Origin of the sequence: Paenibacillus sp. FSL H3-0333 (assembly GCF_038002805.1) — a bacterium.
Lineage (GTDB): Bacteria > Bacillota > Bacilli > Paenibacillales > Paenibacillaceae > Paenibacillus_AQ > Paenibacillus_AQ silagei.
On the sequence record NZ_JBBODG010000001.1, the window covers coordinates 7,657,378 to 7,702,637 of the forward strand.

A 45,260-nucleotide genomic window follows, 5' to 3' on the forward strand; every position below is an offset into this window, starting at 1 on the left:
TGAATTTCAGAAATTGGATCATGCCTGCGCGCCAAGCCTTATCTTGCATAATCGCTTGCCTTCCGCGTGTCTTCGGCCTCTGCCTCCGGGTAGCCTCGGGTCTCGCGTACGATATAAAGCGGTCTATCCTTAGATTCATCATAGATCCGTCCGATGTATTCCCCGATCACGCCCAGCAGCATCAGCACAATGCCGTTAAACAGCAGGTTCACCCCGACAATGGATGCCCAGCCCGGCACAGTCCAAGAGGTGAAGACTTTCTGGAATAAGACCAGAAACAGGTAGATGAAGCTGGAGAAGGACAGGAAGAAGCCGACATAAGAGGCGATTTTGAGCGGCTTGTGCGAGAAGGAGGTGATTCCGTCGAGCGCAAAGCGGATCATTTTTTTGAGCGGATATTTCGTCTCCCCGGCGAAGCGTTCCTCCCGCACATATTCCACCATGGTCTGCCGGAAGCCGACCCAGCTTACCAGCCCCCGTACATAACGGTTCTTCTCCTTCAGGCCGCGCAGCACATCGCAGACCTTACGGTCGATGAGCCGGAAGTCCCCGGTATCTGTGGGAATCTCCACACTGGTCATGCTGCTGAGCAGACGGTAAAAGATTTTGGCTGTCACCTTCTTAAAGAAGGTCTCTCCGTGGCGCTTCAGCCGCTTGGCATAGACTACCTCATAGCCTTCCTTCCACTTGGCGATCATCTGCAGGATGACCTCCGGCGGGTCCTGGAGATCTGCGTCAATCACCACAACAGCCTGGCCTTCAGCATAATCCATACCCGCCGTAATCGCCACCTGATGGCCGAAGTTACGGGAGAAGTCAATCAGCTTGACATGCTCATCCCTATTACTGATTTCGCGCATAATCTCAGCCGTACGGTCCCGGCTGCCGTCATTGACGAACACGAGCTCATAGGAATCCCCGCACTCATCCATTACTTTTTTGAGCCGTTCGTAGGTTATCTGAATGACTTCCTCCTCATTATACATGGGCACAATTACACTATATCTGGCCTTCACAAGGGTTCCTCCTCAATTTATTGTAAGCCACAGCTTCCTTGATGCGCTTCATCAACATCAGCTTTGAGCAACTATGCGGCTCTTACAGTTCCCCTCCTAGAATACCCAGGAAGGGAACCAGCGAAGTACATGAATGATATAACTGCTGTTCACCTGCATGCCGGACAATACCGGATAGAACATTACAAACAGAATGGCGGCGGCCGCAACATAGGCGTACCGCAGATATTTGGCACCCTGGAACCTGCCGTCAAGCAGCTTCAGGATGTACACAATAGATAGAATCATAAACGGCACCATCGCAAAGTAATGGTACAGGAAGGTCTCACGCGGCACAAGCATCCACGGAACATATTGTGAGAAGAAGCCGATCCAGATCATATACAGGCTCTTGTCCCGGCGCTTCAGGGTGAACCATACAGCCGCCAGCATCGTGAAGATTCCTGTCCACCAGATCAGCGGATTGCCCATCGTTACTATGCTGCTCGCCTTGCCTGCAGGCAAGCCTTCGCCGCCGCTGAAGAACCACACCGGACGCTTCATGAACGGCCACTCCCACCAGGAGGAGGCGAACGGATGTGTAGCTACAAGCTGACTGTGATAGTTGTACATATTCTTCTGGGCATCAATCAGCCCCTTAACGGTGAAGCCCTCTGCCGACGCAGATAGTGAAGGAATGAAGGACAGGCTGTATATGATTCCCGGAATGATGACGAAGAATCCGATGCAGCTAGCCAGCGTGATGATCGTGTTCTTCCAGAAGGACTGATCTGCAGTCCGGCAGGCGGCTTTGAGCTCCTGACCGCTCAGCTTGCCTTCAGCCAGCAGGCGTCCGGCAGCCTTGTATTCTCTGTAGCGTTCAATGAGTACCAGCGCAAGCATAATAGCAAGTCCTGCGCCTCCGTAGATCACGATCCACTTCGAAGCAACCCCGATGCCGAAGAACAGGCCGGACCAGAACAGCGGAGCCAGTGTGGTCCGCAGCGGCACCCGGTAGAAATTCATCGTGAAATACCGCTGCATGAAATAGAACATCAACATAATGAAGAATACACCGTACACATCGATGGTCGATATCCGCGTCTGGGTGAAATGCATGAAGTCCAGAGCGAATAATCCCGCTGCCAGTGCAGCATAGGTGGTCTTACGGAACAACCGAATCGCCATGATATAGATCAGCGGCAGCATCGCAATCCCGAACAAGGTGCCGATGATCCGCCACCCGAACGGATTGACGCCGAACAGCTCCATCCCTACCCCGATCAGCAGCTTGCCAAGCGGCGGATGCGTGTTCTCATAAGGAACAATATTATGATAATGCTCATAAGCCGTACGGGCATGATAGATCTCATCAAAATACGTACTGTTCATGAAATTAGAGTTCTTGGGAATGACGGACTGCTCGTCAAACAGATTGGCCGGCGTTCCTCTTTTAGCTGCTGCTCCCGAATCGGGTGTCACGCTTGCTATCGTCAGAGGAACCTCCGGTGCCCCCTGCTCATAGAAGGCCATCTCATTGAGGGTGAAGCCTGGAGACGTAACCGAGAGCTTGACATATCTTGCAGATACGTTAAGCGGCTGGCTTTTCCAGATGAAGACATTGCCCACATCCTCGCTTACCTCAAGCGGGCTGCTCCAATTATCAGGGGTCTGGCTGAATTCCAGCTGAAACTTCCCTGTTCCGACACCGCCGAACACATTAACCCGCTCCAGTTGATGGGCCTGCCCCAGATCCACATAGAAGCTCTCGCCGCTGGCTGCTGGCTCCCACAGAGTCTCAGGTGCCTTGTTATCTCCCAGATGATAGAGGGCAAGCGCCCCGTATAGCACGGTGATACCGAGCATCCAGATCCAGTCTCTGCGCTTCAGCTTCAGCGGAGAACGGCGCTCAGCAGGGGCAAGCGGCTTGATGCCTTCTGCAAGCAGCAGATCTGCTGCGTACGCCTCCTTGGGGGTAACCGGCTCAGGCAAAAGCTTCGCAGTTCGGCGGATATATACATCGTATCCAATATAGAGCAGATATATCGCAAGAATGATAGTGGTAATAGCTGTAACCAGAACAATGCCGTCAGCCGGCGGATTTCCGCCGGTATTCAGATACGCCAGTGTATAACCAACATTGATGTACTGGGTCAGGGAGAACCCGAGGAACAGGGTCAGGAACCGCCGGTCCCGGCTCTCCATGAAGGCGAATAAGGACAGAATCAGTACCGGATACAAGTAACGCTCATGCATTTTGGTACCGAATACGAAGACAATCGTGATCAGCACCATAGCGATGAAGTAGGACTTGGAGAGATCCTTGCGGTCCTTGGTATTGAAGGAATAATAAGCAGCAAGTGCTACTGCCACCAGGATGAAAATAAAGCCCCATATACGATACGGTATGCCGAGCCAGGTCACATCCAGCGCCGACCACATCGGGTCAGTCAAGGCATACAGATTGAATGCATTCACTGTGGAATACGGATAGGAGGACAGTGTGCTTTTGTAGAGGTTAATGAAGCCTGCAAAACCGCCGTTGTTCCAGAAGAACGGGGCTGCGAGGACAAGGAAAATCCCCAGTCCGTACAGGGCGCCCAGCGCAAGCTGCTTCCAGGCCCGGTGATGGTAGAAGGCAAGCAGCAGCACAGGTGTGAAAATCAGCGCCTGCGGCTTGATTAATGTAGCGACGGCAAAGAAGATCGCTGCACGTACGAAGCGCTTATCGACAACCCCGATCATACTGAGCAGCAGAAAGATGAGGAAAAAGGAATCCGCCTGCCCCCAGGCTGCCGAATCCATCAGCACAGCCGGATTGAACAGGAACAGCATCATCAGCCCCATAGCCAGCCCGGAGCCGAGCCTGGTTCGCGCGCTCTTATAGATAATCCAGCCAAGCACCAGATCCGAGAGCATCGCAGGCAGCTTGAAGAGAACCGTCTCGGCACCTGACCCGCCCGCAAAGTTAAACAATCCGCGCAGCAGGCTAAGCAGGTATAGCACATATAAGTACCCCGGCGGGTAATCGGCGAAATAACCTTCCTCATAGAATTTGCCCGGTCCAAGGTCGGTCAGACGCTGGCCCCAGGCCATGAAGGTGTTCATATCATTCTTATAGCCCTGTGCCGTAAGGCCGATCCAGATCCGCAGGATGAATGCCGCTCCAAACAAAACGTACAGCCAGCGGGTGTAGATTACATCCTCCTGTCTCAGCAGACGCTCACTGCGGAAGGCTCTTGTGTACAGAAAAGCAAAGAACAGGCAGAATACTCCAGAAAGCAGCAGCAGCTTGGCCGGAGACACCTTATGCGGCACTTCCTCCGGCTTGCTTCCGCCGTCCGCATCTGCCGGGGGAGCCTGGGCGCCGCTGTCCAGTGAGATGATATTCGATCCCTCCGGTACTGTATCCAGCTTCTCTACGGACAGATCATCGAAATAGGCCTTACCCTGAATCAGATTGGCATAGCCGCCCAGCGCAGCGCCGATTCCGATCTCGGTCTGCTCCTTGCCGGTCTGGCCGATGAACTCCAGACGCTGCCATTCACCGCCGGTATCGCTGGTAGCGGGATAACCGCCCCCAATGCCTACCGGGAAAATATTGGCTCCGATTCCCCCGCCTGCGGTGCTGGCTATTTTGACGTATCCAGAGATTCTGTAATAGCTATCCGGCAAGACGGTAACGGTCTGCACCCACTTCAGGTGATTGGGCTCCAGATTCTCAATAACCGCCGCTTTGCTGCCGGAATGAACCTCTTCCGACTGAACGGATATGGAGCCCGCCGCATCTCCGGCAATCCACATGTCCTTGGTCCAGCCTGCCGGTGCCCCCTCTTCGCCTTCTTCAAAGCCCGGGTTCTGCAACAAATTCCCTTCGGCATAAATGCTTGTTACAGGAAGAATAAATAATAAGAGCATTAGTATAACGGTTGCCGCTGCACGTACCTTCTTGGTCATCGTTCTACCCTCACCTCGTCAATGTTAATCCAGCCATTACCGCCGGTTATGTATACTTCTGCCTGTATCCCCTGCTCCAGAGTGACCGCAGGAAGTGTGACCTGTTGATAGGCTTCCGCCGCAGGCAGCTCTGTCTCTGCAAGCAGCTTACCGGCTGCCCGGATGCCGATCTTCCCGCCGCTGCCGCCGCTACTGGACATGACGGTCAGTCTGTACTCACCGGCTGATGCAGTGAAAGCCTGCGAAACGATGTTCTCCGTTCCGGGATCAAGATATGCCAGCTTACTCCCGGCGAAGGGGTTGTTGACAGCAACTCCCGTTCCCGCAGAGAAGGACCAGCCCGCCGTCCCTTCTTCAAATCCGCCATTCACAAATTTAAATGCAGCAGTCTTGGGTGTATCTTGAGGCCCGCCATTCTGTTCACTGGTGAGCATTACGCTGTAGTTGGCAAAACGCTTCACTCTGGATCCGGCGCTTGCCGCAGGCGGCGCAGCAGTATTCGCATAGATATATGCGGCATTCGCAGGCACCCTGTTCAGATCATCAAACCTGTATCTTCCAAAGGAAGAGACGCGCTGAAAGGCCTCTCCCGGATTGGCATACTGAACGGACTTCAGGAAATCATGCGGGCTGATCTGTTCATAGAACAGCACATAAATATAAGGCATATTCACCTGGTTCGTAAGATAGACTTCACCGGAGCTGTGTTCCGAAGCATACTGCACAGCCTCCCCTAAGGATTCATAGAAGACTGGACCGATGCGTTCAGGGAACTCGCGGAAATACGTATTGGAGAATAAAATAAACATCATGGCGAACCCGGCCGCGGCCAGGATGGCTATCCCTTTGACTCTGCCTGCCAGCCAGACGAATCCGGTGCTTACCAGCATAATGAACGGATAAAAAATAATATTAATCCGGTTAATATTCACAGTTGTAATCAACGCCATTAGCACCGCCACCAGGAACCATAGCAGCACGGCTCCCCTACCAGCGCTCTCCCTCTCCCGCCGGCTTGCCCACCAGGAATGCAGGAGAACGATCAGGCCGAGCAGTGCAAAAGGCAGCGCCAGCGGGTACGCATACCCGTAAGGAGAGATGGAGTTCCAGGCCAAGCCGTCACTTCCGCTCCACATCAGCTTGCTGAACGCAGTGAGGTTATCCGCAGCCGCCTGCCACAGCCTGCCGCCGAATACGGATGAAATCTCCTCCACGCGCGGGGTCGTGAGCTTCGGAATTGTGAACAGCGGAGTCGCTATATCCTGCATAGCGTAACGGTTAATGATAATAAATAGTAATATAGGCAGCGCCAGTACCGCAAACCATACGAAATTCCAGACCAGGGCACGAGGTCTCAGGACCTTGCTATATAATAGAAGAATTGCCGTACCGAGCGCAAATAGCGGGACGAAGAAGTAGGCTGTTCCATAAGCATACAGCGAGAGGGCCAGCATGCCGGTAAAGGCGTACAGCCACCTTGGATTCGCAAAGGCGCGCAGCAGAAAGTATACGGATATCAAAATCATTGTAGGAAACAGATTCGATTCCAATGCCCACCTGGACATCATAATATGCCACGGGTTAATGGCGATAAAGAACATGGCAGCGGTCCCGGCTCCAGACGAGGCCGACAGTCTTTTCATAATGAGATAGAAAAACAGCATGCCCAGTAGTCCCATGATCAGGCTCAGCGCCCTTACAGACAATGGCGTTAGACCGAACAACAGAATGAACGGCATGGACAAGTAGGCATATAGCGCATTCTGTCCGCTCCCCCAGGCGATCAGGTGAATTGGCAGATGAACACCATTCCGGTCCATCCCGTAGTGCAGAATAGAGTAGGCATCATAGCCGATAGAGGCTTCGTCCTGGTTCAGTCCCGGTGGAATAGAAGTTATGTATAGAATACGGACTATTGCCCCAAGCAGGAACAGCAGCACCGGCCAGGGCTGGCTACGGAAGAACTTGTACACTCGATTGAATACACCGGACACCATTTATCACCTCTTCAACAATATAATCTAAATATTGGTTGATGAAAAGGGTAAAACCCAGCTTGTCCCGCGCGGCTCCCCCCTTAAAAGAATAAAAAGAAAACGGCCCCTTCATATAATGAAGAGACCGCAGAATGTAAGTCAGAATCCGTGGAGCTTATTAGCCTTGGCTGCCGATCAGAACATAACGCAGGATGATCAGAATCGCCAGCACCCACATCATCCAGTGGATATCATATTTCTTCTTGCCGGCGATATTCGCTACACAAGCCAGAATCACGTAAGTAACAATCCCGAACGAGATCCCGTTAGCAATGTTATACGTAAACGGCATGATCACGAAGGTCAGGAAGGCCGGAATCGCCAGCACCATGTCCTGGAAGTCGATCTCACGGATCGATTGAGCCATCAGAACACCGACAATAATCAGCGCTGCCGCTGTGGCCGGACCAGGGATCAGAGCAACTACCGGAGCCAGGAACAAGGCAAGCAGGAAGCATATCCCTGTAGTTACTGCAGTCAGACCCGTACGTCCGCCTTCAGCTACACCGGCAGCACTCTCGACATAAGCGGTAGTAGTGGAAGTCCCCAGCATCGCACCGCCCGCAACAGCTACCGCATCTACGAACATGGCATTGCCGACACGCTTTTTGCCTTCTTCAGGGTTCTTCATAATTCCGGCACGTTCAGCAGTACCTACCAGCGTACCGAAGGTATCGAACAGTTCTACGAAGGTAAAAGTGGCAATCGCCGATACGATACCGGTGTGCATAATGCCTTCCCAGTCGAATTCCCAGAAGTTGAGCTGGGTGAAGTCAGGAATCCATGGTGTCTGCGGATTGCTCAATGAACTGAAATCCACAGCCCCCATTAGGATTGCAGCCACGGTAGTCCCGAGAATTCCGAACAGGATGGCGCCGCGAACGCGCAGTACCATTAAGATGGAGATCAGCAGCAGGCCGATAATCACGAGCTGAACATTGGTGTTCTCCAGGCTGCCCATGTGAATTACAGTTTCAAAAGAAAGAACATCTGTAAATTTGTTAGCGGCGATATCACTTCCGGCTTCAACGCCGATGGTCATCAGTCCGCTGTTCTTCAGGCCGATAATGGTGATGAACATCCCGATCCCGACAGTAATCGCATGCTTCAGGCTATCAGGAATAGCAGTGAGGAGAATCTGCCGGACCCTGGTGATCGTGAGCAGGATAAATACGATCCCGGAGATGAAGACGGCGGTCAGCCCCATCTGCCAGGTGAACTGATGCTCCGTGGTAGCGGAGGATAAGACGACGGAAGCGAAATATGCGTTAAGGCCCATACCAGGTGCCAGAGCGACCGGGAAATTAATGAATACCCCCATGGCAATGGTGAAAATACCGGCTGCCAGCGCCGTCGCAAGGAATACGGAATACCAGCCCATATCAATGCGGCCGAAGGCAGTCAGAGTGCTTGGATTAACCGACAGAATATAAGCCATTGCCATAAACGTGGTTATACCGGCCATGATCTCTGTACGTACTGTGGTGCCGTTCTCTTTCAATTTGAAAAAGCGGTTCAAATCGTTCTCCCCCTAAGGTTGTATGTTGTGCCAATACAGCAACACAAAAGCCGGCATCTGGGAAGACACCGGCCCGAAAAAGAGATGGCTGCCGGGAATTTCGGACAATCGCCGGAATTCCCAGAACAAGTTGCTCTTCTTAATCGTAGCCAGGTCATTACGGTGACCTCGTAGAGACTTCCGGGCCGATCCCCGGAATTATACGAATATATTTGCTGTAGCGCTTTATCATTTTAGGGGGAGATGACAGCTCTTGTCAATGGTAAATACGAACATTGGCCGTCAGGTTTACACAAATGTTCGTAAATTGAACATTTCTATGACAAATACTGCTTGGTTCAGGGAGAATCCGCCAAACATTGCAGCATAAATGCGGATAGTTCCGCACTAAATTAATTATAATCAAACTCTACATGGATTTGCATACAAAATGTATGTTAATCTGAATGAGCTTAGCGATAAGCATTAAATTTCTAATCAAGTTCCTTATCCGAAAGGGGATGTTTCGATTGGCTACTACTTATATGGTGGTTTCCGTTTAAAACTGCATAGCAGGCATACATCTTAAAAATCAGGCGAACGCCTGGATTATTTGGTATGCCATCCCAAGTAACCTTTCGTGAATATTGCTGTTTGCGGGATACGATGAAGGTCGTATCTTCTTTGCATCTTGATGCCGTAGAACAGCAGCTTCTTATTGAGGCTGCTGTTCCGCGGCATTTTTGCGTCCACCAAACAACAGATAAGGAGCTAAACCCAAAAACATGATTAATCTTACAACCTATGGATACACAGAAAAAGAGGAAATCCCATCCGGATTATTGCCTGGCAGAATTACAGAGCTCCGGCGGGAGCGCTTCACGGTAATCACAGAGCGGGGCGAGCTGACCGCTGTACTCAAAGGCGCGTTCTATCACAGTGCGGAATCGCGCGGGGACTTCCCGTGCGTCGGCGACTTCGTCCTGCTGCGTCCGAACGAAAGCGGGGAATCGCTCATTACAGCGCTTCTCCCCCGCCGCTCCAAGTTCTCGCGTGCGAATTATTCCGGCCATGCCGCAGAATATACCAGAACCGTTCTGGAACAGGTCGTAGCCGCCAATTTCGACTATGTATTTATTTTGTCTTCCCTGAACAAGGATTTCAATGTCACGCGCATGATGCGTTATTTGACCCAGGCCAGGCAGAGCGGCGGCCAGCCGGTCATCATTCTGACGAAGGCGGATCTCACCCCTGATTATCATCAGCAGCTTGCAGAGGTCATGCGAAGCATCCCGGATGTTCCGGTACACGCGGTCAGCAGCCATGCCGGGCTGGGATTAGATGAGCTGGCCCCCTATCTGCTGCCGGGCAAGACCGTTGTGTTCCTCGGCATGTCCGGAATCGGCAAATCATCGCTGCTTAACGCCCTGATGGAACGGGATGTTATGAAGGTCAGTGCCATCCGGGAGGAAGACAGTCGGGGACGGCATACCACCACGCACCGCCAGCTGTTCATGCTCCCTTCTGGCGCAATGGTGATTGATACGCCCGGGATGCGTGAACTGGGGCTGTTCGACGCCCAGGAAGGCATCAGGGCAGGCTTCACCGATGTGGAGGACTTATTCGCCGGATGCCGGTTCAACGATTGCCGCCATGAAGCCGAGCCGGGCTGTGCGGTACTCGCCGCCCTGGCGGAGGGCTCTCTGACGCATGAACGCTGGGAGCGTTACAACTCACAGCAGCAGGAGAACCGGTTCGTCCAGGACAGAACACACTATCTCAGGGACAAGGATGCCCGCAATCAGTCAGCTGCAATGCAGCGCAAGCAAATGAAGAAAAACGGAGGACGATACAAATGAAGATAAACCAAGATGCTTTATATATTGCTCTATCTCAACTTTTTAATACAACGATTACATCTGCTGACTACCAGACGTTACAGCTGCATGGCGGAACCTTGGGGGATGTGCAGCTGGTTACCGGAACGGCCGAAACGGCTGATGGAGAGCAACTGCCTTACCGTATTGTGCTGAAAATCCAGAAGAAATGGGAACGTTACGATGATCCGGATTCCTGGCGGCGGGAATATGACCTCTACGCTTCCCCACTGGGGGCAACCTTCACAGAATCCTTCCGCTGGCCGGTGTGTTATCACGCTGAGATGAATGAAGCCGGGGATGAAATGAGATTGTGGCTGGAATATATTGATGGCATCTCCGGCCTGGAGCTCACCGGTGACATGTATGAACAGGCCGCATTGGAGTTGGGACGGTATCAAGGGAAGTTGTACGCGGAGCAGCCTGAGGTGCTGCAAAGTCTGACCAACCTGAGCCATGCAGACCTCATGAAGAATACTTATCTGCACTACCGGTCTTGGCCGGTTGTCTACGACTATATCCGTTCAGAGGAATGCGAATTCCCGCAGCATGTGCGGCAAATGCTCATCGGCATCGATGAGCATTCGGACGATATTTTTGCCCGGATTGAAAGCCTGCCTCTCGTGTTATGCCACCGGGACTTCTGGGTAACCAACATCATCTATACTGGCGGGACCATCGCGCTGATCGACTGGGATACCAGCGGCTGGGGCTACCTCGGCGAGGACATCGCCAGCTTGATTGCAGATGAGGTGGATCTTGATCACATGATTGAATACTATCAGCGGTGTGTCCCTGCTTATTACCGGGGCTTCGCGGAATATGCGGGAGAGATTGCCCCGCTTGCCGGCCACTGCGTCTACGAATTCATCCTGCTCGTATTCGGATACCGGCTGGTGGAGGGATATCTTCATGCGGAGGATGATGATAAGAAGACAGAGTGTCTGGATACGCTGGAGAAGGTGTATGAATTGAAGAGCTTGCAGCTGTCCGTCTAAGCGGAAAGAACTCCAAATCTTAATATAGGGTTTTGGAGTTCTTTTTTGTCATAACCGTTTCAGCGAGAAATAGAAGGATAATTTATCGTGTGCAACATATAATTTCTTATATTTCGAAAAAAAACTCTCTCCCATCAGCAAAAATCGCCGGTAGAAGAGAGTTTTTATTTTATCCTTGATCTATTCCCACTCGATCGTCGCTGGCGGCTTCGAGGTAATGTCGTACACGATACGGTTGACGTTGTCCACTTCGTTGACGATGCGCACGGAGATTTTCTCCAGTACATCCCATGGGATACGCGCCCAGTCGGCAGTCATACCGTCGATGGAGGTTACCGCACGAATGCCTACGGTGTAGGAATAGGTGCGCTCGTCACCCATTACGCCAACACTCTTCATGTTAGGGAGTGCAGTGAAATACTGCCAGATCTCGCGGTCGAGACCCGCCTTGGCAATCTCTTCACGCAGGATATAGTCGGAATCACGGACGATGGTCAGCTTCTCTTCAGTCACTTCACCCAGTACACGAATCGCCAGACCCGGACCCGGGAAAGGCTGACGCCACACGATCGCATGCGGCATGCCCAGCTCTTCGCCCAGCTTACGGACTTCATCCTTGAAGAGGGTGTTCAGCGGCTCAATCAGACTGAATTTCATATCTTCCGGCAGCCCGCCCACATTGTGGTGCGATTTGATCGTCTGCGCCGTTGCTGTTCCGCTCTCTACGATATCGGTATACAGTGTACCTTGAGCCAGGAACGCGAAGTCACCCAGCTTGGCCGATTCTTCGTCGAAGCAATAGATGAACTCGTTGCCGATGATTTTACGTTTCTGTTCGGGATCGGAGACACCGGCCAGCTTGCCGAGGAAGCGGTCACGGGCGTCGATTTTGACAACATGGATATCGAACTTGCCGACAAAAGTCTCCATGACGCTCTCCGCTTCACCTTTGCGCAGAAGGCCGTGGTCAATGAACATACAAGTCAGCTGATCGCCGATCGCACGGTGAATCAGCATCGCCACCACAGAGGAATCCACACCGCCGCTGAGTGCGCAGAGCACTTTCTTGTCGCCGACCTTGTCACGGATATCCTTAACGGCATCCTCGATGAACGACTCCATCGTCCATTTGCCCTCGCAGCCGCAGACCTCGTACAGGAAGTTCGAGATCATCTCATTCCCCTTCACGGAGTGGCGTACCTCAGGATGGAACTGAACGGCGAAGAATTTGCGTTCATCATTACTCATGGCTGCAATCGGCGCGCTCTCTGTACCGGCATCCAGCTTAAAGCCCTCCGGAAGCTCCACTACATGGTCGCCGTGGCTCATCCATACCGTCTGCTTGCTCTCAAGACCTGCTGCAAGCACGGAGCTGGGTGCGAATACTACATCGGCTTTGCCGTACTCGCGCTTGGCGGAGCGCTCCACCTTGCCTCCCTGCTGCTGTGCCATCAATTGCATACCATAGCAGATTCCGAAGATCGGCAGCCCGAGCTCGTAAATCGCCGGGTCGACATGTGGTGCATTCTCCGCATAGACACTGCTTGGCCCGCCTGAGAATACAATCCCTTTGGGTGATAAGGCCTTAATCTTCTCCATCGGTGTATTGTACGGCAGAAGCTCGCTGTATACCCCCAGGTCACGAATTCTGCGCGCGATAAGCTGGTTATACTGTCCCCCGAAATCCAGAACAACGATTATTTCATTTGGCTTGTTCATTACTTGCCTCCCTTGATTATTGGATTCATTATACTCATGGTTAATTCTCAGCGTCAAGGAATTGGAGTCCCTCTGTTTCAAGGTTTTGGGATAGCTGTGGTAGGGCGGAGGTAATACCTGCACGAGGCAAAGGTAGCGGAAACAGGCTCGTGACCATGACAGTACATAATACCTGCTGATGAGCAAGTGTCTGCCGAATTCCCGCTGCCGGGAACCGACACCAAGTTATAGGGATAAAGAGAAGAATTGTAGCCGTGGCTGGCGGTGGATAGTGGCTGGCATGGGGAGCTTGGATTTAAATGTGGTCGGTTTTTCGATTACATTTGCCCCAGGTGCCCACGCAGCGCCGAATGTAGTCGGTTTTTCGATTACATTTGATCCTCGTGCCCATGCAGCGCTAAATGTAGTCGGTTTTTCGATTACATTTGGTCCTCGTGCCCATGCAGCGCCGAATGTAGTCGGTTTTTCGATTACATTTGGCCCTCGTGCCCATGCAGCGCTAAATGTGGTCGGTTTTTCGATTACATTTGGAGCGGCAAGCTTAGCCGTCACAAAGACGTCCGCTGCAAATGCAGGGACGCCGCTTCTCGATCAGGTTAGATGGAAGGTGATCATCAGGCAACGGGCTATGAAAGCCTCTGCGTCCATGGTATCGGCAGCGCTGGCGGGGGCGCAGCGTTGGGACGCGGAAGCCGTAGAGGGCGCGGTGGGTGACTTGGGCAGGGCGGGTGACATCCGCGCGGAATGCGACAAAGGTACGGCGTCTCCAGCGGAACCCGCCGACGGCAAAGGCACGCCGTCTCCGGCAGGGCCCGTCGCCGACAAAGGCGCGGCGCCTCCAGCAGGGCCCGTCGCCGCTAAAGGCACGCCGCCTCCGGCGCCGCCATACGCCAGGGTCTCCCACTGGCGTACAAACCCCCGGACGGCGGCGCGCAGCCGCCCGTCCTCGATAGCCAGGGAGTCTGCGTACTCCCTGGCGGTAACCCCGGGCAGCGGCGGCCCATAGCGCGCCGCCAGCCCGTGCCAGGCCGCAGCGGCGGCGCGCAGCTGCGGCTCACGGCCAAGCCTGCCTGCGCGGCGCACCGCGGGCAGCAGGGCCAGGCTGCGCCGCCAGCGGATGGCGGCAGCCAGCACCAGCGCCGCCAGCGCGAGCGGCGCAGTGTCCGGGCCGCCCGCCGGCGGCAGGGCGGCGGTGAGCGCGGCCGCGTGCAGCGCAGCGGAGCGGCGGGGGTCCGGCGGCACGGAGGCCGCCGCCGGGTCCGTAGCCGCCGCGCCGAGGGCAGCGGCGGCAGCGGCGGAGGGCGTGGGGTCGAAGGGGACCCAGCCCGCGCCGGGGAAATAGACCTCGACCCAGGCGTGGGCATCGCCGCCGGTCACGCTGTAGCGCTGCGGCATGGAGCCGGGCACGGCGGTTCCCGGGCCGTAGCCCTGGACGTACCGCGCCGGAATGCCGCTGCTGCGCAGCAGGACCGTCATCGCAGTGGCAAAATGCACACAATAGCCCTGACGGGTCCCGAACAGGAAATCATCGGTGAAATCGGCACCGGACGGCGGCACTCGGGTCTTCAGCGAATAGGTGTAGCCGTCCTGAAGATAACCGGCTACAGCTACGGCGGCATCGTAACGGCTCGCCGCAGCTGCGGTAAGATCGCCGGCCAGGGCACGCACTCTGGGCGGCAGAGCAGCGGGGAGCTGCAAATACTGGCTGCGCACCCCTTCGGGATCACTTCCCTTCAGCTTCCGCAGCGCTACCGGATCGCTTGGCGGCAGAACAGACTTGACGGTATATTCCGTAACCCCTGCGGAGCTGTAGACTTCCGGCAGGCGGAAGCTGAGCCTGTCCGGGCTGGCCAGCACGTAACCCAGCTGGCTTCCGTCCGCAAGCCGGATGTTCTGTACGTCTGTTATAGCACCTGCACTGAACAGCGGCATACTTCCAGTGGAAGGCGAGGCCAGCTGAATCCGCTGGATAAATGTCTGGCCCCCGGCTAATTCAGCATCCGCCAGAGCGGGCAGCGCCCCGGGCAGCCGGGGCAGATTCAGCGCTGAATACGCGGCTCCGCTCCTGATCCAGCGGCGGCCGTCATAATACGCCATGCTTTCCCCCCGCGAGTAGTAGGGACGGGAAGCAGTGACCGTGAAGGCCGCCTCCCGACTGGGAGTCAGGGGCATGCCAAGCTCTCTGTCCTCCATACTGTAGCCGGTGCTGCCAGTGCCGGGTACGCCTGCCTCCTCCGGTCTTTGCGCCGCTGCCCAGTGCTCCAGCTTGTCCAGCACCGGCTGCAGTGTAACCGGGGCAGCCGGGCGCGCACCCAGCCCTTGCCCGGCCATCCAGGCGGCCAGCGTTACCAGTACAGCTGCCGAGAATGCCCTGGCTCCCCAGCGGGCGTAAGGAAGAACAGGCCTTTCTGTCCTCTCTTGCAGGTGGAGCAGCCCGCTTAAAGCCCGCAGCCACAGGATCAGGCCCGCAGTGACCAGGACATCCCCGGAAGTATTAACGGCATAACCCATATCCAGCACCAGCAGATACACCAGCGTTACACCGGTGAACAGCGCAATACTTCCCCTGTACAGCGCGAGCTGCTGGACGGAGGACACCAGCAGCCCCCAGCCCAGCACCAGAATCAGCAGCCTGCTGTCCTCGCTTAATGCGGAGATCCGGCCAGAGAGCAACAGCAGGGCATCCTGTCCACTTTTCTCCATGGCATAGACCTTCAGCCACCCGCCCCCACCTCCCGCACCAGCACAGAGACCATACCAGGTCATGAAGATTAGAAGAAACTGACCGCTTGCCTGGACAAGACGGGGCAACAGCAGACAGCCCCATGCGAGAAGCGCTGCTGCCGAGAGCATCAGGAGCCGCAGGAGCTGTGTATGGTCCGCTGCCGCAGACAATCTGTAGAGCGGCAGCAGCCACAGCCCAAAGACGCCCATAATCGCCAAAGAGAACAGACCGCGATAATACAGAGGACTGTTCTCTCTTTTACCTGCGGAGCTGTTCTCTGCAAGGTCTGATTCCTGCATCCCTGCCGCTGTAAACCTGATGCTTCCGTAGCGGCGTTGCCCGCTGTGGGTTGAGCCCTTCGGACTGGCGCCATCCGTACTCGCACTAGCAGGAGGTGGAGTTATCCGGGAATCCATCAGGCTCCGCCCCCTTGTACCCTTGTGCAGGAGCAGCATAGCTCAGACAGTGAATCCTCGCGCCAAGCCGCATCAGACTTCCCGCAATCGTATCCGAGGCAGGCGGTCTGCTGTTCCCGTAAGCTGCGGGATCATGCTGACCGGTTGTTTCCCACCCCTCCGGTGCCAGCCTGCTGCTGCGGGATAGCTCCGGCAGCGTCCCCGCTGCTCCGGCCGGGCTCCGCACAGGACTACCGGGAGTCCGGCTCGGAGAAGGCTGGTCCCAGACATAATACAGCTCCACCCTGATTCCTTGAACCAGGAAGCGGGCCAGCGTTCTCGCCGACTCCTCCTCCAGCCTGCCGGTAACGACCGATACCGTCATCCCGGGAATCCAGCTCTGTGACGCATCCTCCAGCAGTCTGCTGAGACTCTGTGAACCGGAAGGAGCAATCTCTGTAAGCAGATCCCGGACCCTCCCGGGGATCTGGCCCAGCCCCTCATGTCTGGCCATTCCTTCCGGCCAGCCGCCGCTGAAGAGCTGGATGTAGCTGCCGGTACGCTCGGCAGAGAGCAGCAGCCCCATCGTAGCCGATACCGCCTGTTCAAAGGCCGGGATCACCGTCCTCCGCTGGCTGCGGGGAGGATGCGCACCGCCGGGAATCTCGTAATCCGCCGGACTGCTCGCAAGCACGATGCAGGTCATCTGCCCCGCTTCACGTTCCGGCACTCTGCTCTGCAGGTTGCCTTTACGGGCGCTGCTCTTCCAGTGAATCCGGCTGAACGGATCACCCGGCGCATAATCACGGATATCCGCTGCCTGCGGGCTGCTGTGGTTCCCCCGCCCGGACACACGGTCTCCCGGCAGCAAGCCGGTATCCGGCACAACTGTGCCCATATATAACGCCCTTGGCAGCACCTTGAAGTCCGCCTTGCCGCCCGGCTGGCAGCCGCCGGTGAACAGCCCCGGCAGATCTCCCCAGGTTACACTGCACCCATGAAGCTGATGTACACCCCTTGGAACGGACAGCAGCTCATAAGAATATTTGAAGGAACGCCGGAAGCCGGGAAACAGCAGCTCCTGATGGCTGCCCCCGCTCCAGTAATCGGTCACAATCATCCAGGGCAGCGGGATTCTGGCGGCAAAAGAAATCTCAACTTCCACAACGGCATCGTCCCCCGCCGACAGACGCGCAGGAACAATCGTGCGCTGGACACTAACTCTCCGGGGACCGCAGAGCTGCATCAGCAGGCCGCCGGACATGACCACTCCGCCCGCTGTCAGCAGCAGCAGGAGCGATTCTCCTCCGCGCCACATATACAGTCCTCCGGCAACTGCCATCAGGAGCAGCATTCGCCCCCACTCCTTGGCTGCGCGGCGGATGCGCTTCCGGGGGAACCCGGCTATCTCTGCATTCCCGTACCTGTTCTGCTGTGAATATACCTGTGATTTCGGATCTGTCAATGATGATGAGGACAAGGAGGACACCCTTCCATGGTCATAGACTAGCCTCCTGACAGCCTGTACTTTCCCTGGCTATACAACTTGCTGAGGCCTGTTGCTATCTATTCTTTCCACGAAAAAGGATGCCCAGACATTCAGCAGCCGCTTTTCCCGCCAGTAGTCGCTTTTCCCGCCAGCCCCCCTGCCGTCCCTGTCGCATCCTGCCGTCCCCTCCGTCCAGCCCTCCTCCAAAACGGATATCCGCCTTAAGCTGCAGTAACCCTGCGCTCCTCTGCATTAACAAAGGCTTCCGCACCCGGATGACCTGCCACCTCCAGCAGCATACGCAGGGGTACCCAGAGGGAGGAGCCTTGGAGCTGCACCTGTGCCGCCCTGTACTCTGCTGTACCGTCCGGCCAGTGAATGCCAACCTCCTGCTTCTGTGAGTCTAACGTCATGCTGCGGCCGTTCCAGCTTACAGCTGCGCTGCGGGTGTCCGCATCCCAGCCGACCCGCCCGCCCAGCCGTTCCACGGTGGCGCGTAGCGGAACATAGTACTGCCCGTCCTGGAGACGGTACTCTCCGGGCTTCAGCTTGATCTCCATCCGCCCAATCTCAAGCGCAAGCGCCTTGCCTGTTGCAAACAGCTCCGCATTCGGTGCAATATTGGCCGATATCCAATCCTGTGACGGCTTGCCCCGCTGAAGCGAGGCTGCCTTGGAGGACACCCTGAACTGTACGGGATCACTCTGCGTATCCAGAACGCCGAACTCATAACCGGCCGCTCTGTAGCGTTCAATAATGGCAGGCAGCGCCTTGGCACTCTGTTCATGGCCTGATCCGTCATGCAGCAGCAACACCACACTGGCGGAATTCAAGTCAGCCACAGATGCCTGCACAATCTCCGCAGCGGGCACTCCCCGGCGGCGGGAATCTCCGCTGTCCACAGTCCAGTCCATCACCCGGTAGCCTGCCTGCTTCAGCAGATTGAAGTATGTACTGTCGAAATGGCCGAACGTGCCGCCCGGCGCACGGACCAGTTGCGGACGGACGCCTGTGATCTCACGTACCGTTTCCTCCGTCTGTTTGATTTGACGCCAGAATTCCGTGAAGCCGCTATATAAATCATGATAGTTATGATTATAGGTATGGTTGCCGATAGCATGCCCCTGCTCCCAGATGGCATGGATCAGCTCGGGACGCCCTGCGGCCTGATCCCCCAGCACGAAGAAGGTCGCCTTAACCCCCTGCTCCTGCAATATCCTAAGCACCTTGGGAGTAACTGCGCTTGGCCCATCGTCAAAAGTCAGATAGACCACCTTCTCCTTGCGGTGACCGGCTGCTGGAGCAGCTTTCCCCGCAGCAGCAGCTACTTGGTGTATAGCGGGAGCAGGACGCTCTGCATCTGCCTTAGGGGCTGAACCGCCCGAAACATGCGGCTGCCGTGATTCTGCGGTTGTCATTCTGGCCGCTGCCGGAGGCAAATCTTGCACCGGGACAGCCGGAGCATTATTCTTAGAGAGTAGAGGTAACGCACTGCCTGCTTCAGCCTGCAGGGAGTACGTAATCCGCGAACCGGAAGAATTCCCCTGCCCTCCATAGGCTGACACACCCAGACTCAGCACAACAGCAATAACAAGCAACCCGCAGATCATGATGCGGCGGATAGGATTTTCCAGGTTGTTCTTCATCTTCTCTACCTCCAGCATTCTATTGGCGCACCCGCACCATTTGGTAGATTGTATGAAGACAAGCTTCAGAATAGAATAGGCGCGCAGCCTTTGGAGAGTGAAGAATCTATGGATATGCTGAAATGGATACAAGAATTGTTTGCGAGCTATGGTTATAGCGTATTGTTTTTCGGGCTTTTGCTCGAATTTATCGCCCTGCCTTTTCCCGGGGAGACCACGATGGCCTTCGCAGGATTTCTCTCTTTCACGGGGAGGCTGGATTTCTTCACCCTGGTGATCGTAGCCTTCTTAGGGACTACAATCGGGATGACCATTACATATTTCATCGGGCTCAAAGCCGGTCTGCCCTTTATCCAGCGGTACGGCAAATGGTTCATGTTCTCTCCGGCCAAGCTGGAAAAGACGCAGCGCTGGTTCGAGAAATACGGCAGCGTGCTGATCTCCATCGGCTATTTCATCCCCGGCGTCCGCCACTTCACCGGCTATTTTGCCGGGATTATTGCCCTGCCCTTCCGTAAATTCGCTATGTATGCCTATGGGGGAGCAATATTCTGGGTAGTGTTATTCCTTGGAATCGGCAAAATCTTCGGCCCGCAGTGGATGGGCATCTTCCACCTGATCGAATCCTATGCCCTCTGGATCGCGGTAAGCGTGCTGGCTATTGCCGCGCTGATTGTCATTTACCGTTATCGGGCTGCCATTTCTCTCCGGCTGCGCCGGCGCAAGCCAGTGGCTACGCTTGAACCCAAGGTCCAAGTGAAGGTCAAAGAGACCTCCAAGACCCGTTGACTAAAGCCTCACCTAACGTCTGAAAGAAGGTATCCCTGTGAAAATAGACCGTCTGCTCTCCATTGTCATATTGCTGCTCAACCGGCCGCTGATTCAGGCCAAGGAGCTGGCCGATATGTTCGAGGTCTCCGTGCGTACGATTTACCGCGATATAGACAGCATTAACAGCGCAGGCATCCCTGTGGTTACCTATCAGGGCGCAGGGGGCGGCATCGGCCTCATGCAGGGCTACCGGCTGGACCGCAACGTATTATCGCAACGCGAGCTGGCCGATATTTTCAGTGCGCTGCAAAGCGCCTCCTCCATCGGAGGAGAGGGCCATCAGCTATTGATGGAGAAGATCAGCAGTGTTGTCCCTCCCTCCCAGATCTCCGCCTTCCGCAGCAAAACCACCCAAATGATCGTCGATTTCTCCCCCTGGGAGCTGACAGCTCCGCTGGAGGAGCGGCTGGACCTCCTTAAAGAAGCCTTAGAGGAGGAGATCATGGTCACTTTTGAATACATAACTGCCGAAGGCAGGGTAAGCCAGCGTACGGTCGAGCCCTATACGCTGGTCCTCAAGGGACAATTCTGGTACTTATACGGGTTCTGCGAGGAGCGTCAGGATTTCCGCCTCTTCAAGCTGCTGCGGATGAAAGCGCTAGTGAAGAAGAACAGGCACTATATCCGCCAGGATATTCCGCTTACAGAGCTGCCGTGGAGTAGTAGCTGGAAGGAACCGCAGAATCTCACACCGGTCAAGCTGCGGTTCACGCCGGAAGGCAAGCATCTCGCCGAAGAATACTTCGACTGTGAGACGCTCCAGCAGGATGATACCGGCGGATACACCCTAACGCTCCAGTACCCTGAGAATGACTGGCTATACGGCTTCCTGCTAAGCTTCGGAACCGTCCTGGAGGTGCTGGGACCGGAGCACATCCGCCGCAGATTAGGCGAGGTGGCCCGCGGCGTCGCGGCGGTATATTCATCAGACTTGCCGTAGCGGCAATAAAAGCCGACCCTAAGCATTTTCAATTCGCCATCGCATGACCTCCTTTCCACCCCACCCGCATTCAAGCATGTACAATCTTTTTCCATCCGCATCCGAACCTGAATCCATGTTGTCAGGTTTGCCGGTTTATACTCTAAGGGAGAAGCCGGTTTTTGACTGGGAGACTGGGGAGGATGAAGGACAGTGGGGCAATTCCACCCTAGCTCGCAGACGCAAAAAGACGACCCGGCAACCGTTAACGGTTATATCGGATCGTCTTTTTTATACTGTATACAGGATTTATGCTCTCTGTGATTTCGTCAGGCTCGGCTGCGTCTGTCCGCCTTCCGCTTCTTCCGTCTTCAGGAAGTCGGGCTGCGGAGAGGTCTTGCGGATGAACAGCGCCAGCACCAGGGCAACAACAGTCACCCAGGTTGCTACAGTGAACGCGTGGGTAATCCCGTTAATTGTTGCGTCCTGAGTAAGCTTCAGCATCGCAGCCTTATCTGTCTTCGACACCGCACCGCTGACCAGTGCATCGGTGATGTTGCTCTTCGTACGGTTGGTCATCAGGCTGACGAACAGGGCCATCCCCAGTGCGCCGCCTACAGTACGCAGGGTGTTGGACATGGCTGTACCATGAGAAGCCAGACGCTGCGGCAGCTGGTTCAGACCGGCGGTGACGATAGGCATCATCAGCATCGACATCCCGAACATGCGGGCCGTATACGTCAGGATCAGATGAGTATAAGTGGTAGTAGTGCTGATCTGGCTGAATTCCCAGGTCGTTACAGTGGTGATGGCAAGGCCGATAACCGCCAGCCATCTGGCTCCGATTTTATCAAATATAATTCCGGTGATCGGTGACATCACGCCCATCAGAACCGCACCCGGGAGCAGCATCAGTCCGGATTCCATCGGTGTAAAGCCGCGGATGGTCTGCAGATAGATCGGCAGCAGGATCATCCCTGCATACATAGCCATAGTGACGATAATGTTGATCACGGTAGTCAGGGAGAACATGTTGTAGCGGAAAATGCGGAACTCAAGCAGCGGCTTATCCGTGGTCAGCTCACGCCATACGAACAGCCCCAGGGACACGATACCCAGGATCAGGCAGAGAATAACGGTCGTGCTACCCCAGCCGTCTGTTCCGGCATCACTGAAGCCGTAGAGCAGCCCGCCGAAGCCCAGTGTAGACAGAATCACACCCGGTTTATCCAGCTTCGGAGAAGTCAGCTTACCGACATTCTGCATAGTCTTCATGCCGAGCAGCATTGAGAAAATGGCCAGCGGAAGCACGATGTAGAACAGCACGCGCCAGGAATAGTTCTGCACGACCCAGCCGGACAAGGTAGGTCCGACAGCCGGAGCAAAAATCATCGCAACCGCCATCAGTCCCATCGCCTTGCCCCGTTCTTCAATCGGGAAGATACGCAGGAACACAATGTTCATCAGCGGCATCAGAATTCCGGCACCTACAGCCTGAATGACTCTGCCGACCATAATCATCTCAAAGCCTGTTCCTATTGCACAGACCAGTGTACCTATCGAAAATAACATCATTGCCGTCGTAAAGAGCTGGCGGGTCGTAAATTTCTCCACCAGATAGGCGCTGATCGGCACGAGCACACCATTAACCAGCATGAACCCTGTCGTCAGCCATTGGGCCGTATTGGCGAGGATATTCAGGTCTTCCATCATTTTGGGCAGCGCCACATTCATCAGCGTCTGATTGAGTAGCGCCACGAAGGCGCCGATCAGGAGCGCTGCGATAATCGGGCCTCTGCGGACCGTCTTGGACGGTGCATTACCGGCTGTAATTGTACTCATAGCTTCTTGTTGTCTCTCCCTTGTTCTAGAATTCGGATAATTTCACCATGCAGCCGCAGCAGCTCCTGTACATCCTCCGCAGGAATGTCAGCCAAGGGCTGCAAATGTCTTCGGAGTGACTGCCTGCTGAGCAGACGGATCTCCTTGCCTTTCTCAGTCATCGCCAGCTTAAATATTCGTCTGTCGCTCTGCGAGCGTTCTCTGGTAATCAGTCCGGCCTTCACCATCCGGTCCACTACACCGCTGGCTGCGCTGTTGCCCAGATGCAGAAGATCGGCCAGCTCCGTGATCCCGATATCGGGATGCAAGGATAACTTACGCAATACCATCAGCTGGGTAGATGTGATATTAAGCTCCTCTGCATCCTTCCACAGAAGCTGCTGGAAATTATGGGTAATGCAGCGGAAAGAGGACAGAATATCGTCCAGTTGCTTTTCCTTTTCTTCCAAGCCTTATCCCTCCACAAGCATAATGCACAATAATACTTCGCATGCGAACTATTTTACTATTTACCTATTTATCCGTCAATGGTTTTCTTGCAGAAATTTTCTGAAAATTACAGAAAGCGAGGATTAAACATGAATACAGAACAACGAAATCACTGGAACAGGCAGCATAAAATGTTGTCCAGGATCATCACCAAGCCGGAGGCGCATACTGAAGCAGTCGCTATCATTCTGGAGCTGCATACCTCCCTCTACGCCTCTGAAGAAGGCAACGGGGAACAGGCAACCTATGAGGATGCCTTATGGGACCAGCTGCTGGAGTCCACCGCGCGCAGCTACCCGGTGCAGACACCCGGCAGCCGTAATTCTATAATCTGGCATCTGTGGCACAGTGCACGAATAGAGGATATCACCATGAACATCCTGGGGGCAGACCGTGAGCAGGTGCTATACTCCGGTCAGTATGCCCGGAGGCTGGGGGTTCCTTACGTTCATTCAGGCAACGGAATGAGTGAACAGGATGTTGCTGTACTCAGTAGAGAGGTGAATCTCGGAGCGCTATCCGAGTACCGGCGCGATGTCGCCCGCAGAACACGTTCCATCCTATCCGCTCTGGAGCCGGGACAGCTCGGGATGAAGGCAACTCCGGCGCAGTTCGAGAGAGTCCGGGAGGAGAAAGCGGTACTCGACAGCGAGCAGTGGCTAATGGATTATTGGGGCGGCAAGACCTTTGCCGGTCAGGTACTGATGCCGGCCACCCGGCATAACTTCGTCCATCTGAACAAAGCGATGCGGGTGAAGCAGAAGCTGCAGAAGTGACTCCGGGGTATCCGGAGGATTTGACCCACGTGCTCCGCGCCTGCTTCATGTAGTCGGTTTTCCGACTACATTTGGCCCACGTGCTCCCGCCTGCTTCATGTAGTCGGTTTTCCGACTACATTTGGCCCACGTGCTCCGCGCCTGCTCCATGTAGTCGGTTTTCCGACTACATTTGGCCCACGTGCTCCGCGCCTGCTCCATGTAGTCGGTTTTTCGACTACATTTGACCCACGTGCTCCGTGCCTGCTCCATGTAGTCGGTTTTTCGACTACATTTGACCCACATGCTCCGTGCCTGCTCCATGTAGTCGGTTTTTCGACTACATTTGGCCCACGTGCTCCGCGCCTGCTCCATGTAGTCGGTTTTTCGACTACATTCTCTCCACTTGCCTCCTGCGGGCCGCATGTGTTCGGTTCTCCGCACACATGGGGGTTGAGCCCTGGAAGGCAAACAAGCGGACCGGAGTTTCCTCCGGTCCGCTCTTCATCTATTCAACCGCTGCTTATCCGCAGGCGGCTTGCTCTACCCCTGGCAGCCCACACTACCGGCCAGGACTGGCACCAGCTCTGCCAGATCGTCCGCTGACGGCTGGGTACCGGCGGCAAGGCCGCTGGCAATCGACATCATCAGCTTGATCCGGTTGGCCTGATTGACCACGCTGACTCCGGCATCATAATCAATGGCGACGATGTTCGCACCAGGATATAGATCCTTAAGCCCTTTAATCATCCCGCGCCCGGTAATATGGTTCGGCAGGCAGGCAAACGGCTGAATGCAGGCAATATTGTTCACGCCGTTATCCAATAGATCCATCATCTCCGCCGTCAGGAACCAGCCTTCGCCCATCTGGTTGCCTACCGACACGAGGCGGCTTGCCTTCTCGGCCAGACCGTAGATATTCTCCCGGCCTTTGGATAGTCCTGCCTGCTCCAGCGCTACCTTGACCGGCTTGCGGTAGATTTCGAGATAGGAGATCAGCATGGGATTGATATAGCCCAGCCGCTTGCTTTTGCCGAATTGCTCGGCCTTGTAGATCGGATTGTAGACACAATAGAAAATAAAGTCCAGGAAATCAGGCATCACGGCCTCTCCGCCCTCCGCCTCAATCATGTCAATGATATGATTGTTGGCATCCGGATGGAATTTGATCAGAATCTCCCCGACAATGCCCACCTTGGGCTTATCCGCTGAGATAACTGGCAGCCGCGAGAACCCGGCAACAATCTCACGGGTCAGCCGCTTGTATTCGCGGAACGAGAAATTTGACAGGCTGCCCTTGCAGCGTCCCATTCCCTGGCGGAATAAGGCCTCTGTGCTTCCCGGCACCGCTTCATACGGTCTGAAGCGGTGCAGCAGGCGCATCATCAGATCTCCGTAGCAGGCTGCGGCGATCAGGCGGTTCGCCAGCTTCAGGCTGATGCGGAAGCCCGGCTGATTCTCCATCCCGGAGGCATTCAGGGAGATCACCGGGATCTGCCCCAGATCGGCATCCTTCAGCGCCTTGCGCAGCAGAGAGATGTAGTTCGTCGCCCGGCAGCCGCCCCCGGTCTGGGACATGATTACAGCGGTCCGGTCCGGATCATAATCGCCGCTCTTCAGTGCCGACAGCATCTGCCCGATCGTTACAATCGCCGGATAACAGGCATCATTGTTGACGTACCGGAGGCCTTCCTCCGTCTCCTGCGGACCGGTCGATTCCAGAATTTTCAGCCGGTAGCCCGCATCCTGGAAGACCCGTTCGAACAGCTCGAAATGAATCGGCGACATCTGCGGGGCAAGGATGGTATAGGTATCCTTCATTTCTTTGGTGAACGGCACATTGACTTGCGGCTTGTAGAGCAGCTGCGGCTTAACCTCACCTCTCTCGCGCTCACGCATCGCGGCCTGGAGCGAACGCAGGCGAATCCGCGCGGCTCCGAGATTGCTGATTTCATCGATTTTGATGAGTGTATAGACCTTGTTGTGACGCTCCATAATCTCCTGAACCGCATCGCAGGTAATCGCATCGATCCCGCAGCCGAAGGAGGTGAGCTGGACCAGCTCCAGATCAGTTCTTCCCGCCGCCAGCCGGGCCGCACGGTACATCCGCGCATGGTAGGTCCACTGGTTCACTACGCCAACATCCCCTTCGCTGCGGTCCAGATGGCAGATCGAATCCTCGGTCAGCACCGCAAGTCCCATCCCGGTAATCATATCAGCAATCCCGTGGTTGATCTCAGGGTCGGCATGATACGGATGTCCGCAGAGCAGAATCCCCTTCGTGCCTGTCTCCGTGAGGAAGACCAGCGTCTCCTCGCCCTTGGTGCGCACATCGTTCTTCGCCTGCTCCGCTTCCGCCAGTCCCGCCTGGACAGCAGCCGCAATCTCCTCCTTAGGCACCTCGGCGAAGGTTCGCGCCAGCACCCGGGTCAGCGCCGGAATATCGTCGAAGGTCAGGAACGGGCTGACCAGCGGAACCCCCTGCTCCTTCAGGCCGTCCATATTATTGCGGATCACCTCGGGGTAGGAGGCAACCACCGGGCAGTTGAAGTGATTCTGCGCCGCATCATCCTCCTTCTTCTCATACACCACCGCCGGGTAAAAGATGAAGTCCACGCCCTGGCCGATCAGCTGCTGTACATGCCCGTGGGCCATTTTGGCCGGATAGCAGATCGATTCCGAAGGAATGGTATCCATTCCGCTCTCATACAGCTTCTTACTAGACTTCGGAGACAACACGGTCCGGTAGCGCAGCGAGGTGAAAAAGGTATGCCAGAACGGGTAATTCTCGAACATATTCATTGTGCGCGGAAGTCCAACCGTTCCCCGGAGCGCTGCCACTTCAGGCAAGCCCTCGTAGGCGAAGAACCGCTCATATTTGTATTGCATCAGGTTCGGCAGCGTGTTCTTCTCTTTCTTGCCGCCTGCGCCGCGTTCACAGCGGTTCCCTGTCACATGGAAGCTCTTGTCCGGGAACCGGCTGATGGTCAGCGCACAGCTGTTGGCACAGCGGCTGCAGCGGCCTGGAGCGACTGAATACTGGAAGTCCTCCAGCTCCTGCGGTCCGAGGATCGTGCTGATTCCTTCAGGGGCAGCCTGTTCTCTGGCCATCAGCGCACAGCCGTAAGCGCCCATCACGCCGGCGATATCGGGTCTGACTACCGTCCTTCCCGTCAGCAGCTCAAAAGCCCGCAGGACAGCCTCATTATAAAAGGTACCGCCCTGAACGATGATATTCCGGCCCAAATCCTCGGGATTACGGATCTTGATCACCTTTTGCAGCGCATTCTTCACCACGGAGTAAGCCAGCCCGGCCGAGAGATCGGCAAGCGTAGCCCCCTCCTTCTGGACCTGCTTCACCTTGGAATTCATGAACACGGTACAACGCGAGCCGAGATTCACCGGTGCCTTCGATTCGAGCGCCGCAGCGGCGAACTCCTCTATGCCAAGCTCCAGTGCGGAAGCGAAGCTCTCCAGGAAGGAGCCGCAGCCCGCCGAGCAGGCTTCATTGAGCATCAGGCTGTCGATCGCTCCCCCGCGGATCTTGATGCACTTCATGTCCTGGCCGCCGATATCGAGGATGAAGTCGACCTCCGGCATGAACCGGGAGGCTGCCTTGTAATGGGCCACCGTCTCTACTTCTCCGCCGTCCATCCGCAGCGCCGCCTTGACCAGACCCTCTCCATAACCGGTTGCGTAAGCTCCCGCAATGTAGCAGCCTGAGGGCAGAATCCGGTAGAGCTCCTTCAGCGCGTCCGTAACCGACTGCAGAGGATTGCCTCCATTGCTCCCGTAAAAGGTATGCAGAATCTCATCCGCCGCTCCGGTGACCACCAGCTTGGTCGTGGTAGAGCCGGCATCAATGCCCAGATAGACCGGCCCCCGGTAGGCAGCCAGCGCGGAACGCGGTGCTGTAGCCTGACTGTGACGAAGTCTGAACTGTGCCAGATCATCCGGCGCTCTGAACAGCGGCGCCAGCTCTGCATCCTCCGCGCGGTCCTGCGAGAAGTCTACAGCCATGATCCGGGCAATCCAGCCGCTCAGCGGCAGGAATACGGGATCTGACCCGGCAAGCGCCGAACCGATGGCGACGAAGTATTGCGAGTGCTCCGGGAACAGCACCTCCTCCTCCTTCAGTCCAAGCGTATCCGTGAACCGGTCCCGCAGAGCGGACAGGAAGGTCAACGGTCCCCCGAGAAAAGCAACACGCCCGCGGATCGGACGTCCGCAGGCCAAGCCGCTGATCGTCTGGTTCACGATGCTCTGGAAGATCGAGGCCGCCACATCCTCACGCCGCGCCCCTTCATTCAGCAGCGGCTGCACATCGCTCTTGGCAAATACCCCGCAGCGCGAAGCGATGGGATAGATCCGCTCATGCTTCACGGCAAGCTCATTCAGACCCGCAGGGTCCGTCTGCAGCAGAGAGGCCATCTGATCGATGAATGCCCCTGTACCGCCTGCACAGGCTGTATTCATCCGCTGCTCGATGCCGCCGCTGAGATAGATGATTTTGGCATCCTCTCCGCCCAGCTCAATCGCGGTATCACATTCTGGAATCCGTCCGCTGATCGCCCTCGTGCAGGCAATGACCTCCTGGACAAACGGAATCTCCCCGAGCTTGGACAGGGACAACCCGGAGGAGCCGCTTACGGTGAGTGCTGCTTCACTGCCGGGGAACCTCTGCTGCACCTCTGACAGCAGGGTAACTGCCGCTTTTTTTATATCACTGAAATGACGCACATAATCCTGATATATAATGATATCCCGTTCCATAACCACCAATTTGGCTGTAGTTGATCCGACGTCAAGCCCAATACGCAGTCTCTTCATGCCATCCCCCATACCTTGCTCCAAATTTGAAGTAATATGAGGCAACTATATCACGAGTAAGCCTGACTATAGCTGTTAGAAAAGTAACAGACAAATACAATTAATTACCAGCATACTTAATTATTTCACGATTTGTTCTAATGCGGCCACCACATGGCCCTTCACTCTGACTTTTCGCCACTCCGCTCTCAGAATTCCTTCCTCATCAATCAGAAAAGTAGAGCGCACAATCCCCATGAATTCCTTGCCGTAGAGCTTCTTAAGCTGCCATACCCCGAACAATTCGCTCACCGTATGCTCCTCATCGGATAATAACGGAAAGGGCAGGCTATTCTTCGCAATAAATTTGCTGTGTGAGGCCAGCGGATCGGCACTGATTCCAAGAACAACCGCCCCATTCGCGGCAATCGTATCGTGGGCATCGCGGAAATCGCAGGCCTCCTGGGTACAGGCTGGGGTACTGTCCTTAGGATAGAAGTAGAGCAGCACCTTCCTGCCGCGGTAATCATTTAAGCTGATGTTGCCCCCTGTTGAGGCTGGGAGTGTGAAGTCCGGAACCTTGTCACCTACTGTGATATTCATTTATTATTCACTCCTCTTAATGTGGTTGTTGATTTCTGAAATTGCGTGTCTTCCCAAAAGAAATTATAATGTAGAGAATGTGAACTGGAAAGGACGAACGAAATGCCACCAAGAAAGAACCGGCACGCCAAAGCCGGCAAGTCAAAGAAGAAAACGCTGCTCTGGACTCTGGCAATCATACTCCTTTTAATCATCGGAGGTCTGGTTTACTATTTCACTGCAATTTACAATCAGCTCGATAACCTCCACAAGACAGGTGAAGATTCTCCGTTCGCCAATGTTCCTACAGCCTCGGCGGAGGCGGTTAAGCCCCCTGTATGGGAAGGCACAGAGCCGGTCAATATCCTGCTCATGGGCGTGGATGCGCGCGGGGTGAAGAAGGGCGAGGTGCCGCGTTCCGACACTATGCTGGTCGCCTCACTTGATCCGGTGAAGAAGAAGTTCTATGTCTTTTCCATTCTTCGTGACACTTATGTTGACATCCCTGACCACGGTTCACAGCGGATCAATGCCGCCATTACCTATGGACCCAACACGGCGATGCAGACGGTCAGCGACCTGCTCGGTATCCCGATTCAATATTATGTCTATACCGATTTCCAGGGCTTCATGAAGCTGGTGGATGCTGTAGGCGGTGTGGATTATGAGGTCGAGAAGGATATGCGTTATACCACTAAGGCGGACGGGCCTGAGTTCGATATCGATCTCAAGAAGGGCTTCCAGCACCTGGATGGCAAAATGGCTCTGCAGTATGTGCGCTTCCGTCATGACGCGACCTCCGATTTCACCCGGACAGAGCGCCAGCGCGGCTTCCTTAAGGCTGTAGCAGATAAGGTGATCAGCACCACCTCCATAATCAAGCTGCCGACCATTCTAGGTGAGGTTACACCTTATATTGACACGAATCTTGATATTAGCGACATGTGGAAGCTCGGCGCTGTAGGCTATGATAGCTCTATGGGCGGCAGCGCGCAGATTCCGCCGATGAATCTGATCCGGGAGAAGACCCTCAAGGACGGCTCCCAGGTGATCGGGTTCAGCAGCGAGCGGGCGCTGAAGCAGTTCGTAGAGGATACGCTAACCGCACCCGAACCTTCGCCAACTCCTGGAGCAGAGGCTTCACCGGGCAGCAGCCCTTCCGCATCACCGGGAACAAAGTAAACTCCAATATAACCATGCTTGGCACACGGGGCGGGCGGACAGCGGGAATCAGCCGCGGTTCGCCCTTTCCCATGGGCGCAAGCCAAGAAGAAAGGAACATTACCTATGAACCGCAGCACATCAGAACAGTTATACGAGGAAGCTCTCCAGCATATTGTCGGAGGCGTGAACAGCCCCTCCCGCTCCTTCAAGGCCGTGGGCGGAGGCGCCCCTGTCTTCATGAAACGCGCCGGAGGCTCACGCTTTTGGGATGAGGACGGCAATGAATATATTGATTATCTGGCCGCCTATGGCCCGATTATTACCGGACATGCCCACCCTCATATCACCGCCGCTATTACTGAGGCCGCGCAGAACGGACTGCTCTACGGAACGCCAACCCGGCTTGAGATCAAGCTGGCCAAGATGCTGAAGGAAGCTATTCCCTCGATGGACAAGGTACGCTTCGTCAACTCCGGTACAGAAGCCGTCATGACGACCATCCGCGTCGCCCGCGCCTACACCAAGCGCAGCAAAATCATCAAATTCGCCGGTTGTTATCACGGCCACTCTGATCTTGTGCTTGTAGCCGCAGGTTCAGGTCCATCGACGCTGGGTATCCCGGACAGCGCAGGCGTTCCAGCCAGCATCGCCCAGGAGGTCATCACCGTTCCCTTCAATGATCTGGACGCCCTGCGTATAGCATTGGACAAATGGGGCCAGGATGTGGCTGCCGTGATGGTCGAGCCAATTGTCGGCAACTTCGGTATGGTTATGCCGGAGCCTGGCTTCCTGGAAGGCTTATGTAAGCTGACGCACGAGAACGGCTCCCTGGTTATCTATGATGAAGTCATTACCGCCTTCCGTTTCCACTATGGCTCCACACAGACCTATGCCGGTCTTGCTAATCATGAGGAGATCATTCCCGACCTGACTGCTCTTGGCAAAATCATCGGCGGCGGGCTGCCTATTGGCGCTTACGGCGGCCGCAAGCATGTCATGGAGCAGGTCGCTCCGCTCGGTCCTGCTTATCAGGCAGGCACGATGGCCGGTAACCCCGCCTCGATCTCGGCAGGGATCGCCTGCCTGGAGGTGCTTAGCGCGGAAGGCGTCTATGACGAGATGGAGCGGCTGGCCATCCGCCTGACCGAAGGACTTCAGGCGTCCGCTGACCGTCACGGTATTCCGCTGACCATCAACCGGATTCGCGGGGCATTCTCCACACATTTTTGCAGCCATCCCATTACGAATTATGAAGAGGCGCAGGATACAGACGGTGAAATGTTCGCCAGCTTCTTCCGGCATATGCTGAGCCGGGGCATCAACCTGGCCCCGTCCAAATATGAGGCCTGGTTCCTGACCACAGCTCACACGGATGCCGACATCGACCTCACCCTGGAGGCGGCAGAGGCTTCATTCGCGGCTATGGCGGCGGAGAAGTAATCGCCCAACTATAAGAATAGGCTGTCCCAAGAGTCAGATAATGACTTCCTGGGACAGCCTTTGTTTTGTTTACGTAAGATTAAGATCCATGTGAGTACCGTCCATACATGAACAACGCTGCCACCGCGAGCGGGGTCACCAGCCGTACGTCCATCAAATTCATATCCGCCGTTATCTGCCCTTCTGTTCATAAAGGCTGCGGATCTCCACATCCTGCGGAAGCTTGAACGGGTTCTGCGGATTGATCCGGTCATAGAACATCATTCCGTCCAGGTGATCCATCTCATGCTGGATGATGATCGCCTGATAGCCCTTGAATTTCTGGGTAATCACCTCACCGTTCAGATCAAAGCCCCTGACCTTCACAGATTCATAACGCGGTACGAAGCCGTGCACCGGCCGGTCCACAGACAGACAGCCCTCGCTCTCCGGCAGATAGACCATTGCCATCGAATGGCTGATAATCTTGGGATTCACCCAGGTATATTCCACATTCTTGCCATTATCGTCCTTCAAAAACATGACAAACATCCGCTTCGATATTCCGATCTGGTTAGCGGATAAGCCTACCCCTGAACGCAGCTTATACTTGGCAGACATTTCGGCATCCTGACTGTTCTTCAGGAACTGCATCATGCTCTGCAGTACACCACGGTCTTCTGCCTGCAGCGGCAGCTGTACGGGTTCCGCTACCGTACGCAGGACAGGGTCGCCTTCCCGTATGATATCCTCCATCGTGATGATGTAATCAGCATTATACTTTGTACTAGACAACTGGGTTCATCCACCTTTTCCACTACGGGACTGATTTGATGATGCTATGGTTAGATTATGCGCGATTAAGGATTAATGAAAGCTGTCCGCAGCTTGCTGCTGTAATTCACATCGAAGCCCAGTCCGGTAGCGAGCGCGGCGAGCGGAAGATAGGTTTTATCCTCTTTACCGACCTTATGCAGAAAAGCTGGAGTATCAATCGCTACATCCGCACCGTTCACCTTAATGGTCTTCGAGCCGATCGTAATAACCACCGTTCTTCCTCCGTAAATTACAGTCGCACTAGAGGTTTTGTTATCCCATTTGCCATCCGCACCCACTGCATTCAGAATATCCTTCAGCGCCAGAAAGTTCTGCCCATTCTTCAAAATGGGCTTATTGGGCGTATTCAGTTCCTTCCCCTTCACCACGATGGACATCGGCGCTGTCTCCGAAGCCATCGCCGTTACTGCCGGCGTACGGTATTCCCCCCATTGCAATTCAGCGAATACAGTGGCAATCCGTTCATATCCAAGCTGCGTAGGATGGAAGTCTGCCGCCCCGGCTCCGATGATATGAGTTAGCGATCCCTCTACCCCGGCGAACTTTGCGGCTACATGAGCTACCTTAAGCGGAGCGCCTGCCTGGTTCAGGGTAGCCGCGATATTCTCAGCCGCGATGGTGAACTGTGCAGCCGCATTCATCAGCTTGTCATACGAAGCCCCCAGGGCGATTTTCGGAGCAGGCTGATACTGGTCGGCCAGCAGAATGGTTGCCTGCGGATTCACTTCCCGGATATTCTTCAGCAGCGCTGTTACATTACTGCTGTATTCCGTCAGACGCTCCGCAAGCTGGGAAGCGAAATCGGCATCGGTCAGCGTCTTGTAATTCAAGAACAGGCTACTGACATCATTACCCCCGATGGTAATGGTAATCAGATCCGCCGCAGCGAGCTCCGTTCTAATCTGCGGGGCCAGCGCAGCAAATTGCAAGGTACGCGGATCAGACAGCCCCGGCTGAATAGCCTCCGGCGTAATTACCGCGCTGTCCTTAATCGCTCCGGTATATTGAAGGAGTCCCGCTGTCTTAAGGCCCAAGATGCCATAATTCTTAAGCTCACTTCTGCCGTGATACCAGCCCTGCTCCAGTAATCGCTCAGCGTATCCGTACGGCTTCACGGAGGGATCAGTCATCCCCGGCTCATACCCGGCAGTAATAGAATCTCCAAGTGCCACGATGCGAAAGACATCCTGCTCCGTTCCTTGCGCCACGGCTGCTGCAGCCGCAACCGCCGGACCTGCATGCACATTGATTAATACGGTGAACAACAGCAGTCCGCTAGCAGAAGCTGATATTAACCTTCTCCATGTCTTCAGCATCGTATTCCTCCTAAATTAGTATAATTCTATTCTAACATCCCTCTCTTCATCACAAAAGAGCGGTCTCCCGATAATTCGGAAAACCGCTCCTGTGGATAACAGCAGCTTATCGCTCTCCGCTGCCGGATTCTGAAGATTTCTTCGGTTCGCCAATACTGGGCGGACCGCTTGCCTGGTCTGAGCGCTTCACATATTTATCATACCGGTCGTCCAGCTCATAGGCGATTTTGCGGTAACGAAGCGTCTCTTCGACTATGGGGTCAAGTGTAGTCTGTATGCGGATCTCATACTTGGGCGAAATCTGACGGATCTCCTTGGCCTGCCGGTCCGCCTGCTCCATCTCGCCGTCCTCCAGAAGCTCGCTTAGCCTCCGCTCCAGATCTTCATTCTCATTCATAACGGTGTAAGCCCTCCTACTGCTTCTTGAAGCCTGTAGCATCTGCGGCCTGCAGGGACGTAACCAGATAATCATGAATTCGTCCATTGCTTGCGACTACATGGCGTGTGCCGATATCGTAGGGATCGCCCAGCGTATTCGTGACCTTGCCGCCGGATTCCAGCACCAGCAGCACCCCCGCTGCGCAGTCCCACGGGCTCAGTCCAACCTCCCAATACCCGTCCACTCGTCCGGCAGCAACATAAGCCAGATGCAGTGCCGCCGATCCTCCGGCACGAATGCCGCGGACCTGCGGCATAATCTGCTGCAGCCCGGCCATATTCGCCGGCTGGGCCACCACGCGGTCCGGCGGGAAGCCCATGGCGATCAGGCTGTTGCCCGGCAGAGTCTCAGCCGATACCTTCGTAGGAATCCCGTGCATGTATGCGCCCTTCCCCTTCTCGGCCACGAACATCTCGTCCCGGATCGGATCATAGATCACGCCTACCGTAAGCTCTCCCTTTACGACCAGAGCAATCGATACACAATAGAACGGGAAGCCGTGCACGAAATTAGTCGTGCCGTCTATCGGATCGACGATCCACAGATATTCATGCTCCCGAGCTTCATCCAGGGCGGCCGTCAGTGCCTCCGCACCAGGCTCAACACCCTCCTCGCCAAGGATGGCATGGTCGGGATAATGGGTCAGGATCAGCCGGCGGATCATCTGCTCCACACCCTTATCGACCTCCGTGACCAGATCCTGGGCCGATGTCTTACTGCCCAGCTCCTTCACCTGGCCTTGTCTGCTCTTGATCCATTCCCCCGCTTTGGCCGCAGCATTGATGGCTGCCGCCGTATGTCCCTTGCTTGTAACTACATAGGGCTGCCGTTCATTTCGGTTATCAGGACTTACAGGACTCATCTCTTCACTCCGCTTTCTTTGCGCATGATTGTTCTCCCGGGGACCGCTGTTTCCGCAGGATACCCTTTCTCTGCCTTAGAACATGACTGCTCAACTTTCTTTCAACGTACCTCATTTCGGCCGGTTTATCAAGTCATGACTGGTGCCGCTCACGGGCCTGGCCGGCAAGTTTTTTGCCAGTTATGGTTCTATATTCACACTCGCTCCGTTTAGTACCATAATTCCATTCCCGCCTTCTGACAGTCCCTTCATCTCCTCCATCAGACCGAACAGGGCCCCATCCTTGAGCTTCGCCTCAATCATCACATCTACGGCGGGAGTATCCGCAGCAATCCGCTTCAGAAAAGCAACCAGCGGTGCCGGCTCCACCCCATCGGCATGGCTGCGCGGATCAGACGGGCTGCGCGGGCTGGACACATGGATCTTCGGCGGCAGCTGCCCTCCGGGCGGTACATCCTTCAGTGCCAGAGGGCTTGTCCATGTCTTCAGGATCTCCGGCCACAGCTCCCAGGGAAGCTCACCTTCATTGTTGACCCATTGGTGATGGATATCCAGCACCATCGGCAGCTCCATTCTGCGGCAGACCTCCAGCGTCTCTACCGCGTTGAACGTCTTGTCGTCGTTCTCCAGCGTCATCCGCTCTCTAAGCGCAAGCGGCAACGCGGAGCATTGTACGCAGAAGCGTTCCGCAGACAGAGGCTTGTCCCCGTAAGCGCCGCCGATGTGGATATTGCTCTTAGCCGTCGCCGGCAGCCCCATCGCGTCCAGCATGTCCGTATGATGCTGCAGATCACGGATCGAGCTTGCAAGTACCTCCGGCCGCGGCGTACTCAGCACCGTGAAGTGATCCGGGTGGAAGCTGACGCGCAGCCCGTGCTTCTTCACATAGCTGCCCACCTCAGCGAATTCCTCCGCAAGAGCAGCCAGCGGATTCCAGTCCGCCAGATCAGGGTGGGTGGCCAGCGGAACCAGCTTGGAGGTGAGCCTGTAGACCTTAATATCCGATCCGACATTATGCTTCAGCAGACGGAGCGTATTATGCAGATTCATCCGGGCGATGGATTCCAGCTTACGAAGGCCCGCCTCCCGGTCGCCCAGCTTGTTGAAGCTTGCCATCGTCATCGTTTTGGAGGGAGAACAGTCAGGGATCACCGTAGACATGGCAACATAGCCGAAGCGGACAATCATCCCTCTTCCCCGAAGAACATTTCGTAGGCAAGAGCTGTCTGAACGCGCGACTCTTCCTCATTCAGCTTCCGGACCAGATCCATTTCCACCGCCGTAACCTCATTGCCCTGAAAATTGATTTCAGCAATCGACGCAGAAATTTTGACAATGGCCACCGCTACATTCTCCGGGTTATAGGCGATCACCTTCTGGCCGGTCGGATAGACACGGAAGCCCTGCTTCACCATCTTGGTACGTCCGTACTCCAGCAGCTCGTACAGCTCCTGCTCATTCTTGAACTTGCACACCGAATTGAATTCTGATTGAAACCCCATGCTTCTCTCTCCTTCCCGGCCGGAATGCTCCCGCCGATCAACGTGGTTTATTCATTATCGTACTTCAGGCCCTGTCTGAACCGGTAACGCTCCAGCGCCAGCCCGATCATACGGTCCAGCAGCGCTTTATAGGACACACCGGTCTCACGCCACAGCAGAGGATACATGCTGAACGGGGTGAAGCCTGGCATGGTATTCACTTCATTAATAAGAATCTTGCCGTCAGACTTCCGCAGGAAGAAGTCGGCCCGGGTAATTCCGCTGCCCTCAATAGCCTTGAAGGCCAGTATCGCCGACTCGCGCAAGTGGTCCGCTACCTCGGGATCGACAGGTGCCGGGATCAGCATCTGTGATTTGCCGTCCGTGTATTTGGCCGCATAATCATAATATTCACCGGAAGAGACGATTTCACCCGGAACCGAGGCCTCCGGCTCCTCATTGCCGAGGACCGCCACCTCCACTTCCCGCGCATCCACGAACTCCTCAATAATCACCTTCGTGTCATAACGGAAGGCATAATCCACAGCCTTGATCAGACTTTCCTTGTCGGTGGCCTTGGAGATTCCTACGCTGGAGCCCAGGTTGGCAGGCTTGACGAATACCGGATATCCCAGCTTATCCTCCAGATCTACAATCAGCTCGTGCTTGCGCTGTCTCCAGTTCGCAGCATTGAAGTAGCAGTAGTCACATTGCTCCAGCCCCGCCTCGCCGAACAGCTTCTTCATGACAACCTTATCCATACCCGCCGATGAAGCCAGTACGCCTGCACCAATGTACGGGATATTCGCCATCTCGAACAGACCCTGAATGGTACCGTCCTCGCCGTTCGTGCCATGCAGCAGCGGGAACATGACGTCTATTACCTGCTCGCCTCCGCCAAGTCCGCTGAACAAGGCATTCAGGGCCATGCCCATATCTCCGGCAGCCCCGGAGAGCTTAAGCTGCTCAATCGCGGGGAAGGGAGCCTCCAGCACTGCACCCACCTTCCATACCCCCTGCTTGGAGATATAGAACGGAATAATCTCATATTTATCGTAGTCAAAAGCGTTCATAACCGCATAAGCCGTCTGCAGCGATACCTCATGCTCTCCGGATTTGCCGCCGTACACCAGTCCTACGGTAGTTTTAGCGTTCCCCATGCCCTAACCTCTTTCTGATCTATAAATAGTCATTGATATGAAAAAAACGATATGCCGTCCGGTCCGTCCAGGCGTAGGAATCCTTGTAATCCCAGAAGCGGTGACGGCTGCTAACCGTCCGCGCATTCACCAGCGGCTGCCCGCCAGCATCAAAAGCGGTAACGATCGTGCTGTGCTGATAATGCCCGTTGCCGTCCCAGTCATACTGAATAATGTCGCCCAGCTGAAGCTGCTCCGGCCGCTCTACAATCTCTGCCCGCAGCCCGGTGCTACGGCTCCCGCTCAGATAACGCTTCAGGCTGTCGGAGACCGCCCAGCTGAAGCTCCACCATTCCTGGGCTCCATTATAGCCCTTGTACCACCAGCCCGTTTCTCTTTTACCAGTATAGTTGATAGGCGCTCCCCCTGCAAAGAGACATTGGGAGACATAATTCGTGCAGTCCACCTCAAAAATCTCGAACTCCGGATTCCCCTCCTTCCACCAGAGGTCGGCATAGGCTGCAGCCTCCTCCCTGCGGTACCGCACCTCCCTTACGCCGCTTGCGCCCTTCAGGACACGGCGGTTCAGCAGCGGCTGGGACGGACGCGGATCGGGCAGAGCCTCCCCCCATTCCGAGAGCCGCAGAGCCGGATCTTTCTCCACCACCTTGCGCACCCCATTCCGCTCAGGCACGCGGCGCTCCACGTTCACAATCTCCCAGCCGTCTTTTTCACGTACAAAGGTCAGTCGCTCCGACTCCACCACATCCTCGCGGTGCGTCATCCCGCCCTTCTCATAATAGAAGGCGCTGTGCAGCGCCACATCGGCGACCACCTCGGCAGGATTCTGCCGCACAGTTCGCAGCGTCCGCACCCCCGTCTCCCCGCGCAGCGGAGTAATGCCCCGGCGGGTGTACCACTGGGCGATCCGGCGGGAACGCGTGCGCTGTTCGTCCAGGAACCGGGGGTCCCTAATTGTGGTATGGCGCGGTTCGGCGCCAGGTGCAACCCGCCCCTTGTTCAGCTGGTCCACATAGACATAGAGACTTTTCTTCCACTGCTGCTCCATTCATCCTCCGCCCTTTCGTTCACAGATAAGAATGTATATGATGTAAGCTAAGAATATTCCTTCACGGTTTCACCGCCACAATGGCTGCTGTCCTATGTATATGAAGGATTGCTCGCACCTATACGGAAGCGGGAGCGATTTAACTGCAAGGAAGTCAGGGAGCCGGCGGTTCTATGCATCCGTGGAAACCCTGAATATACCTTACATCAAGGAGCAAAAAAAACTTTACTCCCCCCATTGTAAACGTTATACTTAAAGTATAGGAATTATGAAATGTAGTTTCACCAGATGAAACGAGGAGGCGCATATATGCCAAGCAAGGACCATTTTTCATTGGCCAAGAACCTGAAATCAGGTGGCAAAACTTATCGCTACTATCATTTGAATGCTCTGGAGGAGCAAGGTGCAGGCGACATTTCCTCCCTGCCATTCTCCATTAAGGTCTTACTCGAAGCGGCTGTCCGCCAATATGACGGACGGGCAATTACTGAAGAACATGTCAAGCAGCTGGCCAACTGGTCCGGCGGCATTGACCGCAATAAGGAAATCCCGTTCATTCCTGCCCGGATTGTCCTGCAGGATTTCACCGGCGTACCTGTAGTTGTGGATCTCGCCGCTATGCGCGATACCGTTAAGAAGGCGGGCGGAGACCCGAAGAAGATCAACCCGCTTGTACCGGTTGACCTTGTTATTGACCATTCGGTTATGGTGGATGCGTTCGGAACGGCCGATGCCCTTGAATATAATATGAACGTAGAATTTGAGCGTAATGAGGAGCGCTACCGCTTCCTGCGCTGGGCACAGACCGCCTTCAATAATTTCCGTGCGGTTCCTCCGGCAACCGGAATTGTGCATCAGGTGAACCTGGAGTATCTGGCTTCTGTTGCGGCCACCAAAACCATTGACGGAGAGACGGTTGTCTACCCGGATTCCCTGGTCGGCACGGACTCCCATACTACAATGATTAACGGCCTTGGCGTAGTAGGCTGGGGCGTCGGCGGAATTGAGGCTGAAGCAGGAATGCTTGGACAGCCGCTGTATTTCGTTACCCCGGATGTCGTTGGCTTCAAGCTGACCGGCAGTCTGATGGAAGGCGCTACAGCTACCGATCTGGCCCTTACCGTTACCCAAATGCTGCGCAAGAAAGGCGTGGTCGGCAAGTTCGTCGAATTCTACGGTCCGGGTCTGGCGAACATCAGTCTGGCAGACCGGGCGACAGTAGCCAACATGGCTCCTGAATACGGCGCAACCGTCGGCTTCTTCCCAGTAGATGAGGAGACACTGGCCTATCTGCGCAGCACCGGACGCCCGGATGAACTGGTAGAGCTGGTAGGGGATTATTATAAGGCGCAGGGTATGTTCCGCACCGCAGAGACACCGGACCCGACATTCAGCGATGTCATTGAGCTGGATCTGGCTTCTGTGGTTCCCAGCCTGGCCGGACCGAAGCGTCCGCAGGACCGGGTAGAGCTTACCCATATGAAGGAGAATTTCGAAGGCATTATCCGTACACCTGTCGACAAGGGCGGCTATGGCCTCAGCGACGAGAAGATTGCCGAAGAAGTTGAGATTCAGCATAAGAACGGAAGCACTAGCAAGCTCTCTACAGGAGCGGTAGTCATTGCAGCCATCACGAGCTGTACGAACACCTCTAACCCGAGCGTAATGCTGGGCGCAGGCCTGCTTGCCAAGAAGGCTGTAGAACGCGGGCTGACCAAACCGGGCTATGTCAAAAGCAGCCTGACTCCCGGATCGCTGGTCGTTACAGAATATCTGCAGAAGGCAGACCTGCTGAAGCCGCTGGAAGCGCTCGGCTTCTACCTGGCCGGCTACGGCTGCGCTACCTGTATCGGCAACTCCGGTCCGCTGCCGGATGAAGTCAGCGAAGCCATTACAGAGCATGATATGACGGTTGCCGCCGTAATATCCGGGAACCGTAACTTCGAGGGCCGCGTGCATGCCCAGGTCAAGGCCAACTATCTGGCTTCACCGCCGCTGGTTGTCGCCTACGCACTGGCCGGTACGGTGAATATTGACCTGAAGACCGAGCCGCTGGGCTATGACCCGCAGGGTGAGCCTGTCTTCCTGGCCGATATCTGGCCGACTACAGCCGAGATCCGCGAAGCCATAGGGCTCTCGCTCAGTCCGGAAATGTTCCGCAGCAAATACGAGAATGTATTCACAGCCAATGAACGCTGGAATAACATTCCGGTACCGGAAGGCGAGCTGTATGAATGGGATAACAACTCCACCTACATTCAGAATCCGCCATTCTTCGAGCACCTGGCTGACGGTATCTCTGACATTAAGGACATCAAGAGCTCCCGTGTACTGGCGCTGCTTGGCGATTCCGTCACTACCGACCATATCTCGCCAGCCGGGAATATATCTACTTCCGGTCCAGCCGGGGAATATCTGCGGGGTCATGGCGTGGAACGCGCTGACTTCAACTCCTACGGCTCGCGCCGCGGGAATCATGAGGTGATGATGCGCGGTACCTTCGCTAACATCCGTATCCGCAACGCAGTGGCTCCTGGAACAGAAGGCGGCGTAACCACCTTCCTGCCGAGTGATGAGGTCATGTCGATCTATGACGCCTCCATGCTGTACCAGTCGGCCGGACAGAACCTGATCGTTATCGCCGGTAAAGAATACGGCACAGGCAGCTCCCGTGACTGGGCTGCTAAGGGAACACTCCTCCTCGGAGTCAAAGCCGTCATCGCTGAGAGCTTCGAGCGGATTCACCGCAGCAATCTCGTGGGCATGGGCGTGCTGCCGCTGCAGTTCCAGGAAGGCCACGGCTGGAGCAGCATGGGGCTGACCGGACGTGAGACCTTCGACATTACCGGTCTTGACAACCATGTCCTTCCCGGACAGGAGCTGACAGTCACTGCTACCCGTGAAGACGGCACCCAGTTCGACTTCCCGGTCATTGCCCGTCTCGATAGTACCGTAGACATCGACTACTACCGCAATGGCGGTATTCTGCAGACAGTCCTCCGCCAGATGCTGGCAGATGCTACAGCTTCGGAAGCGGCTCAGCCGGTAGAATAATTCGGCTTCATAAGAATAGATCATTATACAAGCTGCGCCGGTATCAGATTTCAGTCTGATACCGGCGCAGCTTTTTGTCTTTTTCAGGAATGCCCTATTTGACTGACAGCAGGCTGGTCGTAATGAAATCCAGCTGTTTCTCCAGAGAGATCGGGTCATTGTACGTATCGGCAGCAGGGTTCAACTGGAATACATTCCCTTCCTTGACCGCCGGAAGCCCCTTCCACAGCGGATTGTCATAGACAATCTTCGGGTCTGTAGTATCCCCTGACCACGGGCAGGTGAAGATAATGTCTCCGGCAAAGTCCGGCAGCTTCTCCAGGGAGATGGAAGCCCAGCCAGTTCCGCTGTCGATGGCCTCCTTCTGCGCTTCTGCGGGAGCCTTCAGCCCGAACTCCCCATACAGAATCTCACCGCCTCGGCCATAGTTATGTCCGAATACAAACAGTCCCTTGGCATATGGATTCAGGATAGAAACCGTCTTATTGCCAACAGCAGCCTGTACCTGCGGCTTCAGCTCAGCAATGCGGGCCTCCCACTGGGCGATCCAGGCCTTAGCTTCATCATTCTTGTTCACCAGCTTGCCGTAGTCGAGCATCTGATCCTTATAATTCTTGGCGCCATACTGAATCTGTACCACAGGCGCAATTTCCTTCAGCTTATCGATGCCTTCTGTGCCGGTATACACAATAATCAGGTCAGGGTCCAGGGACAGAATGTTCTCCGGGGTGACATCGTCACCAAGCCCTTCTGCACCTTCAAGCATGTCTGCAAGATACGGACTATCCTTGGCTCCCTGCATGACCCCTACCGGCTTCACACCCAACGCCAGAAGATATCCTGTATAAAAGGCTGTAGTATCCACGATTCGCTGCGGATTCTTAGGCACTTGAACCTCACCGGCGCTATCCTGGAAGGTAACCATCTCTGCTTCAGCGGAAGGCTCGCCAGCAGCCGGAGCAGCAGTGGGTGCTTCAGAAGCTGCAGGTGCAGGTGCATTCGCTGCCGTCCCGGAGCCAGAGCCGGAATTACCCGATGAACCGCAGGCTGCCAGCAGGAGAGCCATGACGAGAGTAAAGACAATCAGGACAAGACTTTGTTTAGAGTATCGCAAGATAATCCCCCTATGTATGTATGATATTGATAATCATTATCATTAGTAATATATCACAGAGTAGACATGCTGACAACTCTCCCGAGAACTTTCCGCAGGAACAAAATACCTGCAGCATCCCCATTGTGATCGGTTTTCCGACCACATTCGGCCCAGATGAGACCACGCGCTGTCCATGTGTTCGGTGAAATCAGCGAAGTCATTCCTATTACTGATTCAGAATATAGTTAAAAATCATAATTTCCTCTAGAGTAAAGGGCTGGAGTAACCCAGCCCCTCCTCATCAAACCGTACGTGAGGTTTTCCCTCATACGGCTTTCCGATGTTTGTCATTCATGGGCATGCAGATTACAATAGCGTTTTTAGTCCGCACTTATTGGCCATATACTTGACCTCCGGGAATGAACTCATCCATCTCCTCCGATTTCTCTTCTTTGCATACCACCGGGTGAATCGCTGCAGAATATACCAATCCAGCTTCGCTAACCTCTTTTGGCTATACTTCGTGTAATAATAATTTCTCCATCCCTGTATCTTGGGATTGAGCCATTCCACGTGTTCCTCAAACGATTTCCAGCGCATGCCGGGTGGTGCTAATCGGTCTTTGACCACGCCCCGGATACGTTCCTCTGCCTTCTTCGTTAGCCACTGCTGTGTGGTATAGTACACCTTCCCTTGAGAGGTTTCTGCTTTCGTTTTTCGGTGGTGCATTCCTAAGAAGTCGAAGCCTTCGTCTCCTGTCCACAGACCTACAATGCGGGTTTTGGTCGGATGTAGCGTGAGTTCCAGACGTTCCATAATGTTGCGGATGAGTTCATACGCATGTTCCGCATCCTTTTTGGTTTTACAGACCACAACGAAGTCGTCTGCATACCTCGTCAGTTCTCCCAGCCCACTTCCGTGTTTCTCCCATAATCGGTCAAAGTAGTTCAAATAGATATTCGCCAGCAGTGGCGAAATCACGCCACCTTGGGGTGTCCCTAAATCGGAGCGCCGTACGTTTCCTTCTTCCATCACTCCCGCATGTAGCCACTTCCGTATCAGCTTCAAGATCCGCCTGTCATTGATACGCATTTGTATTAACTTCATGAGCTTCTCCTGATTGATATTGTCGAAGTAGCCTTGGATATCGATGTCGACTATCCAATTTCCTTTGCGGTTGCAGGCTTTACGGATTCGCTCCAACGCTCCTTTCGCACTTCGTTTCGGACGAAATCCGAAGGAGACTTCTTTAAAATCGGCTTCAAAGATGGGTTCAATCACCAGTTTCGTTGCCATCTGTAGGACTCGGTCACGCACGGTAGGGATGCCTAGCGGTCTTGGCTTCCCGTCTTTCTTTGGGATATAGTGCCGACGTACGGGCTGCGGATGGTAGCTGCCTTCTTTCAGTTCTCGCTCGCATTCCTTGAGGAATCTTGTTTCTCCTTGTTCTTCAATATCTGCGAGCGTTACGGCATCTACTCCCGCAGCTCCCTTATTCGCTTTCACCCGTTTCCAGGCTTCGCATAGCACATCCCACCGGTAGACTTTGTCGTACAAGGCGTGGAATTTACGCTTGTTGTTCTCCTTGGCCGCATGACCTAGCTTTTCTTGGAGTTCTTGAACTTTTTCCTTGGGTGTCGTTAGCCGTTTGGCATTCACTCACTCGTACCTCCTCCAAAAGCGTAAACAAAGCAGGGCTCCTTCCCTCCCTAAGGTTATGTTGTCCTTAGGTTCTTCGGTACTATAAGCCCCTCGGACTCCCTTCCCACAGACGGTTCACTTCGTCTTCTGGACTTATAGAGCGTCTCTTTACGGGTTCCTT

The 45,260-nt window shown here is 55.1% G+C and carries 31 protein-coding genes and 1 riboswitch (1 of these 32 running past the window's edge); of the genes, 8 read left to right on the plus strand and 23 right to left on the minus strand.

All coding sequences use genetic code 11. The annotated features are described in order from the left end of the window. The 5 genes from MHH78_RS33300 to MHH78_RS33320 all read right to left on the minus strand — a co-directional run. A protein-coding gene (locus MHH78_RS33300; protein WP_340956266.1) for a GtrA family protein crosses the window boundary here: on the minus strand, positions 1–49 show its 5' end (the start). It extends 356 nt beyond the left edge of the window; 49 of the gene's 405 nt are visible here — the first part of the coding sequence; it begins with the start codon at positions 47–49; its stop codon lies off the left edge, out of view. Beyond that, positions 39–1,016: a glycosyltransferase family 2 protein gene (locus MHH78_RS33305; protein WP_036723823.1), complete on the minus strand. Its 978-nt coding sequence runs from the start codon at positions 1,014–1,016 to the stop codon at positions 39–41. Before MHH78_RS33305 ends, MHH78_RS33300 begins: the two co-directional genes overlap by 11 nt. Before the next feature lie 96 nt (positions 1,017–1,112). Then, positions 1,113–4,952: a glycosyltransferase family 39 protein gene (locus MHH78_RS33310; protein WP_341170241.1), complete on the minus strand. Its 3,840-nt coding sequence runs from the start codon at positions 4,950–4,952 to the stop codon at positions 1,113–1,115. Then, entirely contained in the window at positions 4,949–6,949 is a 2,001-nt protein-coding gene (locus tag MHH78_RS33315) for a hypothetical protein (RefSeq protein ID WP_341170242.1), read from the minus strand. The genes MHH78_RS33310 and MHH78_RS33315 overlap by 4 nt, the downstream gene beginning before the upstream one ends. A 157-nt stretch (positions 6,950–7,106) precedes the next feature. Beyond that, a complete protein-coding gene (locus MHH78_RS33320) occupies positions 7,107–8,507 on the minus strand; it encodes an NCS2 family permease (protein WP_209877814.1) in 1,401 nt (466 codons plus the stop codon). A 126-nt stretch (positions 8,508–8,633) separates the two neighbouring features. Further along, a riboswitch (purine riboswitch) is annotated at positions 8,634–8,733 on the minus strand. Between the two features lie 538 nt (positions 8,734–9,271). Between MHH78_RS33320 and rsgA the strand changes: the two genes are divergently transcribed. Together rsgA and MHH78_RS33330 are read left to right on the plus strand one after the other, a co-directional pair. Beyond that, a complete protein-coding gene (gene rsgA / locus MHH78_RS33325; RefSeq protein WP_341170243.1) occupies positions 9,272–10,345 on the plus strand; it encodes a ribosome small subunit-dependent GTPase A in 1,074 nt (357 codons plus the stop codon). Further along, positions 10,342–11,361 (plus strand): phosphotransferase, encoded by a 1,020-nt coding sequence (locus MHH78_RS33330; RefSeq protein WP_341170244.1) that lies wholly within the window; start codon positions 10,342–10,344, stop codon positions 11,359–11,361. Before rsgA ends, MHH78_RS33330 begins: the two co-directional genes overlap by 4 nt. Before the next feature lie 180 nt (positions 11,362–11,541). Here MHH78_RS33330 and guaA read toward each other — a convergent pair whose 3' ends face one another. The 4 genes from guaA to MHH78_RS33350 form a co-directional block, all read right to left on the minus strand. Then, a complete protein-coding gene (gene guaA, locus MHH78_RS33335; protein ID WP_341170245.1) occupies positions 11,542–13,080 on the minus strand; it encodes a glutamine-hydrolyzing GMP synthase in 1,539 nt (512 codons plus the stop codon). A 591-nt stretch (positions 13,081–13,671) separates the two neighbouring features. Then, complete coding sequence (locus MHH78_RS33340; RefSeq protein WP_341170246.1) at positions 13,672–16,221, minus strand: transglutaminase-like domain-containing protein; 2,550 nt, start codon at positions 16,219–16,221, stop codon at positions 13,672–13,674. Then, entirely contained in the window at positions 16,190–17,680 is a 1,491-nt protein-coding gene (locus tag MHH78_RS33345; protein ID WP_341170247.1) for a DUF58 domain-containing protein, read from the minus strand. Before MHH78_RS33345 ends, MHH78_RS33340 begins: the two co-directional genes overlap by 32 nt. 230 nt (positions 17,681–17,910) lie before the next feature. Then, positions 17,911–19,335, minus strand: coding sequence for a polysaccharide deacetylase (locus MHH78_RS33350; RefSeq protein ID WP_341170248.1), 1,425 nt, complete (start codon positions 19,333–19,335; stop codon positions 17,911–17,913). Between the two features lie 108 nt (positions 19,336–19,443). Here MHH78_RS33350 and MHH78_RS33355 point away from each other — a divergent pair, with 108 nt between their 5' ends. After that, on the plus strand, positions 19,444–20,124 hold the full coding sequence (locus MHH78_RS33355) for a DedA family protein (RefSeq protein ID WP_076084730.1): 681 nt from the start codon (positions 19,444–19,446) through the stop codon (positions 20,122–20,124). Positions 20,125–20,161: 37 nt separating this feature from the next. Beyond that, positions 20,162–21,106, plus strand: a complete 945-nt coding sequence (locus MHH78_RS33360) for a helix-turn-helix transcriptional regulator (RefSeq protein WP_339312642.1) — start codon at positions 20,162–20,164, stop codon at positions 21,104–21,106. 288 nt (positions 21,107–21,394) lie between these two features. Here MHH78_RS33360 and MHH78_RS33365 read toward each other — a convergent pair whose 3' ends face one another. Beyond that, positions 21,395–22,927 (minus strand): DHA2 family efflux MFS transporter permease subunit, encoded by a 1,533-nt coding sequence (locus MHH78_RS33365; RefSeq protein ID WP_076084736.1) that lies wholly within the window; start codon positions 22,925–22,927, stop codon positions 21,395–21,397. Further along, positions 22,924–23,376, minus strand: a complete 453-nt coding sequence (locus tag MHH78_RS33370) for a MarR family winged helix-turn-helix transcriptional regulator (RefSeq protein ID WP_036723807.1) — start codon at positions 23,374–23,376, stop codon at positions 22,924–22,926. The genes MHH78_RS33365 and MHH78_RS33370 overlap by 4 nt, the downstream gene beginning before the upstream one ends. Before the next feature lie 129 nt (positions 23,377–23,505). Between MHH78_RS33370 and MHH78_RS33375 the strand changes: the two genes are divergently transcribed. Continuing rightward, on the plus strand, positions 23,506–24,192 hold the full coding sequence (locus MHH78_RS33375) for a DinB family protein (RefSeq protein ID WP_341170249.1): 687 nt from the start codon (positions 23,506–23,508) through the stop codon (positions 24,190–24,192). Positions 24,193–24,714: 522 nt separating this feature from the next. Here the strand turns inward: MHH78_RS33375 and MHH78_RS33380 are convergent. Beyond that, on the minus strand, positions 24,715–29,001 hold the full coding sequence (locus tag MHH78_RS33380) for an acyl-CoA dehydratase activase-related protein (RefSeq protein WP_341170250.1): 4,287 nt from the start codon (positions 28,999–29,001) through the stop codon (positions 24,715–24,717). A 120-nt stretch (positions 29,002–29,121) separates the two neighbouring features. Next, positions 29,122–29,583 (minus strand): thioredoxin-dependent thiol peroxidase, encoded by a 462-nt coding sequence (gene bcp / locus MHH78_RS33385; protein ID WP_341170251.1) that lies wholly within the window; start codon positions 29,581–29,583, stop codon positions 29,122–29,124. A 102-nt stretch (positions 29,584–29,685) separates the two neighbouring features. Here bcp and MHH78_RS33390 point away from each other — a divergent pair, with 102 nt between their 5' ends. Both MHH78_RS33390 and MHH78_RS33395 read left to right on the plus strand, forming a co-directional pair. Then, the gene (locus MHH78_RS33390) at positions 29,686–30,744 is read left to right on the plus strand and encodes an LCP family protein (RefSeq protein WP_076084760.1); all 1,059 of its coding nucleotides are present in this window, start codon (positions 29,686–29,688) and stop codon (positions 30,742–30,744) included. A 105-nt stretch (positions 30,745–30,849) separates the two neighbouring features. Further along, positions 30,850–32,166, plus strand: coding sequence for a glutamate-1-semialdehyde 2,1-aminomutase (locus MHH78_RS33395; protein WP_341170252.1), 1,317 nt, complete (start codon positions 30,850–30,852; stop codon positions 32,164–32,166). 171 nt (positions 32,167–32,337) lie between these two features. On the opposite strand, the gene def is transcribed toward MHH78_RS33395, so the two are convergent. The 8 genes from def to MHH78_RS33435 all read right to left on the minus strand — a co-directional run bounded on the left by def (position 32,338) and on the right by MHH78_RS33435 (position 39,288). Continuing rightward, on the minus strand, positions 32,338–32,901 hold the full coding sequence (gene def, locus MHH78_RS33400) for a peptide deformylase (protein WP_341170430.1): 564 nt from the start codon (positions 32,899–32,901) through the stop codon (positions 32,338–32,340). A 104-nt stretch (positions 32,902–33,005) separates the two neighbouring features. Beyond that, positions 33,006–34,298 (minus strand): stalk domain-containing protein, encoded by a 1,293-nt coding sequence (locus tag MHH78_RS33405; protein ID WP_076084766.1) that lies wholly within the window; start codon positions 34,296–34,298, stop codon positions 33,006–33,008. 106 nt (positions 34,299–34,404) lie between these two features. Beyond that, a complete protein-coding gene (locus MHH78_RS33410) occupies positions 34,405–34,695 on the minus strand; it encodes a hypothetical protein (protein WP_076084769.1) in 291 nt (96 codons plus the stop codon). A gap of 16 nt (positions 34,696–34,711) precedes the next feature. Then, the gene (locus MHH78_RS33415) at positions 34,712–35,599 is read right to left on the minus strand and encodes an inositol monophosphatase family protein (protein WP_036723796.1); all 888 of its coding nucleotides are present in this window, start codon (positions 35,597–35,599) and stop codon (positions 34,712–34,714) included. A 180-nt stretch (positions 35,600–35,779) separates the two neighbouring features. Beyond that, positions 35,780–36,787 carry a UV DNA damage repair endonuclease UvsE gene (uvsE, locus tag MHH78_RS33420; RefSeq protein WP_036723795.1) on the minus strand — a complete coding sequence of 336 codons (1,008 nt, stop codon included), beginning with the start codon at positions 36,785–36,787 and terminating at the stop codon, positions 35,780–35,782. Further along, positions 36,784–37,101, minus strand: a complete 318-nt coding sequence (locus MHH78_RS33425; protein ID WP_039308646.1) for a hypothetical protein — start codon at positions 37,099–37,101, stop codon at positions 36,784–36,786. Before MHH78_RS33425 ends, uvsE begins: the two co-directional genes overlap by 4 nt. Before the next feature lie 47 nt (positions 37,102–37,148). Beyond that, positions 37,149–38,240: a D-alanine--D-alanine ligase gene (locus MHH78_RS33430; protein WP_341170253.1), complete on the minus strand. Its 1,092-nt coding sequence runs from the start codon at positions 38,238–38,240 to the stop codon at positions 37,149–37,151. Positions 38,241–38,259: 19 nt separating this feature from the next. After that, the gene (locus MHH78_RS33435; protein WP_076084778.1) at positions 38,260–39,288 is read right to left on the minus strand and encodes an amidase domain-containing protein; all 1,029 of its coding nucleotides are present in this window, start codon (positions 39,286–39,288) and stop codon (positions 38,260–38,262) included. Between the two features lie 309 nt (positions 39,289–39,597). Between MHH78_RS33435 and acnA the strand changes: the two genes are divergently transcribed. After that, positions 39,598–42,342, plus strand: a complete 2,745-nt coding sequence (gene acnA / locus MHH78_RS33440; RefSeq protein WP_076084781.1) for an aconitate hydratase AcnA — start codon at positions 39,598–39,600, stop codon at positions 42,340–42,342. 94 nt (positions 42,343–42,436) lie between these two features. On the opposite strand, the gene MHH78_RS33445 is transcribed toward acnA, so the two are convergent. Further along, entirely contained in the window at positions 42,437–43,456 is a 1,020-nt protein-coding gene (locus MHH78_RS33445) for an ABC transporter substrate-binding protein (protein ID WP_341170254.1), read from the minus strand. Between the two features lie 348 nt (positions 43,457–43,804). After that, complete coding sequence (ltrA, locus tag MHH78_RS33450; protein WP_340825768.1) at positions 43,805–45,097, minus strand: group II intron reverse transcriptase/maturase; 1,293 nt, start codon at positions 45,095–45,097, stop codon at positions 43,805–43,807. Between the last annotated feature and the right edge of the window lie 163 nt (positions 45,098–45,260).

Excerpts from the sequence above, each read along its gene's own strand:
- rsgA (WP_341170243.1), top strand. The coding sequence starts at position 9,272 with ATGATTAATCTTACAACCTATGGATACACAGAAAAAGAGGAAATCCCA.
- def (WP_341170430.1), bottom strand. The coding sequence starts at position 32,901 with ATGGAGGATATCATACGGGAAGGCGACCCTGTCCTGCGTACGGTAGCG.
- MHH78_RS33355 (WP_076084730.1), top strand. The coding sequence starts at position 19,444 with ATGGATATGCTGAAATGGATACAAGAATTGTTTGCGAGCTATGGTTAT.
- MHH78_RS33405 (WP_076084766.1), bottom strand. The coding sequence starts at position 34,298 with ATGCTGAAGACATGGAGAAGGTTAATATCAGCTTCTGCTAGCGGACTG.
- MHH78_RS33315 (WP_341170242.1), bottom strand. The coding sequence starts at position 6,949 with ATGGTGTCCGGTGTATTCAATCGAGTGTACAAGTTCTTCCGTAGCCAG.
- MHH78_RS33375 (WP_341170249.1), top strand. The coding sequence starts at position 23,506 with ATGAATACAGAACAACGAAATCACTGGAACAGGCAGCATAAAATGTTG.
- bcp (WP_341170251.1), bottom strand. The coding sequence starts at position 29,583 with ATGAATATCACAGTAGGTGACAAGGTTCCGGACTTCACACTCCCAGCC.
- MHH78_RS33415 (WP_036723796.1), bottom strand. The coding sequence starts at position 35,599 with ATGAGTCCTGTAAGTCCTGATAACCGAAATGAACGGCAGCCCTATGTA.
- MHH78_RS33340 (WP_341170246.1), bottom strand. The coding sequence starts at position 16,221 with ATGGATTCCCGGATAACTCCACCTCCTGCTAGTGCGAGTACGGATGGC.
- MHH78_RS33390 (WP_076084760.1), top strand. The coding sequence starts at position 29,686 with ATGCCACCAAGAAAGAACCGGCACGCCAAAGCCGGCAAGTCAAAGAAG.
- guaA (WP_341170245.1), bottom strand. The coding sequence starts at position 13,080 with ATGAACAAGCCAAATGAAATAATCGTTGTTCTGGATTTCGGGGGACAG.
- MHH78_RS33380 (WP_341170250.1), bottom strand. The coding sequence starts at position 29,001 with ATGAAGAGACTGCGTATTGGGCTTGACGTCGGATCAACTACAGCCAAA.
- uvsE (WP_036723795.1), bottom strand. The coding sequence starts at position 36,787 with ATGATTGTCCGCTTCGGCTATGTTGCCATGTCTACGGTGATCCCTGAC.
- MHH78_RS33365 (WP_076084736.1), bottom strand. The coding sequence starts at position 22,927 with ATGAGTACAATTACAGCCGGTAATGCACCGTCCAAGACGGTCCGCAGA.
- MHH78_RS33395 (WP_341170252.1), top strand. The coding sequence starts at position 30,850 with ATGAACCGCAGCACATCAGAACAGTTATACGAGGAAGCTCTCCAGCAT.
- MHH78_RS33350 (WP_341170248.1), bottom strand. The coding sequence starts at position 19,335 with ATGAAGAACAACCTGGAAAATCCTATCCGCCGCATCATGATCTGCGGG.
- MHH78_RS33425 (WP_039308646.1), bottom strand. The coding sequence starts at position 37,101 with ATGGGGTTTCAATCAGAATTCAATTCGGTGTGCAAGTTCAAGAATGAG.
- MHH78_RS33310 (WP_341170241.1), bottom strand. The coding sequence starts at position 4,952 with ATGACCAAGAAGGTACGTGCAGCGGCAACCGTTATACTAATGCTCTTA.
- MHH78_RS33430 (WP_341170253.1), bottom strand. The coding sequence starts at position 38,240 with ATGGGGAACGCTAAAACTACCGTAGGACTGGTGTACGGCGGCAAATCC.
- acnA (WP_076084781.1), top strand. The coding sequence starts at position 39,598 with ATGCCAAGCAAGGACCATTTTTCATTGGCCAAGAACCTGAAATCAGGT.
- MHH78_RS33330 (WP_341170244.1), top strand. The coding sequence starts at position 10,342 with ATGAAGATAAACCAAGATGCTTTATATATTGCTCTATCTCAACTTTTT.
- MHH78_RS33410 (WP_076084769.1), bottom strand. The coding sequence starts at position 34,695 with ATGAATGAGAATGAAGATCTGGAGCGGAGGCTAAGCGAGCTTCTGGAG.
- MHH78_RS33435 (WP_076084778.1), bottom strand. The coding sequence starts at position 39,288 with ATGGAGCAGCAGTGGAAGAAAAGTCTCTATGTCTATGTGGACCAGCTG.